We start from the raw sequence: 57,671 nt of genomic DNA, 5'->3' as shown, positions 1-57,671 counted from the left end.
TGTATGCGTATAAATTCCTTCAGTTTCAATTTCTTTTTTTATTTCATGCAGACGTGCTGCTTTCTCTTCATTTGACTTGTTTAATTCTTCATAGCATACAGAAATAAAAGCTTCTGCTTCAATCCACAACGCTTCTTGATTACTCAAACATACTCGCCTCACTTTAATACGAATATATCCATTGTAGCGGTTTCTATTGATAAATTCACTCGTTTCAAACCATTTTTTATCATATCATCCGACCATTGTCCTTAGACCATAGATGAATCAATACGTTTAAGGGTCTTTTGGAGCCAGCGGACATAGCCTTTTTCTCTTTCAATTGCCCTTGTCAGCACTAAGTAATGCCCAAATTGAGCTGAATGCAGCGATTCAGCAGAAGGGTCTTCCTCTGTCAAAGCGTGCAGCTTTTGTTCCAGCACATCTACTTTCTTGGTGCGCTCTAACAGTTGATAGGCAAACAGGTCAGCCGCTTCTTTTTTGTCCATGGAGGAGATGAAAAAGGTTTTGAGCATGAATTCATCCTTTGTTGTTTCCGGAATCGGATCTTTTGTTTTTAACCACTGACGCAATTCTTCTTTTCCTGCCGCTGTGATTTGATAGACCTTCTTCTCCAGCTTTTTTCCTTGTATGTGAATATCAAATTCAATAAATCCTTCCTCTGTAAGACGCTTCAGCTCAGGGTAAATCTGACTGTGCTTCGCACTCCAAAACTGTCCAAGGGAATCCTTAAAATGTTTTGTGATATCGTATCCCGTCAGCTCATGCTGATCCAGCAAGCCAAGAATGGCATATTTTAGTACTCTCATGATGTGCCTCCAACGCTTATTCTTTGACAATAGTATACCATAGACTTTAAAATAAATATGTAAATCACAACATGTTTGAAAAAACATCATTCTAATGAAAGAAGGAATAAACATGGATCAATTCGTTGGACTTCATATGATTTATACGTATGAAAATGGCTGGGAATATGAGATTTACATTAAAAACGATCACACCATTGATTACCGCATTCATAGCGGAATGGTTGGAGGACGCTGGGTCCGTGATCAAGAAGTAAATATTGTGAAGCTGACAAAAGGCGTATACAAAGTCTCTTGGACAGAACCAACTGGTACAGACGTCTCTCTGAACTTTATGCCTGAAGAAAAACGCATGCATGGCGTCATCTTCTTCCCAAAATGGGTGCATGAACGTCCAGACATCACCGTCTGCTATCAAAATGACTACATCGATCTCATGAAAGAATCTCGTGAAAAATACGAAACCTATCCGAAATATGTTGTCCCAGAATTTGCGGACATTACGTATATCCATCATGCAGGTGTGAATGACGAAACCATTATCGCAGAAGCACCATATGAAGGCATGACAGATGAAATAAGAGCTGGACGAAAATAAAAAAAGCGGCACGCCTAGTGCCGCTTTTACATTTGATAAAGGGCTATCATTTTAGTCCTTTTTATTGAATGCCTAACGTCTTTTTTGGAAGCATGAAACGATAGACTGGCAGTTCATCACCTGCTTTTGAAGCAATAAACCCTGATGACATATAGCTGTCCTTTGATTCTGGTTCAAGGGCAAGTGAGAGCAAATTGGTTTGCGGCTGTGCCGTGACATATACCTTTGTTCCTTTTGGCAGCTGGCGTTTCTTGTCAACGAGTTTTGTTTCAAGCTGAATATCTGTTTTGCTCTTTTCCTCTCGCTTTGTCACTTGATAGGCTTGTACCGGCACTTTCATGCCAGCCGGCAATGTGACACTTTTTAATCCTAATGTTCTGAGTTTCTTTTCTACTCCTTCATGCCCCGGAAGAATGAGATAAGCTGTCGGCCGTTCTCTTGTTAAGACGGGAACAGCATCGCTCGCACTGTGAAAGCGTACAGGAACTTGAGTCGTTTGTCCCATCTCAATATCAACCATTTCCAGCGAGTCATTGACAGATGCTTTGAAATCGTCTTGAATGACTACCTGATCATCATCATTTGGCAGCAGTCCTTTTTTGACCAGCTTCAGCCGCTCTGTCACCATTTGCTGCTTCACCTGTTTGGCATGTTTCACTGTAGTTTCAATGATTTTTTCATGGGTGGCTACTTGGACAGCGACGCGGCGGGCAAAATCCTCTCTTCCAATCCCAATCCCTCTGCTTTCTACAAGAAATGACAGGGCTGGCGAAAGTGCAAGGGCATTTCGGCCAATTCGCGCATCCGTTCCACCTTCATAGATGTCGATCTTTCCATCCTTTCCTCTTGTGTTTGTATAATACAAATCGTTAGAAAACCCTTTATTTGTCAGCGTTTCACGAACTCCGTTTACATACAACTCATTTGATGTCAGCCGGATGCTTTCTGGAATATTTAGATTCTTCCCTGAAAGAATAAGCAAATCATGATATTTGAGAGCGCCTGATGAACCGATATTTTCAAACTGCTTTTGACCCACATCGTATTCATGGGCATCAATGACCACTTCTGGCGCATACCGATTAAATTCTTGATGCAGGGCTGTCAGTTCTGGAGATTCTAATGTCATATGATCACGGTTTCCGTCTAATCCGTTTGCCAGTCTGCGGTCAAACGCATAAGAACCATCAGGATTGATTCTTGGGACAATGATGATATTGACATGATTGAGTATACGCTCTCCTTCTTCACCTGCTAATCGTTTTGCAATGACGAGAGCAGATTCACCGGAGGCTGGTTCATTTCCGTGTATTTGTGCTTGGAGCCAGATGGTTGGCTTTTTTGAAAGTGGCGTGATGGAGCGATCCTTTGTAAAGTACAGAGCCGGAATGGATCTGCCTTCAATGGATGTTCCAATCTGTCTCTGCGTGGCGTAAGGACTTTTGCGGACAATGTCTCGTAAGAAAGTTTGTAGCTCTTCTTGGGTCGTAAATGCTTCTCCTTTTTTCTGAAAGGCAGGGGTATCAAACGTCTCGTCAGGCTCAGGGTATAGCTTTTTCACTGAAGCCGGCTGTTCATAACTCTTTCCATAATAAGGGGTTTCTGCATGAGCTGAAGCTGGGCTCACCATCGACAAACTGCCTGCTAAGAGGCATGCAGCAGCAAAAAGAATTGTGCCTTTTCGTTTGGACATGCTATCCTCTCCCTTCGTTGATTTGCATTATAAAGAAAAAAACAGCAAAAGTGTCAGTATTTTTCAAAAATAAATCTTTTGGAGGAACAGGCTTGTCTTTGTCTAGGGCAAATGAATGGAGCCTGGTCGGCAATATGACCTAAAAAAAGTGCCTGCCCGCAGCAGACACTTTTTTATTTACCAGATGGAAATGGCCCCAATGAGAACCGCCATGACGGTCATAGCGACGACTGCCAGCACAGCCCATTTCATCCCAAATTTCTGATGCTGATCCAGTGATACCCCAACAAGTCCAACAAGTAAATGAGTCGATGGAACAAGTGGACTTAACATATGAATCGGCTGACCAATAATAGAAGCTCTGGCAATCTCAATTTTATCGACACCATATGCTGCCGCTGTTTCTGATAGGATCGGCAGTACGCCGTAAAAGTATGCATCATTCGGCATAAAGAAAGTAAAGATCCCGCTTGTTAATGCGACAATGACTGGAATAAAGCCGCCCAGCTGCTCTGGAATTGCAGATACAATCGAAATCGCCATTTCATCGACCATTTTCGTTCCAGTTAGAATACCTGTAAAAACACCTGCCGCAAAAATCATCGAAGCAATGGCTAAAACGTTTGTTGAGTGAGCCGCAATTCGCTCACGCTGCTGGTCCAAGTTCGGATAGTTCACGATAATCGCCACACAGAAAGCAAGAACAAATAGAACAGTTAAGCTGACTTTACCTGATACAAGCAGCAGCACCAATAACAAAGTCAGCGCCAGGTTAAACCACCAAAGCTTCGGCCGTTTGATGTCATCTTGCAGTGCCGCTGCCATTTCATTTGCATGAATCGGCTGGTCAAGTTCAATCACACCAAGGCGTTTTCTTTCGGCTTTTCCAAGAAAATAAGCAACAATAATCATACTGAGAACCCCTGCACCAATGACTGGAATCATTGGTCCAAATAAAAGTGAAGGATCAACGCCAAGTGCACTCGCCGCTCTAGGAGTAGCTCCTCCCCATGGAATTGTATTCATAATTCCCATGCCGACCCCGGCAATACCCGCTAAAATAATTGGACGGATGCCAAGCAGCGTAAATAGTGGAAGCATCGCTGTTGTTGTAATCATATACGTTGTCGTTCCATCACCATCAAGTGCAACAAGCATCGTCAAGACAGCTGTTCCGACAACGATTTTTAATGGATCGCCTTTAACGATTTTTAAAATTTTCGCCACCATTGGGTCAAATAAACCCGCATCAATCATAATGCCAAAGTACAAAATCGCAAACATGATCATGACTGCTGTTGGTGCGACTTGCTGCACACCTTTGACAATCATGTCTGAAATTTCAGTAAAATGAAAACCTGCAATAAGAGCAAATGCAATTGGTGTTAACACCAATGCCGTTAAAACAGACATACGTTTCGTCATAATCAAAACCATAAATACAATCATCATAAGAAATCCTAAGATTGCTAACATATTGTTCACCCCTTGTGTTGTATACGCTTTCATTAATGTGTTGGTATCCCATTTCCAACCCTTTTTGTCATCATATCTGAGGTGAGAATTGAAGTAAATATTATGAATTTTAATTCTTTTTCGGTCGATAAATGCTTTTTGTTCATTTTGTTCAAACATTGGGCTTTTTAATTCCATGAAAAAAACAAAGGGTTTATTTAAGCCCTTTGTCTTCTTTTCAGTGTGATAGAAAACCTTTGCAGTCTAGGAAGGATGAGTACTGGAGCGGAGCGAATATGAGATTCGTGAGCACCAGCACACAGAACACCGAATGCAAGGGTTTGTCTACACGCTGGAAGCGGTCTCACTCGACCGCTTGTTCTCCTTGTATCAATTGCTCATATTGCCTTAATTGATCTTCCATAAAGACCTTTGCCTCTTTGCTGTTCATATAACGACTTGTCCAGCCCTTTTGCTTTAATCGCTTTTTCCAGGACTTCGTTTTCGTCATTTTTTGAAGAAGCTGATCCCATTCACGAACCTCATGCTGACTCATTTGTTTTGGGCCCATCACACCGCGCCAATGGGAAAAGATGAGCGGAATGCCCTGCTCTTTCCATGTCGGCACATCTTCAAATCCATCTAAGCGCTGGCTGGTTGTCGTCGCTACGAGCTTCAGCCTCTTTTTTTCATAATCATGACGAACCTCTGTAATGGTAGTCGTTGCTGCATCCACCTCATGGTCGATGAGCGCCTGAAATAAATCATCTGCACTGTCAAATTTCAAAAATTGAATGCGATATGGATCAATTCCTGCCATTTCTGCTGCCCGGGCGAATGAGATTTGATCATCATTTCCAAAATCAGGGGCAAACCCAATTTTTAAGGAATCTGGTTTTTTCTTAAGTGCGTGTAACAGCTCCTTCCCATTTGAAAAAGGAGAATCCACTGGGACTGCGACGACCTGCCACTCTTCTGCAAGGATTGCCAGCGGTGTCACATCATTCATCGTCACGTTACTGCTGCCAAGCAAATTACGGCTTAACAATAAGCTTGAATTTAAACTGATATAGTTGGCTTCTCGCTCCATCATGTATGTCCATCCTTTATCCACCGTTCCGCCTCTTTGATAAAGAATGTTCACAGGCCGGTTCACCAGCTTCTCTTGTTCAAGCACTGATTTCATCACCTGAGCCGTTTGGTCAAATCCCCCCTCTGGTACACCCGACACCACAATATATAAGGAGCTTTGCTGCAGGAAAGAATCACCGGCCTTTTTTTCATTAAAGGTGAGCGTCATACAAAGGCAGAGCACGATCACAAAAAGTATTCCTTTTTTCATCTTTTATGACTCCGCTTGTTTGGCAGGGTAATATTTACGTTCAGGTCTGCCAATGATTCCGTATGCAAGCTCTGCCCGGCATTCCCCTGTTGTCACGAGATACTCTACGTACCGTCTCGCCGTTGTACGTGATGCGCCCATCTTTTCCCCGAGTTCTTCTGCTGTAATTCCGCTAATCTCGGATGCCATCAATGTTTTCACTTTGTCCAAGGTCAGTGAATTGATGCCTGTAGGAAGATCTCTGTCATCCCTTTGTTTTGGCTCTTCCTGCATCTGCCCAAAAAACAGATCGATCATCGTTTGATTGACTTCATCTTTTGAATTGATGATGTCTTTCTTCTCTTTATATTCGGTTAAAACTTGTGCAAACTTTTGTGCGGTCACCGGTTTGATTAAATAATGAACCACTCCGTAATGAAGCGCATCTCTTAAAAGCGTCGTTTCCGTTGCAGCCGTGATAATGATCACATCTACTTCAGGATAGCGTTCTCTTAAAAGCGGCAGCAGGTTTGTGCCGAGCTCATCAGGCATATAGACATCAAGCAAGATGAGATCCACTTGTTCCCTCTGGAGCGCCTCCCACATATCCTTTGCACTCTTTGCCTTTCCAGCGACCTTAAATCCTTCTATCTTTTGTATATAAGATTCATGAATGGCAGCGATTCGAAAATCATCCTCCGCAATGAGTACCTTAATCACCATCTATTCCCCCTTTGTGCCTTTCGGTATGTATACAGTGAAGATGGCACCGCCTTCTTTTTGGTTCGCAACTTCAATCCAGCCCCCAAGCTCGTCCAACACTTCTTTCACATTTGCAAGCCCATAGCCTCGTCCTTCTCCCTTTGACGAATGGCCTCTTGTGAAAATCTGTGAGAGCTCCTCTTCATTCACTCCATCACCTGAATCTGACACTTCTATGATAATATCAAACCCAATATCTGTGATGAACAGGTCTACCTTGCGCTTCTCCTTATTTAATACAGCTTCAAAAGCATTATCTACGAGATTGCCAATGATGGTGATAAAGTGAGATAGGCTTAAATGAGCTGGGAGCGGCTCTAGTGAGCTATTTTCATCAATGTGGAAATGGACTTTTTTCTCAGATGCTTTCCCTAACTTGCCAAGTAAGATGGCTTGTATTTTAGGAGAACGAATCTGCTTCATGAGTAAATCGTGCTGACGGTTTTGCAGATGATATTCTTCTTTAATTAAGTCGATGGCTTCATCGACTTGCTTCAGCTCAAGCAGGCCTAAGATGGCGTACAGCTTATTTGAGAATTCGTGCGTTTGTGCCCTCAGGTCTTCTGAATATTGACTGACCTCTGTTAATGTATCCAGCAGCTTCGTCAGCTCTGTTTTCTCCCTGAAGCTCACAATCCCTCCGAATACTCGATTCTCCTGCATTACTTTTTTCACATTTAAGACATAGGTTTTATCATTGACGACGGTTTCGATGTTAGGTTCAATCTTCTCTGATTTTAAATAGAGAAGAAGTTTGGCATTTGGCAAGACTTGATCAATATGAAGGGGCAACTCTGATGAGACGCGCAGCATGTGCTCAGCTGATGTATTCATCATCGTAATCGCGCCTTTCTGGTCAAACGCAATGATCCCTTCTTTTATAGCGAGCAGCATCGCTTCTCTTTCTCGATACAACGAAGCTATTTCATGCGGCTCAAGCCCTAATGTATCTTTGCGAATACTCTTCGTTAAAAAAATCGCACCGAATATGCCCGGCAAGAGCACAAGAAGGGCAATATAGCTAAGCTTCAATAGCTGATGAGCTGTCGCTTGATCGATTTCCTTTTTTAAAAATTCGACGGTGACTGTGCCGATAATTTCTTCATGCCCTTCTGTTTCTTTCATAATGGGTGCACTGCCTCTGACAACGGTTTCACCATTAGAATCATCAGTTGATATGGAGGTTCCTCCAAATAAGAGAGTACTTCTTCCTTCCGATACACTGATGGTCTTTCCTACGTCCTCATGATTCGTATGAACAAGGACCTTTCCTTTTCGATTGGTAATGAAGATGGCATGTGCTCTTACTTGCTCCTTCATTTGCTCAAGCACTGCCTGTTCTTCATTTTGGGACGCTGATAGAGCCACCGATGCTTTAATGGGCGGCATATATGATATTGTTCTAGCGGTCTGCACCGCCAGCTGTTCAGCTTGTCCCTGCCTTTCTGATGTCTGCAGAAAACCAAAACAAATGGTTAATAATGCAATGACAACAAGCAAAAGCCCGATAATTAACCCCAAAATTTTCGTTTGTAAAGTGACTTTCCTTTTGCCCATCCTCACCGCTACAACCCCTAATTCAGTAGATTCACCCGAATAGACTCTAAGAAAATGATATCATTTTTTCTGACTAAGTTAAGAGAAAATTATTTCAAACAAAAAGACGACTCAGGCATCGAGTCGTCCCTGTATACCTATTACGTGATCGATAAACCAGCACTCGCATAGCCTGCTACGGTATTCACTAAGGATAGACCAGTAGCTGATGCGGAGAATACAACAAGCAATCGAGTTTCCGGTGTAACTGGTACATTTAGACCAGTCGCAATACCGTTTGCAATCGCACCCAGCGTTAAAACCCCGGATAAGGCTGGAGCTAAAGTGACACTCGCTACTTGAGTGAAACTGTTATTTGGTGTCGGTGAAGCAAATAGACTAGCCGTTACGGTAATACTCGTGCCGACTAAAGAAAGAGCTGCTGTTGTGCTGAAATAGCCAGCAAATGACGTGATCGTTCCAGCTCTCGGAACTGAAAACGCCATGTTGAGTAAAGTGCCTGCAGCGCCGGTTAAATCAATTACTCCGCCTAAAATACTGACACCTGTCGCTGAGTTACCAAATCCGATCAAGCTGGATGTTCCAACAAGACCGCCCGCAATTGTTGTCAGGACAGCAGGTGTACCTGATGCAAACGGAATGATCGCACTCGATCCTGTCACTCCTGTTGGACCGGTGGCTCCTGTGGCTCCTGTACCTGTGACTCCGGTGGCTCCTGTTGCACCGGTTACACCCGTTGCTCCAGTTAAACCTGTAATACCCGTTACACCGGTCACTCCTGTTGCTCCGGTTGCGCCGGTTAGACCTGTGGCTCCTGTGACTCCGGTGGCTCCGGTAACTCCTGTTGCTCCCGTAGCTCCCGTAGCTCCGGTAACCCCTGTTTCTCCCGTGGCTCCGGTTAATCCAGTTGCTCCGGTAACCCCGGTAACCCCTGTTTCTCCCGTGGCTCCGGTTAATCCAGTTGCACCGGTCGCTCCAGTCACTCCTGTAACTCCCGTGGCTCCGGTTATTCCAGTTGCACCGGTTGCTCCGGTAACCCCTGTTTCTCCCGTGGCTCCGGTTATTCCAGTTGCACCGGTTGCTCCGGTAACCCCTGTTTCTCCCGTCGCTCCTGTGATCCCTGTTGCACCCGTTGCTCCGGTAACCCCTGTTTCTCCCGTCGCTCCTGTGATCCCTGTTGCACCCGTTGCTCCTGTGATCCCTGTTGCACCCGTTGCGCCCGTATCACCAGTTACCCCAGTTGCACCTGTGACGCCGGAGGCTCCGGTTGGACCAATTTCCCCCGTTGCTCCTGTAACGCCAGTAACTCCGGTTGGACCAATTTCCCCCGTTGCTCCCGTGACGCCAGTGACTCCGGTTGGGCCAATTTCTCCTGTTGCTCCCGTCGCTCCTGTACCGGTTGCACCTGTCACGCCAGTCGCGCCTGCGGCAGCTAATAACGTATAATCTGGTGACGTATCTGGTGTTCCTGTTGGCGGTGCTGTGTTCACGATATAGGTTCCACCTTCATACGTGACCACTTGACCTACTGGATACGTTGGGGCTGCCGCTGGATCAAACGCCGTGACGCCGGCTAAGCCGATTCCCGTCGCTCCTGTGATCCCTGTTGCACCTGTTGCGCCCGTATCACCAGTTACCCCAGTTGCACCTGTGACACCGGTGGCTCCAGTTGGGCCAATTTCTCCCGTTGCTCCCGTGACGCCAGTGGCTCCGGTTGGACCAATTTCTCCTGTTGCTCCCGTGACGCCGGTGGCTCCGGTTGGGCCAATTTCTCCTGTTGCTCCCGTGACGCCGGTGGCTCCGGTTGGACCAATTTCCCCCGTTGCTCCTGTGATGCCAGTAACTCCGGTTGGACCAATTTCCCCCGTTGCTCCAGTTGCACCCGTACCGGTAGCGCCTGTAACGCCAGTCGCGCCTGCGGCTGCTAATAACGTATAATCTGGTGATGTATCTGGTGTACCTGTTGGTGATGCTGTGTTCACAAGATATGTTCCACCTTCATATGTCACCACTTGCCCCAATGGGTATCCTGGCGCTGCTGCAGCATCATACGGTACGACTCCCGTTAAACCCACGCCGGTGGCGCCTGTGGCTCCAGTTGGACCTGGATCTCCTGTGACACCTGTTGGCCCTGTACCTGTTTCCCCCGCTGCAGCTAATAATGTATAATCCGCCGACGTATCCGGCGTACCTAATGGCGGTGCTGAATTGACCACGTACGTACTGCCATCGTATGTCACCACTTGACCTACTGGGAAGGTTGGTGCTACTGCTGGATCAAATGCCAAGATGCCTGTTAAACCTACGCCCGTTGGACCGATTGGACCTGCTGGACCTGCTGGACCCGCTGGACCCACTGCACCCGCCGGACCGGCTGGGCCTCTTCTTCCTCTCCCGCCTGGCGGACCTTGAATCACACAAACACAAGGATCTTTTCCGCAGCAAGGATTTTTCACTGGTTTCCTTGGCTTTTCTGATATCCCTTTCTTACAACTATCACATTCCCAGCCATCGTCCTTGTACGCATCATACCAGCTTCCTTTTTGGTAGTGGTCTGTCGAATGAGTTGGATATGTCTTACCACATTGCCTACATTTTTTCATGGAATCACCCCCATCCATCGTATTCATCATGACTGGGAATGGTGTATGTACACTTTTATTTTTTAAAATAAACAAAAGACCTTGCACTTTCTTGCACAAGGTCTTTCTTTCATTAAAGTCTCATCGTCATTTTTAAATCTTTTCCTACCATACTATAATCCATATCTACCGGCCGGATGGCTTCTTTTAATGTTTTCGTACCTTCTCCTTCAAAGAAAGTAGGTGCATCTTTCCCTCCAATTAATAATGGTGCCATATAAATAATGACTTCGTTCACAAGGGACGCTTCTAAAAAGGATGCGCTCACACTGCCTCCCGCCTCTACAAGCACCGACATCACAGAGCGCCTTTTCAGCATACGTAACACCGCATGAAGATCTGTCCGATTTTCTCCGCTTGTGACAAATACTTGATGTCCTTTTTGCACCAGTTGATGGTATTTTTTTTGATCGTACTTGTTTGAGGTACAAATGATGGTTTCTGCCATATGATCATTTAAACATTTCGCATGAAGCGGAATCCTTAAGGTGGAATCTAAAATGACACGAATAGGCTGTGTCACGATTGAATCTTTCACAATAAGACCTGCATCATCTTGAATAATGGTTTCGACGCCTGTTATCACAGCATCTGCTTCTTGACGTAATTGCTGCACTTCATTCCTCGCTTCTGTCCCTGTAATCCATTTGCTTTCTTGATGAGCTGTTGCAATTTTCCCATCTAATGAAATGGCTGTTTTTAATATGACATACGGAAGGTCTGATTGTATCGAATGAAAAAAAGGAAGATTTAAGCTGTCCGCTTCCCGCTTACATACCCCTTCTTCTACTTCTATCCCTGCTTGTTTCAACATCGTGACCCCTTTACCTGCTACAAGTGGATTTGGGTCCCCAGTGGCAATGACCACACGTTTCACCCCGCTCTTTATAATGGCTTCTGAGCAAGGACCTGTTTTTCCATGATGCGAACAAGGTTCGAGCGTCACATATAGATGAGCTCCCTTCGCCTTTTCTCCTGCCATTTGCAGCGCAAGAATTTCAGCATGCGGTTCGCCCGCCTTCATGTGAGCACCAATTCCAACGATCTCACCTTTATTGACTACCACTGCTCCGACAAGCGGATTTGGCGAGGTTTGTCCTTTCATGGCCTTTGCGTTGGCAATCGCTAGCTTCATATAAAAAACATCGTCTTTCATGTAAATCTCCTTTCCTCTCTTTCAAGGGAAAGAACTCCTTCAGGGAATGAAGGAGTTCTATTCTCATGTGCTATATTTTTTCCATCCGTTTCTTTTCAGATCGATCATAGTAAGGCAAGGAATAAAAAAGTTTATAAGATGCTCGTTGTTTACAAAAACAGCATTTGCGACATTCATATTTATTAATGAGGAGCACATGCGGACAATTGAGTACAGACAGACCTTTTTTCATATGTTCCTTGCAAACACTTATCATGAGAATCCCCCGCTTACATTCTTTTTCTTAATGAGAGATTACTTCTTTCGGAAATTGTTCAAATAAGCGTAGTACTTCGGTATGCGTTCCATCTTCTCGAACGTGATAAATCCCGCCGTCATATGAGCTTGCATATACATCATTGCCTAATTGTCTGATGGCACTAATCCCATTTTGGGCAATTCTAATTGGGCCGGTGTTGACATCCAGCTCTGGATTCCACACAACGATATAGCCCCAATAATCACCGCTTACAATATAGCCTGAGTCTGTGACTGTGACCGATTTAATCGAATACTGGTGTTCGTTATGCTGGCCTAAAATTCTTCCTGTATGCAAATCAAACAATCTCACATTCTTGTCGCGGCTGACAATGGCGATACGGTCTCGTTTACTATCAATAAAGACATCATTTAACAGCTCTGTCGCACCAATGTACTCCGCTTTTAAGGACAAACTCTTTTTATCTAAAAGACAAATGGTTCCTTCAACTGCTGCTGTGATGATAAGATCTCCTTCTACCTTTAATGCTTTAACTGCACAATCGTGTGCTTTGGAACGGCCGATTTCCTTTAAGTGTTCTGTCGAAATGACATGTACATAACCGCCGTAAGTTCCAATATAAAATTGACGATCCTCCTCGTGGAAATACACGCTGTTGACCGGACCTGTGTTAAGATCAAACGAAACCATTTGCTGTAATGACTCATGAACAATATGCACCTGACTTGCATGGTCTCCCCACGCATAATAGCTTCCATCCCGTGCAACAGCTACTCCATTTGTTAAAACGCCCGTCGATTTGGCAATTTCAATCCCATTTTTTCTGAATTTTCCATCATCGGATGCGGTAATAATATCACCTGCATCAGTCAGCGCAATATCATTGATAGATGGTGTCGCCATTTCGATCTCATCTGATACGACTTTGCCCTTTTCGATCGACCATTCACAATATGTTTTTCCAAAGCTGGCTCCTAGTATTGACTTCTCATCCTCTGTCCAGACAAGTGAGCGCTCCCACTGATATTTATGAGGCAGCAGTGTATCGACTAAATCACCTGTTTCATAATTCCACAGCTTAATTAAATGGTCGTAGCCTGCTGTCAGCAAGTAATTGCCGCTTGGAGAAAAATTCACGCGCTTGACGCCCTGTAAATGGGCTTTGATGATTTTCTTCTCCTGTAAAGTAGCTGCATCGTAAATAATAACGGTGCCATCATCTCTGCCAAGTGCGAATACTTCTTTTTGATTGCTGCCGCTGATCGTATCGAGCTCATAATCAAACGGGCCGATTTCCCCTACGATTTCTCCGGTTTCATACAGCCATACAAGGACATATCCATCATCACCTGTTGTATAAGCTTTATCACCATGTATCCATACAGCTAATACATCTTTGCTATGGCCATGGAATTCTCTTAAAATAGCGCCCGTTTCGATATCCCAGACTAAGCATCTTCTATCTCTGGACACGGATACAAGCAAAGTATCCTGCTTCGCAAAAGCGACGGCTTCTACATCATCTGCATGACCAAACAACGTGCGGATTCGGGTATTTGTGCCTGTATCATACAATTGAATCGTATAGTCTGACGATGCACTCGCTAAATACTTTCCGTTTTCAGAAAGAGATATAGAATTAATGATATGCTCGTGACTGCCAATAAACGTTCCTTCTCCCGTCGCCCGGTTCCACTGATAAATACAGCGGTCATAGCCGCCAGTGTAAACAATTTGGTCGTGCTGAGTTGATAAAACAGATGTAATTGGTCCTCTATGCATGGTTTTACACTCCCACCTTTATATGTTGTTTTTGACGAGTCACTAAACGAAAACCAGTAAATCGAAAAACGGGATCTGGGTGCTTCCCGTGTCTTCTTGCGACTCTGCATAAATCTCCGCCTCTTGCGAAGGAGCCGCCCTTTAAAATGTAGTAATCATTTCCGAGTGTTTCCGTTAAATCATCGACGACCTCGATGCCGCCTTCATATACATGATATTTGGTGTTGACCCATTCCTCGACGTTGCCTCCCATATCATAAAGACCAAATAAGGATCGGCCCTTTTCGTAATGACGGACAGGGGTCGTTTTTTCAATATTTGATTCGTGCGTATTGCAGTAAGAAGGATCAAACTCATCTCCCCACGGGTATTGATTTCTCGTGTTTCCCCGGGCAGCATACTCCCATTCTTCTTCAGTAGGAATTGAAACATCAATCCCAAGTTTCCCGCTCAGCCACTGACAGAACGAGAAGGCTTCCTCAATGTCCATGCCCCAAGCTGGATGATCTTTTCCCCCGCCAAGCTCTTCGTTCGTTAAACTCTCCGGGTATGTCTGGCCTGTTTCATCACAATAGCTTTGATACAATTCATTGCTGACGACCGTATCTGAGATAAAAAATTCGTTGATATACGGCTGATAGGATGGAAATTCTTTGTACAGCCATTTTTGAAATTTTTTCTCACGGCCGTAGGTTGGATTGAGCAGCTTGTCCTTCCAGAATTCTGCTGCCTTTTTCATATCTTCTTCATTACTTCCAATCGTTGCATAGCCGCTTGGGATTTGAATCCAATTGATATCAGGTTTCACGTTTTTCTCCCGCCTTCTTTCAATAAACTCGTCTATTGATTAATTAATTTCTTCTCATCGACCATATGCCCTGAGGCTGCTTTTGCCTTTAAATAGGCTTCATTGTAGAGAGAGGCTTCGACCGTATGATCAAACCGCAAAACAGGAAGACCGTAAGCTGCAATAGAATCGACTTTATCTGGATTGTTTGTTAGTAAATGCAATGGTTTCCCTTTGTTTAAATAGTGCAAAACAGCTGCTGCTTCCTCGTAATGCCGATCATCATCCCCGCAGCCGATCAGGCGGTTGGCTTCAAAAGTATCCAGCTGCATCTCCTGTAATTTATACGTCAACGCTTTTGCCATCAGCCCAATAGACCGACCTTCTTGATTGGCCATATACACAAGCATGCCTTTTCCGTAATCGGTGATTTTCTTCAGCGATAATGCAAGCTGTGGACCACAATCACATTTCAGTGACCCAAACACATCCCCTGTTTGGCAGACACTATGGATTCGCACAAGCGGCGGCCGTTCATTTTCAAAGTCGCCAAATAAGAGACAAGAGGAAAAGGTTTGCTGCGCGGTACTCATTTGGACAATAGATTCGATCGTTGGTTTTGTATCCCGTTCAACAGGCGCGAAGGCATACCACTTAAATGGCACTTCTTCATGTTGAATGGAAATTGGCAGATTCACAGGCCCCACGAGCAAATAGTGTTTTTCTTGAAAGGTAAAATGATGAATCATTGATTGTAATTCATCTACAAACTTGTTCATTTGTCTCCCCCCTATTCATCACTGCACCCAAATCGACTCCCATAGCGCAGTGATGGAGTGATGAATATGTGTACGCACTCCCTCAGCTTGTGTGCTCCCGCAGAAAGAAATGGATGTGCAGTGTCTCTCATCGCTTTAGACCTTGTCCTTTTCCAGTACAAAGGAGCAGAAATCTTGGTTCATATGCTTTATTTTCTGTCAGAGCAGCAAACGCCCTTGATTGATAGACGCTCTTTCTTCCCATGAACACCTCTGCTAGCTTTGAATCACTCACCTTTGTACTAGATTTTGACGGCAATGACATGATGCTGGCTTATTCCGGCCTTCGCTTGTAACGGTGATATGGATACAAGCTCAAGACCTGATGTACAAATTTTTTCGCCAAGCTGAGAATCTGAAAATGAAAAATGGAAACGGCCATCTTCTCCGATTAATCCTGTTTTCCACTGTTCTCCCCAGACAACAAGTGAAAAGACACCGCCTTCATGAAGTAAAGAAGAGACCTGTTTTAAATAACGTTCATGATCATCAGGATGTTGATGATGAAAGCAGCCATGATCTAAAATTAAATCAAACTGCATCCCGCGTCCCTGATCCATGGACCATGACATAAAATCTTGATGAACAAAATGGACAGGAACTGTTTCTCTTTTCTGTAACCCTTCCCACTCCTCATGCTCATACAGGTCGATACCGACATATCCGGAAAGCCCGCTTAAATGTTCTAGTGCACGGCCGTTGCCGCACCCGATATCCAGCACAGAAGCAAGTGCATTCTTTTCCCTTGAACGCCATGCCTTTAATGACATCACTGCTGCGTCTGTTAAGGATGGATCAGTAGACCACATATCTGTTCTTTGCTCATAATGCTCTTGGAATGCCATGCGCATCTTTTCTAAATACAATCCGCTGTCTTCATGGTACAAAGCCTTTTTCATCATGAAACCTCCTTCAATTCACAATCTTCTTTTCGGGCAAAGGTGGTTTTCAAGCCAAAAACCTTATGTTAAAATGAAAGATGGATTTTTTAGGAAAATCTGTTTTTCTGAAAAAGGAGAGAAGCACCCCACATGTTCACTCTTCTTTTTCAGCATTCATCCTCATATGCAGCCGTTCGAGGGCCGCATCGCCTCAGCTTGTTCTCTCTTTTTTTCATATGAGTTCACCTCCTTTACCGTTCGATCAACTCACATTTCTTAGTGAAACCGCTTTCTCTTTTTTATAAGGACTTAACGTCTTTTTCAATCTCTTACACTATGCTTTTAGTAGAAAGATGAATCTACTGTTTAGAATGGCGATCATTTTTTCTTCAAGTAAACGACGATTTGTTCTGTTCTAGTAGACATTTTTGTATCTAAGAGGCGCTTACGCCTTTGTTCTTGCCACCTCCTTTCACTAGATTATGCTTGGAATAAACCCGCCAGAAATTTAACAACTAATTCCATAATGACTGGATTAAGCCAAATATATTGTTTTTAGTTTATTTTGTCAACAAATTATTTCCTAAACATTAAAATGAATTTTCTAATTGAAAATACAGGTATTTTTCGTGGTTTTTTGACCTTAAAACACTTATTTCTACACAAAAATACAACTTAAACCAATAGAACTAAGAAATTTATCTACTAAATTACACAAGTTTTTTATTTAATTTTAAATCAAACTAGAAAGATACAATGATTATTTCCCGAATGGTTTTTTGTGATATTTCGACTATTTTTTTTGATTTTCCATGATTTTCATTGGTATAACGGCATTTTCAATTAGAGAGTTTACTATTTATTCCATACTTCTGTATTTACTTATTATCGTAAAAAAGATATATGTCTCTCTTTCAGACATGGAAGCATGAAAAAAAGCCCCTTACTTTTGTAAGAGGCTTTTTCGGTTGGCTTTTTCGGTTGGCGTTTACGCCCAGTTTTTCACTTTTTCATGATCTGTGACAAAGAGAAGGACTTTCCCTTCGTCTAAATGTTCTTCAAATGTCTCAGCTTCTTCTTTTGAGAAACCAATTTCATGAATTTTATTGCGGAGCTCATCACCCTTTTTACTAAAGATGTTTCCAACCGCATGTTTGAGTCCAACTTCTCTTGAGCCAATCGTATTGGCATCTGCATTATTTGCAATACGCTCTGTTCGATCATCGTCATGGGACAGAACATAAATGTCCTCTCTTGCAACACCGAGTGCCTTTAATTGCTCTACATCTTTTTGAAGTGTTTCATCATTTGAATACTCTCTTACAACAGGTTTCATTTTATATTCCTCCTTTAACGTCTTACGAATCTTTTACCCGTCACTTTTGACATTAAACCTTCCACGAGCACATCCAATTTTCTTGAAAGACGTACTATGTCTATCGACTTATTTTTGACAAAAATCCTGTAAAAATGACTAAATTTTCTGAATTATTATGTTCAATCCTGTTGATTTGTTGTACAATTCTTATACTGGAGGCTAGAAATGAGGGAGAGCTGATGTATTACTTTTCAGCGGAGCAGCAGTTTAATGCTTGGGTTGTCAGTGATTTGGTGAAACAGCTTTTTCAAAAGTGGAATCCTGAAGAAGCAAATACAAAGCCGCTTACATTGTTTGCCGAACAGCACTTTCACATCTCAATTGATTATCTCTTTTCCATCATTATTAACATTGGAGATATCGAGTCAATTGAACAAGATCCACAAGACATGTTGTCCTCATACTTGAATATCCTTTTTCCTTTTGTGACGCGCGATATGATGAAAGCCTCCATGCAAAATGCAAACGAATATTTGTTAAAAGAACGTGATGCGGATGTGTATCAGCTGTTTGGCTGTCTCCCGCCGCTCCTCTCTGTATCTTTTCAGAAAAAGTAGTCCCCTTCGATAAGATGGCGGCTGCTTTTTTGTATGTGTTTTGAAAAGACCGTATGTTTTGAACGAAAAGAAGCATCATGTTAATGTAAATCTAGGCTGTAAGTGAAAGGGAGGATTTGACATGAGTCAACAAAAGCAAATTCAATTAGCTAAACGTCCTAAAGGATTACCTACAAAAGATGTTTTTCATTTTGAAACAGTCGATATACCTGTGCCGCAAGATGGGGAGGTCTTGATTCAAACGAAATATGTTTCTGTAGATCCTTATATGAGAGGGCGAATGCAGGATACAAAATCCTATACACCTCCGTTCAAGCTAAATGAAGTGATTCAGGGCGGTGTTGTCGGAGAAGTCGTTGAGTCGAAATCGCCTCAATTTGAAAAGGGTGATTTTGTCCTTGGATTCCTTGGATGGCAAGAATACTCCACTGCCAAAGCTGAATCTCTGACTAAAATTGATCCGTCCATTGCGCCATTGTCCTATTATTTAGGGATTTTGGGCATGCCAGGGCAAACCGCTTACTTCGGCCTGCTTGCGATTGGCCAGCCAAAAGAAGGCGAGACGGTTGTCATTTCTGGAGCAGCAGGTGCCGTTGGTTCTGTTGTGGGACAAATCGCTAAGATCAAAGGCGCACACGTCGTGGGAATTGCCGGATCTGACGATAAACTCGCTTATTTAAAAGAATTGGGCTTTGATGAAACGATTAATTATAAAACAACAAATGATTTAGATGATGCCATTGCAAAAGCCTGCCCTAACGGCGTTGATGTGTATTTTGACAATGTAGGCGGCGAGATTTCAGATGCGGTGATGAATCATTTAAACCGTTTTGCACGCATTCCAGTGTGCGGCGCCATTTCTTCTTATAATATTAGCGCAAGCGAGGACATCGGACCGCGTGTGCAAACAAAACTCATCAAAACAAGCGCATTGATGCAAGGCTTCATCGTTGCCAACTATTCAGACCGTTTTGAAGAGGCAGCGAAGGATCTCGCACAATGGGTAAAAGAAGACAAACTCACATATAAAGAAACAATCATAGAAGGCTTTGACAACATTCCTGACGCATTCCTTGGACTATTCAAAGGAGAAAATGTCGGAAAACAGCTTGTCAAAATTTCATAACAAAAAAGGACCCTCCATGTGGAGGGTCCTTTTCTTATGCCTGCTTGGGCGCAAGGTGCAGCTGGCCTTGCTTATACACAATTTCTTCAAGCGAAAGATTCAGCTTTTTCGCCATTTTTTTCAGCATTGATTGCTCTTGAGGTGTGACAAGACTGATGACTGCGCCTTCTTTGCCTGCTCGTCCGGTTCTGCCTGAACGGTGGATGTAGCCCTCTTCATTTGGCATATCTGCATGAATCACATATGGCAGATCATCAATATCGATTCCTCTTGCTGCAATATCTGTTGCAAGGAGGAGCGGGAATTCACGCTGTTCAAATGATTTCAAGATCACAGCACGTTCAGCTTTTTTTGCTTCACTATGAAGGACACCAAGGTCGACATGATGGTACGCTAATTTCTCTGCATAAATGCTTAAGTTCGTAATGTCACGCACAAAAACGAGCGCCTGCATGTCCTCAAGCCGTGATAGCTTTTGCAGCAGTTTCACTTTGTCACGCTGATCACATAACAGATAATAGTGACCCACTTTCTGCGCTTCTTCCTCGCTTCTAGCAATTTTCAATACTTCTGGTTCAGATGTCATTTCTTTGATCAGCTGAACGGTTTCTTCTTTCAACGTTGCAGAAAAACAAAGGATTTGTCTTTCTTTTAATGTAGACTTAATGATCCCTTGGATCGTTTTCATATGCTCTGGCACAAGAAGCTGATCTGCTTCGTCTAATACAATCGTTTTGACTTCATGCATTTTCAGTTTCTTGATTTTGATTAATTCTTGTACTCGGCCAGGTGTCGCCACAACGATGTTCGGATGTTTCTTTAGTTTTTCTTGCTGCTTCTTGATGTTCGCTCCACCAATCAAGGAAACCGCTTTGATGTCTGATCCTTGTTTGAACTCTTGCACGACATCAAAGATTTGCATCACAAGCTCTCTTGAAGGTGCCAAGATTAAGACTTGCGGATGCTTAATATTGACATCAATTTTATTTAAAAGCGGCAGAACATACGCAAGTGTCTTCCCCGTTCCAGTTGGCGATTCTGCGATCACATCACGCTTCTCCGTAATCCACTCTGCTGTTTTTTCTTGTATAGCTGTTGGTTTTTCGAAGCCAGCCGCTTGAAAGTTTTCCTGAATAAATGGCTTTGCTTCTTTCAAAAATGCCCAATTTTCCGTCATGTCGATCTCCTTTATCCTCATTCAATCTATCCTTTAGTATCTCAAAATCAGCTTTGAAACGCAATTTTTCTTTTGATGCTTTTATCGAGCCGGACAGTTCGATATAATCATGAGAGGCACTAGCCGTTTTGAATCTATTTGAGGTGTAAAAAATGATATTATCTGTTAAAGATTTAAGTCATGGCTTTGGCGACAGAGCCATTTTCCACGAAGTGTCCTTCCGTTTATTAAAAGGCGAGCATGTCGGCTTAATCGGCGCCAACGGTGAAGGAAAGTCAACGTTTATGAATATTATTACTGGCAAGCTGGAGCCAGATGCAGGAAAAGTCGAATGGGCGAAAAATGTCCGTGTCGGCTACCTTGATCAGCATACCGTGCTAGAAAAGGGAAGAACGATCCGTGAAGTCCTTCAGGATGCATTCCATTATTTATTCTCCATGGAAGCCGCAATGAATGACATTTATGGCAAAATGGGTGAAGCCGATCCTGATGAGCTGGAAAAGCTGTTAGAGGAAGTTGGCGTCATTCAGGACGCACTGACAAACAATGATTTCTATATCATTGATTCTAAGGTCGAGGAGATTGCAAGAGGTCTTGGCTTAACGGATCTTGGACTGGACCGTGATGTGACGGAGCTCAGCGGCGGTCAGCGTACGAAGGTCCTGCTAGCAAAATTGCTGTTAGAGAAGCCAGAAATTCTCCTTCTCGATGAGCCGACCAACTATTTGGATGAGCAGCATATTGAGTGGCTGAAGCGTTATTTACAGGAATATGAAAATGCGTTTATCCTCATTTCACATGATATTCCGTTTTTAAACAGTGTTATTAACTTGATTTATCATGTTGAAAATCAAGAGCTCACGCGCTATGTTGGTGATTATGATCAATTTAAACAAGTGTACGAAGTCAAAAAGCAGCAGCTTGAAGCAGCCTATAAAAGACAGCAGCAGGAAGTGGCTGAACTAAAGGATTTTGTCGCAAGAAACAAAGCACGTGTCAGCACAAGAAATATGGCGATGTCCCGTCAAAAGAAACTGGATAAGATGGATATGATTGAACTGGCAGCAGAAAAGCCAAAACCAGAATTTCACTTTAAACCGGCACGTACGTCTGGGAAACTGATTTTTGAAACGAAAGATTTGGTCATCGGTTATGATGAACCGCTCTCCCGCCCATTGAATTTGAAAATGGAACGCGGGCAAAAAATTGCGCTGTACGGTGCTAATGGTATCGGAAAAACGACGCTGCTCCGAAGTCTTCTTGGGGAAATCACACCTATTTCTGGTGAGGTGGAACGTGGAGAATTCTTGCATATTGGCTACTTTGAGCAAGAAGTAAAAGAGCAAAACAGCAATACTTGTATTGAAGAAGTATGGAGCACCTTCCCTTCTTACACGCAATATGAAGTCAGAGCCGCTCTTGCAAAATGCGGATTAACGACAAAACATATTGAAAGCCGTGTGTCTGTATTAAGCGGAGGAGAAAAAGCAAAGGTCCGTCTTTGCAAGCTGATCAACGAAGAAACCAACTTACTTGTTCTCGATGAGCCGACAAACCATTTAGATGTCGATGCAAAAGAAGAACTAAAACGCGCCTTAAAAGAATATAAAGGCAGCGTCTTATTGATTTCTCACGAGCCTGAATTTTATCAAGATGTGGCAACTGAAACATGGAATTGCGAATCTTGGACGACAAAAGTATTATAACGACAAAAAAGCCTTATATCTTTTGCAGATATAAGGCTTTTTTCTAATTAATGACCTGCTTGGATATTCACCAAATGCTTACGTCCAAGGAGCAGAATAATCATGCCTAGAAGAACAACACCAGCCCCGACATAGTAAGGTGTACTTGCTGTATAGGATTCAGCGAGAACTCCGGCAATCCAAGGAGCGATCGCGCCCCCAATAAACCGTACAGCACTGTAAGAGGATGAAGCAATTGAACGTTCAACCGGTGCTGACCCCATCACAGCTGTCGTGAGCACCGTATTGATCATACCGAGAATTCCCCCAGCAATGACAATTCCGCAGATCACGACCACAACATGAGACGTCCATATTCCAATGCCGAATAAAATCACAGCAAACGAAGCAAACAAAACCACCAGCGAGGTCAATGTCCCAAGTTTGCGATGAATGACCGGCGCGGAGAAGACGGAGGTCACAGCCAAAAATAGCCCCCAACCAAAAAAGACATAACCAAGTCCATGCTCATCAAGATGGAGCACAAATGGTGAATACGCTAAAAGCACAAAGAAACCAAAATTATATAAGAAAGCGGCAGATGCCATCGTTAAAAGTCCTTTATATTTTAACGCCCCGACAGCCTCAAATAATTTCACTTTTTTCTCAGGCTTTTGCATAGGTGGAAGCATAAAGGTAATCGCTAAAAGAGCGATAAGCATTAACACGGCAACGCCAAAGAAAGGCCCGCGCCAAGAAATTGTTCCAAGCTCACCGCCAAGCAGCGGTCCAACCGATATCCCAAGACCTAGTGCTGCCTCGTATAAAATAATGGCCTTCGCACTTCCTCCAACAGACACACCGACAATGACAGAGAGTGCAGTTGAAATAAATAAAGCATTCCCGATGCCCCATCCGCCTCTAAAGCCAATTAATTCATTAATCGTTGACGAAGTACCTCCTAAAGCAGAAAAAACAATAATAAAAATGAGTCCTACTAATAACGTCCATTTCGCACCAATCCGGCTAGAAATAAAACCGGTAAAAAACATCACAAAGCCGGTCACAAGTAAGTAGCTTGTAAATAAAAGAGACACCTGGCTTGGAGATGCGTGTAATTGCGATGCAATGGCTGGCAGGATCGGGTCGACGAGTCCTATTCCCATAAACGAAATCACACATGCAAAGGCAACAGCCCAAACGGCTTTTGGCTGCCTAAGCAGACTTGTACGCTGTTTCAACACTTCTTCTTCCTTCATTCCATCAGAACCTTTCCTTCAAATGTTGACAAAATAAAATAAACACGCAGAGGTGTTTAATCAGATTGTTGACAAAGGGCTAAAATGATGTTTATTTTAGCCCTTTGTCTTCTTTTCAGCGTGATAGAAAACCTTTTGCAGTCTAGGAAGAACGAGCACTGGCGCGGAGCGAATTTGACATTCGTGAGCACCAGCGCGCAGGACTGACAAAGAATGCGAGGGTTTGTCTACACGCTGAAATAAACACGCAGAGGTGTTTATTTTTGTAATTGCTCAATTGCATGAGCCGCTCTTTCTTTCATCGCTTCAAGATCCTTTTTAAAGGATTGAATGGTTTCAAGCTTTTTTGAAATCAATTGATGCTGCACAGTCAGCTGCGCCTCAATATCTAACAGCTTCTCTAATCGTTCCTTCGGATCAAGCGACAGCAAGTAGCCTTCTTTATTCAGCTCTAGCTGCTTTCCGATTTCCATAAACGATTGAAGCTCCTGTAAAGAAAAGCCGAGTACCTCTTTTGCCTGCATCACTTTCTCTAGCTCTTCCATGTCGTCCTCTGAGTAAAGTCTGACTCCGCCCTCTGTCCGCTTTGGTGCTGATAATAAACCAATCTCTTCATAGAAACGAATCGTCCGTTTTGTCAGTCCGCTTCTTTTCGCCACTTGATCAATTTTCATCCATTCCATCACCAGTGCCTCCTGCTCATCAATTCATGTTTTATTATACACCTTTATAACCTTAACGTAAACGTCAAAGTTTTAACCCTTGATTTCCTTCGTGTTTTATCGCAAAATAAATAGGAATAATTACGATTTAAAGGAGGTACTATATGCGCTCATTTCCATCTAAAGAAGAACGGCATCAGCTATTCGGATCTGTACCGCCAAGTCTTGGCACAAAGCCTTGGCAAAAAGAGGACATGACGGACATTCAAAAAACAGAGCAAAACTTTTATTTTCATCTTGAACAAGTCGGGATCTGCCGCATGTCCTATCCGGTGCATATCGTATCTAAAACAGCACCACATCGCCAGACAACTACAGCTGAATTTACACTGAGTACTTCCCTGCCAGCTCATCAAAAAGGCATTCATATGAGCCGGCTCACTGAACAGCTGCACTCGTTTTATGAGAGCAGCAAGCCGCTTAATGTGAATGCCCTAAAAGAATGGACGGCAGCGCTCGCCCGGAAAATGGATCAGCCCTCTGCTTCCGTTCAAGTTGCCTTTCCATGGTACATGGAAAAACAGAGCCCAGTCACCGGTCAGTCAGGCTTGATGCATGCGACTGTCCAATATGACGTCCATTTTCATGAAAAGGACGGATGGACCTGTCACGTTGGCTGCGATGCACAGGTCACGACATTATGTCCTTGTTCCAAAGAAATCAGTGAATATGGTGCACATAATCAGCGCGGATCTGTTTCCATTCAAGTAGGGTTATTTGAACAAGCATCGCATCCTGACGATATCAAGGCCGCTCTTTTACATATCATCGAGTCCAATGCGAGCGCACCGCTTTATCCCGTGCTCAAAAGACCTGATGAAAAGAAAGTGACGGAAGAGGCTTATGAAAATCCGCGCTTTGTAGAAGATATCACAAGATTAATTGCCATCGAATTATATGAGCAGCCATGGATTAAAAGCTTTCAAATCGAGTGCCGTAATGAGGAATCCATTCACCAGCATGATGCGTATGCCAAATGCTCCTATCAAAAAAACCTGTAGAGCGATTCTACAGGTTTTTTATTTCCACATCTTTATTCATTCAATTCCTCAATCATAAGCGACAATTCTGTCCAGCGGTCCATTGCTTGTTCTAGTTCTTCCGCAACGGCTTTTTGTTCGTCCATCAGCTCTTGAATTTTTCCAAAATCACTTCCTGCTTCTACAATGCTGGTTTCGAGCTGCTGATGTTTTTCCTCTAATGCCTGTATCCGGTCTTCAATCCCGTCCCATTCAAGCTGATCTTTATAAGAAAGTTTTTTTCTCTTTTTAGGTGCGGCTTCTACTTGTTTCTCAGCAGGCTTTGTCTCTGTCCGCTTCTGCTCTTTTTCCTGTTCCATATAATCGCTGTAAGCACCTTGGAAGTGTGAAACGCGCCCATTTCCTTCAAATACAAGCAGACGGTGAACCACTCGGTCTAAGAAATAACGATCATGGGACACGGTGATGACGACGCCAGGGAACTGCTCTAAATAATCCTCTAAAATACTGAGGGTCTCTGTATCAAGGTCGTTCGTCGGCTCATCTAAAAAGAGAACATTCGGCTCTTCCATTAAGACCTTCAATAAATACAATCTGCGGCGTTCTCCCCCTGACAGCTTACGAATATACGTCCGCTGCATCGATCTTGGAAAAAGGAACCTCTCCAGCATCTGCTCTGCTGTGACAATAACGCCATCAGACGTCTTGACGATTTCAGCTGTTTCCTTGATATACTCAATGATGGTCAGCTCATCATTCATTTCCTTGTGATCCTGCGTGTAATAGCCAATACGAACGGTTTGTCCAATGGTCAATTGTCCTGAGGTCGGTTCAATCTTACCCGCTAGACAGTTCAGCAGAGTGGTTTTGCCGACTCCATTCGGTCCGATGAATCCGATACGATCACCCGGCACGACTAAATCTGTAAACCGCTCCACAAGGGTCTGGCCAGCAAATGAAATTGATAAGTCTTCTGCCTCTATCACTTGTTTCCCCAAGCGGTGCGAGCCGATGGCAAAATCAAGCTCTCCCTTCGCATCAGGTCCTTTTTGATCTTTCAGCTCTTCGACTCTGCCGATACGTGCTTTCTGCTTTGTCGTTCTTGCTTTTGCTCCTCGTCTCAGCCATGCAAGCTCTCGTCTAAGCAAGTTTTGACGCTTCGTTTCTTTCACCTGAGCCTCTGCTTCCCGCTCCGCTCTTTTTTCTAAAAAGACTTCATAATTTCCTTTATACGTATAAAGCTGCCCTTGATTTAACTCATAAATCCGATTGGCCACCCGGTTTAAGAAATAACGATCGTGCGTCACGAGGATGACAGCACCGCTGTATTGACTCAAATATCCTTCAAGCCATTCAATGGTGGCATTATCAAGGTGGTTGGTTGGCTCATCTAAAATCAGCAAACCTGCAGGCTGAATTAAATTTTTAGCAATGGCGACACGTTTTTTCTGTCCGCCAGATAATGCATGTACAGAGCGGCTCACATCTTTCACGCCAAGCTTTGTCAAAATCGTTTTAGCTGAAAGGTTCGCATCCCAAGCATCTTCCTGATCCATTCGATTTTGCATGCGCATCAGCGCCTCTTGTTTTGCCTCATTTTGCGGGTCATGCTCTAAATCGGCGAGTGCCTGTTCATACGCCTTCATCGTTTGAATCATTGGTGCCGTTCCAGAAAAAATGTAGTCAAGAATCGTTTCATTTCCAGTCATTTCAGGATCTTGCTCAAGAAATTCGATATCAAGTGTCCCTGCTTTCGTGATGTCACCTTCCTCAAACGATTCAAGTCCCGCGATGACCTTTAGAAGTGTTGACTTCCCTGTACCATTTGGTCCAATCAATCCGATGCGTTCCTTCGGTTCTATATGAAACGAAATATGATCAAACAGCGTTTTCTCGCCATAGGTTTTATATAATCCTTCAACATTCAATAAACTCATTTTATCAGCCCTTACATAGATTCTTCCTTTATTTTAAATCAGCCAGTAGCAGAAAACTAGTTTTAAAAAACCCGCTGCTGAAAAGAATGTTTCCTTTTGATGCTCGATACACTATGAAGAGGTGATCTAAAGATGATAACCATTAGCTTATGTATGATTGTGAAAAATGAAGAGGAAGTGCTGGCGGAATGCCTTTCTTCTGTTCAAGACATTGTCGATGAGATAATCATCGTTGATACGGGATCAACAGATCAAACAAAAGAGATCGCTCATTCCTTTTCAGCAAAGGTGCTGGATTTTGAATGGGTGCAGCATTTTGCAAAAGCACGTAACTTTGCTTTCTCACATGCAGCGAAAGAGTATATTTTATGGCTCGATGCTGACGATGTTCTGCTTGAAGAAGACCGCCAAAAACTGCTTCAACTCAAGCAGACACTTGATCCCTCAGTGGATGCCGTTTCGATGTTTTATCATGTGGGCTTCGATGAAAGCGGTCAAGTCAATTTCAAATATAGAAGAAATCGCCTTGTGAAGCGTTCCTTAAACTTTCAGTGGTACGGGGCCGTTCATGAGTTTCTTCAAGTGTATGGAAACATCCTTCCAGCAGATATCGCCGTCACACATCAAAAACGCAAGAAAACAACTGCTGGTGAGCCTGGGCGCAACTTGCGAATTTATGAAGACATGCTGGCAAAAGGAGAGGACATGACGCCCCGTGATCTCTTTTATTTTGCCAATGAATTAAGAGACAATGGGCAGCATGTCAGAGCGATTCGTTTTTATCATGAATTTTTAAACACAAAACAGTGCTGGATTGAGGATGAAATTCGCACATGCCAATATTTAGCGGACTGCTATTATGCGGCAGGCTTTGAGGAAGCGGCCTTATCCTCCTTATTACGATCCTTCTTATATGATCAGCCCCGGCCAGAATTTTGCTGCCGGATCGGGGATCATTTAAAAATACAAAATAAACATCAGGCAGCCATCTTTTGGTATGAGCAGGCGCTGAAGGCTCCTGAAAACGAAACAGCCTTCACACTTACACAATATAAAACATGGTATCCTCACCTTCAGCTTTGCTACTGTTATTATCAGCTCGGTGAACTGGAGCAAGCCAAAATACATCACCATGCCTCCTCCGCCCATCATCCGACTCATCCAAGTGTGCTGTACAATGAAAAAATATTTGCTGATCAGACATAGATCGTCTGACACCACATCCGCCTTCGATCTCACGGCGGATGTCTCTTTTTATACACTTATTCGGTTGTGACGTTTAACACTTTAGTGATTTAAAGCGTTTTTCAACCAATTGACTAAATTGTCATTTGCGCATATACTAACATTCGTCTTACGAAAAGATTTATCCATTAGGAGGTCAACATGATTTCTTTATTTAGAAAAAAATCTCTCGACCAGCTCATGCTTGAAAGTCAAACAAAGCGGCTCAGCCGTTCGTTAAATACGTTTGATTTAATCTTGCTTGGCATTGGCTGTGTGGTCGGGACTGGAATCTTTGTCATTACGGGGGTTGCTGCGGCAAATGATGCGGGACCTGCGATTATTATATCTTTTATTTTGGCTGCGATTGCATGCGCCCTTGCTGCTTTTTGCTACGCTGAATTCTCCTCTTCCATTCCTGTGTCAGGAAGCGTTTATACGTATTCCTACGCAACACTTGGAGAATTTCTCGCCTTTTTAATGGGCTGGGATCTCATGCTTGAATATGTCATTGCGCTCTCTGCTGTAGCAAGTGGATGGTCATCATATTTTCAATCACTGCTCAGCGGATTTGGCCTGCACATACCGAAGGCTTTATCAGCTGCACCTGGAGCCGCTGACGGGGCCGTCTTTAACCTTCCAGGCGCACTCATTATTTTGCTCATCACCTTTATCGTCTCAAGAGGCGTCAAAGAAAGCACAAAGCTGAATAACATTATTGTGCTGATCAAAATTGCCATCGTCCTTCTCTTTATCATTTCAGGCTTTGCTTACGTCAAACCTGAAAACTGGACACCGTTTATGCCAATGGGCTTCCATGGCGTGATTGCTGGAGCGGCAACTGTCTTTTTTGCTTACCTTGGATTTGATGCAATCGCTAATGCATCTGAAGAAGTTAAAAACCCGCAAAAGGCGATGCCAATTGGAATCATCGGTGCGCTCGGTGTTTGTACGATTTTATATATCGGGGTTTCATTCGTCTTAACTGGCATGGTTCACTATACGAAGCTGAATGTCAGTGATCCTGTCGCATTTGCTCTTCAAGTGGTTGGCCTGAATAGTGTCGCTGGCATTATATCCGCAGGTGCTATTATCGGGATTACGACAGTGTTAATTGCACTTGTCTACGCTCAGGTTCGTTTAACCTTTGCCATGAGCCGAGATGGGCTCATGCCGAAAATCTTTTCAAACGTTCATCCGAAATCTAAGACACCGGTTGCCAACACTTGGCTGACAGGCGCTGTTGCGGCCTGTATCGTTGGATTCGTCAACTTATCAACACTTGCTAATTTAGTCAGCATCGGTACACTTGCGGCCTTTACGGTGATCTCTATCGCTGTGATCGTACTCCGGAAAAAACATCCGAATATGAATACAGCGTTTAAAGTACCCTTTGTCCCTGTCCTTCCTATCATTAGTGCGGTCATTTGTATGATCTTGGCTTTCACACTGAAATGGGAAACATGGAGAGCCTTCCTCATCTGGATCGTCATCGGTGTTGTTGTCTATTTCACCTATGCAAGACGAAAAAGCCATCTTAATGAAACACATTAGAAAAGAGACACGGGGATTCCCGGTCTCTTTTTTTGCTTAAATCACGCTGTTTTTGACTGAATTTGAGTCCACCATATCTGGATCTAGCACGCTTGAAATCGGAATGACAAGCGGTGAACAATCTCCATTGTCCTCACCAAAACCTTGGTTCATTTTCATTGAGAGAAAATAATCAATCTGCTGATAAGGTCCTAGCGTCAGTGATGCACCCCGATCCATTGCATTGATTTTAAAAGCACCGACATTGACGACTGAGGGTGAGAATAACATCACACGTCACTTCCTTTGAATGGGTTTAGCTGCTGGTGAAAAAGAGGCAGGTGAGTCCACTTGATCTCGATCATCTACATGGCTTTTTGTACCGACAAAACCGCTGGCATCTCCAAAATTCTGCCCGTAACCCTGATTTTTTTTATCTGAGTTTTGCCACTCTGCTAACAAATTTTGTCCGACATTCACCGCCGACGCATTTTCAAAGGAATTAATTTTTAACATGAAAATATTAATATTGATATACGGAGTTGGTTGAACCACAGATAAACCTCCTTTTTATAGGTATATGCAAGCACCCATCAAGTATGTTAACGGGAGGTCTTCACATGGACTTCGAAAAAATGAAGCAGTGGATGGATATTGCCCAGCAAATGCATGGAGATGATTTTTGGAAAATGATCTTCGATGATGAGCAAAGATCCCCCTTTATGGCAAACGGTCCATCTCCATTTACATTCACACAGCAGGATCAGCGGGGATCAGATGCGTCGTTTCCTCCAATCGACATGGTGGAAACCCATGCAGAAATTCAATACTTAATTTACTTGCCTGGCTACCGAAAGGAAGATGTTCAGGTGTTATCATATGGTGAATATTTGGTTGTGAAAGGACAGCGTTTTTCCTTTTTTAACGAACAGGACTTTCGCCAAAAGCAAGGGAAGTATGGTCCGTTTGAAAAGAAAATCCGCCTTCCAGAAATGATTCTTGGTCAAATGAATGCTGCCTTTAAAGACGGTGTACTTTACATCCGCCTGCAAAAGGATGAAGGAAAAGCGACGGCTATCATCATAGATGACGAATATTGATACTCACTGCGTCTATTTGATCACGATCATCAATTGTTTCAATTGGCAGGATCGTGATCACGCCATCAGCATTCTGTTCCCCAAAGCCATTGTTTCGTTTGATCGTACTGCAATGATTGCGAACAAACGTCGAGCCAAACGTCATAGATGATCCTGTGCCAATCGAATTCGTTTTCATATGGGCAATGTGAATCTGAGTAGGCAGCATATGCGTCTCCCCTTTCTTGTCATCTCTATAAGTATATACGGGGCAGCTTTTCCATAGACTAGAGTAAGGCGGAAGAAAAGGTTGTGGTCTACTTGAAACATTTCATTCAATCACTCTTTAAAAAAATTGAATCCAATCCATCCCCATCTGTCATTGAGCTAGAAAAAAGACTCGCCGCTCTTGAGCAAAAAATGTCTGCACCAGCTGCTCCTGTCTCAGAGGATACACACATCCATATCGAATCCCTGCGCGTGGACAAAATTGATTACCATTTAGAATTTGGGGAGCTTTCTATTGACCAGCTTCAAGGCAGGCTCAATATTGGGGCAACCTATTACACGCCAAAGGACACATGCATCAAAAAATCAACACAAACACCGAAGCCAAAAGAAACAAAAACACCGGTTGTCTCGATTCGATCAAAGCCTTCATCTTCTTAATGTGCTCGGCTTTTTAGTACAATCGGGGCAGTATCACAAACGATAAGACAAGTCCAAAATAAAAAGCTCCACTTCTCTACAAATCAAAGTAGTGAAATTGAGCTTTTTCCGTTACCTCATTTATTTATTGAATTCATCAATCGGAAGAAATATTCAGATTGATGTGTCTTATTCAGGTTATACCAAGAATGTAAGGCATCTGGTGCAAATACTTCTATTTTTTTCAGCACTTCCATTGCAAATTCTAAAGGAGCTATTCCTGATGCAGTAACTAAATTCGCATCAGATACCGCAGGTGCCAACTCATAGAACTTCTCTCCTTTATAGTTAGGACAAACCATTTTAGTATATTCTAAGTTATTACTTGTATGCCTTCTAGTATTTAAGTATCCCATATTCGCGAGCCCGTCAGTTGCACCACAAATTGCAGCAACAATTGTGCCAAGCTCTAAAGCTTGACCAATTCTTCCCAAGATAGGTTGGTGAATTTTTTCACCCCAAGTCGTCCCTCCTGGTAAAATCAAAAGATCTTTGCTCTCAAGATTACATTCTTCAAGGGAAATATCTGGTTTTATGCTCAAACCTCCCATAGTAGTCTTTATTTCTTTATTAACTCCTACTGTAATTACTCTTAAAGGTGCTAAATCTTTTTTGAAATATCTACCTGAGTTTAGTTCAGCGATTAAATATCCATATTCCCAGTCAGACATCGTATCAAATACATATAGATAAACTTTTTTTGTTTGCATCCAATCACCTTCCATTCACAATTGATATAGCTATTATAAAATAACTTCCCTGACAGTTAACGTCAGGGAAGTTATCATACTTGGTAAAATTTTATTAAATCCGACAAAACTTCAATAACTCTTTTCTTAAGACTAATTGGCTCAACAACTTTAATAGATTTATTATAAGGTAAAAGTAAATAAGGTACATATGTATGTATCATATCTTTTGGAAGAAGAAAAACTGCTTGATCTGAAGTCCGTTCTTGTAAATAATGTCCTAAAAACCAATGTTGGCAAATATCAGCCAATACATTTTTATCCCCATGAATCACCAAAGAAATAATCTCTTCCTTATCTTCTAAAGTTGGTAGGAGACTGTTTATAAAAAAGTCACGTGCTGAAAAATTTTCTTTCTGGTCAAAATGATTTACTGTCAGCATTAGACTTTCAATTCGATCTACTCTAAAACTACGCATATCATTCCTAAGATGACAAAATCCAATCACATACCACTTATTATTCCAATAGATTATTCTGTATGGATCCACACACCTATGATGTAATTGCTTTTCTCCACTTTTATTGTAAAGAATTTTCACCGTGTATGCGTCTGCTATGGCCTTTTCCAACTTCTTTAAAGAAGGTTCCAAAGAGATTGAAGGGGTTCGACTTATTACTTCAAGACTAGTTATATGTTGGTTTACCTTTGTTTCTTGCTCTTGATTTGAGTGTTTACTAAGTTTTGAAATGGCCCTTTTTAGCGCTTCATCTCCATAATATCCGGCTTCTTCTGCAAAAACAGCAGCGTGAAATAGTGAAGTCATCTCCTCAAAATCAAAAAATAGAGGGGCCTCTATAAAATTGTTCAATAAACTATATCCACCGTTATGTCCTGGTTCTGAAATAATAGGTACACCACTCGTTGAAAGTGTATCAATATAACGATACACAGTTCTTATATTCATCTCTAACTTTTCTGAAATTTGTTTTGCAGTTATTTTTTTATCCGAACGAAGCATCCATAAAATGGATAACAAATTGTCTACTTTAGGCATATAATTCCACCTTTATATGAGTTTTATTTCCGATGATATACTTGTGATTTTTGGTATAACTCATCAATTTCTTTCCGATATCTTTCTAATTGAAGCTTTACACAGATTTGTCATTTCACACATTTGATTTACAATTTTATTTTCCTCTTTATAAAGCTTTACTGCATCATGGTATTTCAAGCAGACCTTAAGCATTGGATAATATCACGTTCTAATTGGCTTACACCCGCCATAAATGTAAATTAAGAATTGGCTGTAAGGATTATCTTCTGATATCTAGCTACGTATCTTTTAAGAATTTTAAATTTGTCTTTTTACTGTGAGTAATACAGGGCTAGGTCTGTACCATAAATGATTTCACCTTTTTCTTCAATAGAGGACTTAGATATTATTAATAAAATTGGGTATCCTAAACGATAAATCACAGGTCGTTTTTCTTATCTATTTAGCTAGGTTTCTATGAGAAACTATACAAATCACGACCAATCACTGTAAAATATAGAGGATCTAATCAAAAATTGAGGTGTTTTCATTGTATACGGGTCAAAAAAAATCATTTTGGAAACAGAAAAAAGTCATCATCCCTCTTCTTAGCATCATCGTAGTTGCTGCTGCTTTCTTTTTCTTAAAAGATACTCTTTTCTCAAAAGAAAAAGAGGCTTTAAAAGCCGCTCAAAGCTTTACGAAACATATGGAGAAGAAAGACTTTACGAAGCTGGCAGATGAGGTGACAAGTGCATCTTTGAAAGCCAATGACTTTTCAAAAAAACAACTAGCCGAAAAATACGACAATATTTTCAACGGCATTGGAGCTTATGATCTGAACATATCAAAGCTCAACGTTGAAAAACAGGACAAAGGAAATGGGTATCAATTCTCCTATGATGTAACGATGAAAACGTCTCTTGGCAAGCTGCATAAGCTGTCTTACAAGGGCATTCTCTCCGAAGAAGATGACAAGTGGAAAGTGGACTGGAAACCAAATCTCATCTTCCCGCAAATGGAAAAAGGAGATACCATCAAGGTCAAATCAGACCCTGCTGTCCGCGGAAACATTGTCGACCGCAAAGGACGTACGCTGGCAGAAACAACTGGTGGAAACGCACTTGGCATCATCCCGGGCAAGCTCGGAACAGGAGAAGAAAAAGAACGCAATATCAAAAAAATCAGCCAAGCTTTTGATATAGAGGAAGAACTAATCAACAATCAGCTGAAACAAGCATGGGTCACAGACGACACGTTTGTCCCGCTCAAATCGATGTTAAAACAAAAGCCAATTCCAAAGGACGTCAATGGCGTTACCTATCAATCAAAGGAAATGCGCTACTACCCATATAACAAAGCCGCCGCTCATCTCACCGGATATGTAGGAAAAGCAAATGCGGATGATATCAAAAGAAATCCAGCATTAAAGGCGGATCAAATCATCGGCAAAACCGGCCTTGAATTCACATTTGACAAAAACTTACGCGGACAAGATGGCGGAAGCATTCTCATCGTCCATGATGAAACAGGCATTGAAGAAACATTGCAAAAATCAGCTCGAAAAGATGGAAAAACAGTGAAGCTGACGATTGATGCTTCTTTACAGAAAAAAGCCTATGATCAGCTGAAAGGTGAAAAAGGGGCCGTCACGATCATGAATCCATCATCAGGTGATCTATTAGCACTTGTCAGCACCCCTTCCTACGATGTCAATCTCATGACAAACGGGATTACACCTAAGCAATATCAGGCATACAGTGAAAATCCAGACCTTCCATTCCAAGCTCGATATGCGAGCCGGTATGCACCAGGGTCCACATTCAAAACCATTACAGCCGCCATTGGGCTGGAAACAGGTGTCACAAAGCCTGACAAAGTGCGCACCATTCACGGACTGAAATGGCAAAAGGATCAATCTTGGGGAAATTATCGCATCACCCGGGTTCACGATAAAGAAAAAGTAAATATGGTCGATGCCCTTGTGTACTCAGACAATATTTATTTTGGACAGGAAGCACTCGAAATAGGCAAAGACACCTACGAGAAAAAAGTGAAAACATTTGGATTTGGCGAAGATTTACACATGCCATTTACAATGAAACCTGCACAAGTATCGAACGATGGCATTCAATCGGATATCTTACTGGCTGACTCGGCGTATGGGCAAGGCGAATTACTCATGTCACCGATTGAACAAGTACATGCCTATTCTCCATTTGCTACAGGAGGCAAGCTTGTCTATCCTCGAGTGATTCAAGATGAAAAAACAGCTTCACCAAAACAAATCATCAAAGAAGGCTCGGCAAACACAGTGAAAGATGCATTGACTAAGGTCGTGACCAGTCCAAACGGAACAGCCCACTCCTTACAAATCGAAGGAGCGGATATTGCCGCTAAAACGGGAACGGCAGAGTTAAAAAGCAAACAAGGTGCAACAGACGGCACCGAAAATGGATTTTTACTTGCGTTTAATCCTAAAAAAGAAGATTATGTCCTCGTCGGCATGATCGAAGGAGTGAAAAACCGCGGCGGCAGTGGACTCGTCGTTCAAAAAATGAAGCCTGTGATTGCTTCTTTTTACAAATAACTCTTTAGAGACACAAGCTCAATCAAATGCTTGTGTCTCTTTTTTTCTAAATCATGACAATTTGCTATTGTTTTATAGTTCACCTTATGAATAAAATGAGAAGAATGCAAAAAACAGAAAACAGATAAATGAAGGGAGGAAGTCTCATTGGCCATTGCTGCTCGTACAAAGGATAAACCCCAACATTCTGTTACCGGCTCAACGGTTTATCCCATCTTATTGATTATTGGTATTTGTCATATGCTGAACGACACATTACAAGCTGTTATTCCTGCGATGTTCCCTATTTTGGAACGCTCAATGGGGCTGACCTTTACACAATTAGGGCTGATTGCCTTTACATTAAATATGGTCTCCTCCGTGATGCAGCCAGCTATTGGTTGGTACACAGATAAACGGCCGATGCCTTATGCACTTCCGATTGCTTTATTTTCAAGTGCTGTTGGTATATTCGGACTCGCGTTTGCCCCGTCGTTTGCCACCATTCTGCTTTGCGTTGTCTTTATCGGACTCGGCTCTGCGATCTTCCATCCAGAGGGCTCCCGTGTTGCCAACATGGCAGCTGGTCCAAGACGAGGTCTTGCCCAGTCCATCTATCAAGTAGGCGGGAATACAGGTCAAGCCTTTGCTCCGCTTATCGCTGCATTAATGCTCGTCCCGCTCGGTCAGACAGGCGTGGCTTGGTTTACGATTGTTGGAATGTTGGCGGTTGGTTTCCTTCTTTATATTTCAAGATGGTACGCAGGAAGGCTTCAAACCATTCGGGCCGAAGCGAAAAAAGCTCCTGCAAAAGCTGTCAGATCTGATATTCATCGTAAATCAGCACTCATTGCACTTGGCATTATCGTCTTTCTCATCTTTGCCCGCTCTTGGTATGGAAATGCCATTTCGAATTTCTATGCATTTTATGCGATTGAACAATACGGTTTGACGATTAAAGAATCACAGACTTATATCTTCTTATTTCTTATTCTAGGTGCAATTGGGACATTTTTAGGCGGGCCGCTTGCAGACCGCTTTGGCAAGAAAAACGTGATTTTAGTTTCCTTATTGGCATCCTTCCCGCTTGCCCTGCTGCTGCCATTTGCCGGACCGGTTTTTGCTTATGTTTTACTCGGGCTGATTGGGCTCATTTTGACATCAAGCTTCTCTGTTACCGTGGTTTATGCCCAAGAACTATTTCCCGGGAAAATTGGCACAATGTCTGGTTTAACTGTTGGGCTTGCGTTTGGTATGGGTGCAATCGGATCGGTTGCCCTCGGCTCATTCATTGATGCCTTCGGCTTAACGCCTACCATGATCGGTGTTGCCTTTTTACCGATATTAGGCATCCTAGCCTTCCTACTTCCTAGCGACCAAACCATTTCTAAATGGAATGAATCATAAAAAGAAAACCGCTCAATCAATGAGCGGTTTTTCATCTCTCATAAAAATGCGTGTCAGGCACATGCTTCTTCGCAATAAATCCTTGCTTAAATTCTGGAAATACCTTTTGCACCTGCTTAATCTTTTGATGAACCAAGTCGGCATACGGAATATACAAATGATCCACAAGCTTCTGTTCTTTCATATAGTAATACCAATTAAGGTTAAAGGTATTCTCGTCAATGATCGTAAAGGCAGAAAAATGATAGAACAAGAGTGGACATTCGTCGAGATACATATCTCCTTTTACAACTGAAAGCTTGTAGTTTTCAATGTTCCAAATCGCCGCATTGGCTCCTTTAGATGCAACGATATGAACCCCTTCAAAATCATCAACCCATCTTTCCACATACCGCTGATCTCCGTACGTCTTTTTTTCTGTATCCATTTCTACTGTACAATGGGCAAGACAATTTTCTTTCCATTGCGTGACTGCCTGTATGGCAACATCTGTGTTACGACAGCCTACAAACCCTGTATTAAAGCGGCCAGACAACTCATAAAAATGATAGAACCGCTTGGAATTCATATGATCCGTCAAAAATAAATGAGCGCTTGGATTCTCTGCAAAAATCGCCTCCGGATCATGATAAAAATACAAATCCGTATCCAGATGGGCAAGATAATCCGCATCTGAGGACTCAAGAATGTTGAGCAGAAAAGCAGGCTTTAACGTCCAGCAATACTCATGAAACGTTCGATCTTCTTTTGCCTTTCGCAGCGTATCATCTTCAATGTCCTCAAGCTGTTCATATTGAACATGCGGGTGAGGGAACTCCTTTAATACCTTATAAGCCAAAGGGTCTGCACATAAAACGGACAGCTTAAAGGCATGAGCGTTTTGTTCAAGCGAATGAATCAGCGCCAAAAGCTTAAAAACATGGGTATTCGACACAATGGTTGTAAAGTGATAAGACGCCATTTACAACACATCCACTTGGAACAAATCAACGCGCAACAGCTCTTTCGTCAGCCCTTGAATGGCTTCTACAAGCACCATGCAGCCATACTCCTCACGTGCAAGCTGCGCCGCTTCTGCCAGCTTTTTCAAAGGAACATGCTTGGCTGTCAGCATATCTTTTTTATCCCGCTTGATGCCTACATTCCGCTCTGTGATCAAATGAAGCAGCTCTAAAAAATAGGATAACAGGTCATCAAATGCTGGATTCTCGCGCAGCTGCCGAACTTCTTTCACAATATCATTTGTCACAGTGTGAGAAAACGGACCAGAGAAAGCCAAATGGACATCAATGGAATCAATATTGTTATACTTCTCACACATATACAAAATGTTGTATTTGATGTCATCAAATGACGTTAAATTACTTGGATGCTCTTGATGCACACTCATAATATCCTCTCGCAATTCAAAGGAGAGACCAAGCTGATTCAGTCGAATTCCTAAATCATAATCCTCAAATCCATACCGAACGATATCTTCATCAAACATCCCTAGTGCCATGACATGCTTACGTTTAACAGAGGAGTTATTTGTAATAAAAAAGCGCCATGGCAGCTCATAAGAACCTAAATCATAGTGGTACGTTTCCAAAATGTCTTTCAGGATATCAATAAACTCAGACTGCAAATCGAAGCTTTTCTCTAGAAATGCACCATTTTCGACTTCTTCCAATGATAAAAGAGGCGTTTTGTCCTCCATTTTCCGTTTATACAGTCCTTGCTTTTTCAACCGCTTCATATGATCCTTATCAAAAGCTGTGTAAAAATAGCGATAAATCCGCTTCCAGCACACACCGCAAATGACAAGATTCTCCCTGTCAGCATGAGCCTCTGCATGCTTTTGAATAAATCTCGGTTCTGCCAGCATATCACTGTCATGAAAAATGAGCAGATCCCCCTCCGCCTCGCGAATGGCATGATTACGTCCCTTTGCAATCCCTTGATTGACAGGAATGCGCACTTTTTTAAACGGGAAGTTCACCTCAATATTCTCAAGCATTTCCATCGTGCCATCCGTTGAGCCATTATCGGCAACAATGACCTCAAATGGAATATCTGTTTCCTGAAGCGTTAAGGAAAAAAGGCTTCCTTCTAAACGCTCTTTGGCATTATAGCTTGGAATAATGACGCTTACCTTTGGCTTTTCGTTCATGCGTCATCCTCCTCCCGTTTGGCATAGCCGTTAAACAGCGGATCGACCTGCTCCACAGATTCAATCACATGGCGAAGCACTTCCCGATAGGCTTCTTGGAAAAACGGCAGGTCATTTCGTCCTTTTTCATGAATTTGCTGCATCTCATCCTTACTCACAATCCGAAAGCCGCTGAAATGATAGCAAATGAGCGGGTGCCCATCCTCCAGAAGAATACGTCCATTCTCCTCCCGATAAGAATGCTGCCCATAGTTCCAATGACCAATATTCACGCCTTTTGTCTCAATATCTTCTACTTTGTCAAACAGCCTCGGCATATGATCTAGATATCCTTGATCGCCAAACTTGCCTTCTCCCGGTGCATTTCTACATTCTTTTAAGCATTCTTCTTTCCACCAGCTGAGGCATTTTCGTCCGGCTTCATCTCCTTTAAAATGCAGAAAGCCTGAGTTATAGCGTCCTAAAAGCTTCTGAAGCATCTTCACTTCCTCTGCATCAAAGCTTGGAATGACAATATCCCCTCTCGAAATTAAAACAGAAGCATTCGGCTGATGTTGAAAAATCACCTGAGGGCTCTCATAAAAGAACAAATCCGCATCAAGATAGGTCACGCTCTCTGCCTGCTCCTGTTCAAATAACCACTCAATCCAAATCGGCTTTAAGGTCCAGCAATATTCGGATGCATCCCGTTCCTCTTTTTTCTCCAGCAGCTCTGGTGTTTCGAGCTCCCGTACATGAACAAGATCCACATGCGGAAAATTCATTTGATGAAGCAAATCAAATGCAGCATCATCCATACATAACGTCTTGATGACAGCATCATCTTCTACTTGCTTCAACGATAAGAAAAACGCAATGGCTTGATAAAGTCTTCCACTTGAAAGAACCGTACAATATATGCTGTTCATCTATTTACACCTCTATTTTTGAAAGAATTCGCGGTACCATTCAATCGTCTTCTCTAAGCCTTCATCAATGGAGTAATCAGGCTTCCAATCAAGCAGCTTTCTCGCTTTCTCTGCTGACAAATATTGATGCTTAATTTCATGTGTTCCTTGATTCAAAATACGAGGCTTCAGTTCACTTCCCATTGCCTTTAAAATCTTATCCACAAGCTCTAGCACTGTCAGTTGAATCTCGTTACTAAAGTTAAAGGCTTCTCCCGCCAGCCCTTTTTCCTCCATCTTCTCAGCTAGCAGCAAATAAGCCTTCACTGCATCTTCAATGTAGAAGTAATCACGAATAAATGTCCCGTCACTTCTAATTTCCGGCGCCTTTCCTTCTAACACAAGCTGAATGGTTTGCGGAATGATTCTGTTGAAATTCAAATCCCCGCCTCCATATAAATTACCGCAGCGTGTAATACAAACCGGAAGACCATATGTGTTGTAGTACGTATGAGAAATGAGATCTGCACAGCTCTTTGAGACATCATACGGATGTTTCCCGTTTAACGGCATGTCTTCATCATATGGAAGCTGCTCTTGATCACCGTAGGCTTTGTCACTTGATGCCACGATCACTCGTTTGATGAGCGGCTGTCTTCTGCAAGCCTCCAGCACATTCCATGTCCCTAAGATATTCGCTTCAAATGTAGAAACAGGATGTCTATTCGCGACCCCAACAATGGCTTGGGCAGCCAAATGGAAGACGGTGTCAATTTCATATTCTCCTAACGCACGTTCAATCGTCTGCATATCCTCTAATGCGCCTTGCACCACATTCATTTTTTCAAATTGACTGCCTTGATATAAATTCGACCTAGGCACCTGATCACGCACAAGTCCAGTCACGTTTGCCCCTTGATCAATCAATTCCTTAACGAGATAGCTCCCTAACAGCCCTGTACATCCAGTTACAAATACGTTCTTTCCATTCCAAAATCCGCTCATGCTGTCACCAAACCTTCCATGGTTGTTTTCCATCTGTCCACATGTCGTTGATTTCCTTCAGGTTTTTATACGTATCAATTGCTGTCCAAAATCCGTGATGCTCATAAACGGCAAGCTCTCCATCATCCGCCAGGTTTTGAAGAGGCTCTGCTTCAAACACGCATTGATCATCGTCTGTCAAATAATCAAATACCTTTGAAGACAACACAAAAAATCCTCCATTGATCATCCCGATACTGTCTGTCTTCTCAGAGAAGGATTGTGCCATCCCGTTATACACCTTCAGTGTCCCGTACTGGGACTTCTTTTCAATGCCTGTGACAGTCGCAGCTGCTCCAAGATCCTGATGACGTTTCAGCAAATGAAACATATTGATATTAGCCAGTCCATCACCATACGTCATCATAAAGGTCTCATCACCAATGTAATCCTGTGCCTGCTTTAAACGTCCGCCTGTCATCGTATTTTCACCTGTATCTAAAAAGGTGATTTTCCAGTTTTCCGATTTACCTAAAAGCTTCATTTCTCCTGTCGCCATATCGAGCTGCATGCTGTGATGCTGCCAGTCGTAGTTCAGAAAGTACTCTTTGATCTTCTCTCCTTTATATCCAAGCAATAGGATAAATTCGTCTACACCGTAATACTGATAGATTTTCATAATATGCCATAGTATAGGCCGGTCTCCGATCATAGCAAGTGGTTTAGGAAGCGCTTGTGTGACCTCACTCATTCTCGTTCCCTTTCCTCCGCAGAGAATGACTGCTTTCATCTTCTCCCCTCATCTCTCTATGAAGATTTTTGATTAAAACCCTATCTTTATGCGGAAAATCAGTACATGTACCCTCATACTTTGTCCGACATCAGGTTTTGAATCTACTCTATTCATATGTCGAAATGAGAGAGTGTGCCACCTAGCATTTAACTATTTTTACAAATAAAAAAAGAGCGAGATTCATATTCTCGCTCTTCCAAAGTTTAAATTGTATATTTTCAGGGTAGATGGTATGATAAACATGTGCATAATCAGCACAAACAGCCTCTTTCTACAAAGAGACTACTAGATTGAATGAATTCAAGTGGCAACTTGCTTCATTCTCAATATGAATCACGGAGGTGAATTCCCATGGCACAAAACGTTCTTTGTGAAGTGAACTCTTGCCGTTTTTGGGCTGAAAACAGCTGTACCGCTTCTACCATTAAAATTGGTAAAAACACGATGACTGAAGTGACTCGTAATACTGAAACTGATTGCGAAACATTTGAAACAAAATAATCTATTTTTCTCTGAGATGAAGGAACTGGCAGGTTCCTTCTTTTCTTTTATCATTCTATCAAGAATGATAATTATTATCAAGTGTTTTTCAATAAACATTTCTCGGGAAATAATGACACGATATTTCTCCATTCGTTGACGATTTTCACTCCTTTTTCTATACTCAACATATCCGAAGAAGAAAAAGTGGTGACCAATCAATGGATTTTACGATACGTTTTCTCTCATTCTTTGTCGTGGAAATCGAAGGCAAAGATGAACAAGCAAATAAACGGTTTAAACATTATCAAACACTAGATCAAGAAGAATTTGAACAAAGTGAGCTGAAGGACTTTTTAGACGGTGAGCTGAAAAAAATCGTCAAACGAAAAGTGGACAGACACCCTAAATCTGAACAAGTACCGACCAAAATTGGCCGATTTATTGTAGAACCCGGTCATGAGCTCGATTCAAATCCCAACTACAACCTATTTCATCAAACGAGATTTGCAGATACAAAAGAATTGTTTAATGAATGCAGTGAACAGTTTGTTCGCACATATTTAGATACAAGTGCTGTCAGAGGCGGCGTTTTTTTAGTTGCTTCTGCTGTTCCAAAAAAGTATTTCGATGATTCCTTTGTCTTTATTATGAAATGCGATTTCGAACAGAAAGTGGCTTCTATCGCTGATACATCTACCTTGATTAGAAAAGTCGAAATGGCCATTACGACAAAAAACATGAAATCAATTCAATACCCGTTTATGCCAGAAGAGGGCATGACTGAGGAAGCTGAAGTGAAAATTCATCAATCTTCACACGCTCGTTATTTTGAGGACTTTTTGAAATTCGTCGAATACGGTGAATCCATGCCTGAAATCATGAAATCACAGGTCATGAATATGGTACAGGAACAGGTTTTTGAAACATTACAGGATGAAAGTGAAGAATTAAAGCAGTTTGAAGATGATCTTGAAATATGGGAAGCGAGTGAAAAGCGAGAAATTAGAGAAACACTCGATACAGAACAGGTCACACAAGCGGCCTCCCATATTGTTGAACAAACCCCTGATATCACAATGAAAATGCGTCTAGGCGAAACGGAAATCAAAGGTCTTCTAGCAGACTTCGGCCAATCAATCCATATTGCAAAGCTCAACAATCGATATGTCGTGCTCGTTGAAGCAGATCAAATCGTCTTCGAAAAGGGAAGCACACCTGTTGAGTTTCATAAACCAAATGGGTTAAAAGAGGTGGTCAGCCAGCTGACGCAAAAAGCCTATGATTCAGATCTAGAATAAAAAAACATGACTGCCTCTTGCATTCAGCGCATGAGGCATTTTTTTGTATAACGCTTGATTTATTACGCTGGATCAGAAGAAACATGCAGCTCCCTGCCTCTTGCCCACATGCTGACAAGCAATAAGCTTATGATGAGCATCAGCCAAAAGACGCTGCTTGATCCAAAAAACTGAATCATCGTATACCCGCACAAGGGTCCTAAAGCCGCTCCCATATCTTGAACAAAGGAATAGCTTGCGAGGAAGCGGTTTTTATCTGTTTGAGCAGACGCTTTTTGAAAAGCAAGCGTATCCGTTAATGTCGTTAAGATTGTTGAGAGCAGCTGGATCAAAAGCAGCATCACAAGAAACCAGCCGCTTACCTTCAGCATGACCGCCAGAAAACTGAGACCTCCAAATGAAAGAAACATCCAGCAAAGCGTTCGTTCCTTCATCACAAGCCCATCAAACCATCTGCCCGCTTTCGGTGCTACAAATGGTTCCCACCCCCATCTGAGCGCTTGAATGATTCCACTTAAAGCCGAAGCTCCGATAACAAAGCCGAACAGAGCAAATTCACCATGACCGATCCTTGCTTCAATGACATGGCTCAGCGTTGATGCGAATAACCCTTGTATCACAAGTGCGATTAGCATACCTGTCATTAATACTTTCACAACATCTCGTGCAAGCCACCTCTGTTTAATGACTTGATACACCTGCCTGTCTTCGCCCTTTTCAATCTCATCCAAAGAGACATAAAAAATGAGCGCCAGCAATGAGAGTAAACCAAAGACAAGCGTCATGGATTGAAAGCCGATCAGGCTGGCGAATATTCCGCCAAATAACATGCCGAATAAACTGCCAAGCCGGTAAAGCCCATTATAAATGCCCGTATAATGCCCCTGTGAGCCTTCCTCCATTTCAGCAATCAATCTCATCCCACTCATACGCAATAACGTCCAGGCCAGCCCCCAAGCGCAGCGGCAGATCAGCAGCAGCCAAAAACCACTCACACCATAAAGCACTGTGGTCACGGACGCAATCAAAATAGCGATCAATACACCGGTCTTCATTGGGACAAACCGATAGAGCCACCAAACGACAGGCGTTAGCGGGATGCGGATGAATCGGTTAATGGACAGCAGCAGCCCAACCTCCCAAATAGACGATAAACCAATCTCTTTCCAATAAATCGGAAGAACAATATAAAGCATTGAATCCCCAATCAGTGCAAATGCTGTGATAAGCGATATTGACACCACTTGCTTTCGACGATGATCCATTTCCCTTCCCCCTTCGCTATCTTTACAATAAGGGATGCCTTATAATAAATCTAATGAATGTTTTTGATTAAACCATCAAAATAATTGATAGGTGGTGCAAAGTTGAATTTACATGCCCTTCGGATTTTTGCAAAGGTCGCAGAGACAAAAAGCGTTACACAAACAGCAGACGTACTGTCATTGACACAGCCTGCTGTGACGGCTCAGCTTAGAAGCATTGAAAGTGAGATCGGTTTCCGTCTTTTTAAACGAAATGGCAGAGGCATTACACTTACGGAAATGGGGAAAATTCTATATCCTTATGCCCGGCAAGTGTTCGAGGCTGAAAAGGAAGTAGAATATCAGATCACACTTTTACAAAACGGAAAAAAGGGGCGGCTCCGCATCGCTTCTACCTATGTACCACTTAACTTTTTACTGCCAGATTGGCTTGCTGCCTTTAAAACATCTTCACCACAGACAGAAATTGAATTAAAAAGCGGAAACTCCGCTCAAGTTTTAGAGAGCCTGCTTCAATATGAATCAGATGTGGCCATCGCTGTGATCGAGGATCTGCACCATGAGGAGATTCTCACCTCTCATTTAACGAATTTAAGCTATGATTTTATTGTGCCGGCAGACCATCCGTTGAACGGAAAAACTGTCCCGCTAGAGCGTCTGAGTCAGGAGCCTTTTTTGATGCGTGAAGAAGGCAGTTCCACAAGAGATAAGCTCTTTTCATTATTTACCTCGAAAGGGATCAAAAAACCAACCGTTGATTTACAATTCAGCGGTGTTCATGAAGCGATTCAAATGATCAAAGCTGGATATGGCATCACACTTGTTCCCCGTGATGCGGTTCATGGCAGTCTCAAGCGGCAAGAAATTGGGCGCGTGTACATTGAAGGCATTGAGATCGTCAGACCGGTTGTTGTGTGCAAACGGGCGAATGATCTTGAAGAAAATAGAACCGTGGATGCCTTCCTGCAAATGAAAGGTATCGGTCCATTTACTACGCCTGCTGCCAATTAAAAAAGTGCCTGCTTCTGAAACAGGCACTTTTTTTCTATTCGGCTGGCTGCACGATGTCAAACGGTACAGCTTTTGAGGCTTTCACTAATTGTTCTGGGGTGATGAGGATTTCATTTCCCCATTCGCCTGCTCCAACACCTAATATCTCCTCTTCTAATAACGAAGCCTCAATAATGGTGCGGAATCCTTCTGGCTGCCAGCAAAACGGCGGAATCGAGCCAATTCGATAGCCCGTCACTTCAAGAACCTTCTCCGGTGAAGCCATTTTAATATTACGGGAGCCGGCGGCTTTCTTTAGTTTCCCTGACTTAATATGCTGATCAGCGCCAACCATCACAAGCAGCTGCTCTCCTTCTCCTGTTTCAAAAATCAATGTTTTAATCATTTGTCTTTCACGAAAACCAAGAGCTGCCGCTACATTTGCTGCTCCCTTCTCTGTTTCGGCAGAAAATGTTTTGATCTCATATGGGATCTCGTGTTTGTCCAAAAAGTCATGAGCCGGTAATTTTTTCAATCGATTGAACCCCTTTCCTTACAATGTCCTTCATTTAGCTTATCACAATCTTCTCATCCTTAAGATGTATTTTTCAATGGAAAGCCTATAGACCCTTCATCACCATGCTATACTAAACTTGTTTTTGAAAAGGAGCCGGTTTGATATGGGAAACAAGTTTTGGTGTTATACAAGCAGTAAAAGCCTTCTCATGCTGAGTGATATTTTATTTGTGATGACGATCACGTTTGTCATTTATCAAGATACACAATCTGTTGCCTATGCGGCTGTATTTCCGCTGATCAGAACAATATGCCAGCTATTGGCTGGGCTCTTCTCTCCTGTTTTAACCGATTACTTTCAAGCTGGCCGCCTATTGAAATGGGTCCCGCTTTTACGTCTTGGGATGCTCATCGTGTTTACAGCCCAATTTCATTTGTTTCAGCAGCATATGGTCTGGTTGTTTAGTGCGCTTATTTTGATTTCCCTCACAGGCGGGTTCATCAGTCCTTTAATGCAGGCCATCATGCCGATGCTTGTGCCAGCAAATCAGCTTGTGAAAGCGAACAGTACAGCGTCGATATTTCATCAAACGATTCAAATCGCCGGCTATTCGTTCACTGGAATGCTCGTCCTGTTGATCGGGCCATTTTATTTAATGTGGATCACTTGTGTCATGATTGTGTTGTCTTATCTATTATTCATCCCTGTCTTTCCTCTTCTCAAGCAAGAAGAGACGGTTCGAAAGGCAAATAAGATGAACAGCTTCAAAGATGGCTGGACGATCATTTGGAGAAATAAAACGGTGCGCACCCTGACATTTATGGATGTTTGTGAAAATATTGCGGGTGCTGTGTGGATCGGAGCAATTACGCTTGCCTTTGTCACCCATGATTTAAAGCAAGGTGAGGAATGGTGGGGATTTATCAATGCCGCTTATTATACAGGTGCCATCATAGGCGGGCTCTTAGCTGCATGGATGAGTCAGTTTATCCAAAAACAGCTTCTCCTCTTTATGGCAGCTGGTTCATTCATTTATGCAGTGCTGACCATTGTCTATTCACTGAACAGCCTCCCGTGGCTTGCTTTGCTGCTTTGTATTTTGATGGGGCCTGCTTATCAAATCCGAGATGTTTCGCAGCAAACCATTCTTCAAACGGAAACGCCAGTACGTGATTTATCAAAGGTGTATTCGGCTCACTACGTCCTTTCTTCAGTATCGGTCGGTTTGTCTATTTTCTTTGTTGGATTGATTGCAGATGTATACGGGGCGAGGTCTGTGTATTTGCTAGGCGGTCTGTTTGTGCTCGTCTGTTCCGGCATTGCCATCCTTGCTTTTATGAAGCAGAAAAAAGAGAGCAGCTGATGTATGCAGCGGCTCTTTTACTTTTCTTTTAACATCGCAAACATGTCACGGGCCATGGCTTCTAAAATATACACAACTGGCGTCTGTGTGGTGATATTGGCTCTGTGGACCCGTTCATCTGTGACGTAGTAGGCAATATTTAAATCTGAAATGCGCGAAATCGTGCAGTGCTGGTTATTCGTAATACTAATGATTGTGCTGCCTTCTCTTTTTAACTTCGAAATATGATCAATCGTAATACTATTCTCCCCTGATACAGACAGCACAATGGTGACACTATTGTCTAAATACTGCATATTCATCGGGAAAAACGGATCGTTGATGTAAAATGAAAATTTCTCAAGACTTGAAAAGTACCTCGCCCCATACTGCGCCAAAATGCCAGAACTGCCAGTCCCAATAAACAGCACATTTTTTGCCTCAGCAATGAGCTTCGCTGCCTCCTTAATTTTCCCCTCAAAGTCTCCCTTCAATGTTCGTTCAATAAATTCATATAGAAAGTGCTGTGTGCTTTTTAAAGAAGGTGTCTGCTCTGATTCTAAATACATTTTGAGCTTCACTTTAAACTCTGAAAAGCCATCACAATTTACTTTTCGGCAAAAGCGAAGGACAGACGAGGTGGATATATGTGCAGCATCTGCAAGGTCTCGAATTCTCATGTACACGACCTTTTCACTGTTTTCCATGATATATCGGTATAAAGCGCTTTCTAGTTCATTAAAGCTGGAAATGACCTCACTTGAAAACATCTGACTTCCCCTTTCTCCAACAACATGTCACAATGTGTTTCTTTTATGTAACAAATCTCTAAATAGGGCACCCTTGCCTAAAGACGCTGAAGTCATTTACGCACGCGATGCTCTCACGATAAGCTATAGATGTACAAAATAAAAAAGACTTTTCTCTATTATAACATTGCGCGTTACATTATTCGGAGGTGCAGAGCATGGCAAAAGGATTAAAGGTTGTCACAATTGGCGGAGGATCAAGCTATACACCAGAGCTTGTAGAAGGATTTATTAAACGATACGATGAATTTCCGATTAGTGAGCTTTGGCTCGTTGATATTGAAGCGGGAAAAGAAAAGCTTGAGATTGTCGGAAATCTTGCAAAACGCATGGTCAAAAAAGCAGGGCTCCCAATCGAGGTTCATTTAACATTAGATCGCAGGAAAGCACTTGTAGATGCTGATTTTGTCACAACACAATTCCGTGTCGGACTTCTTGAAGCACGTATGAAGGATGAACGCATTCCTTTAAAATATGATGTCATTGGTCAAGAAACAAATGGTCCAGGAGGTCTATTCAAAGGACTTCGCACCATTCCTGTCATTCTTGATATTGTCAAAGATATTGAAGAGCTTTGCCCGAATGCATGGCTTGTGAATTTCACAAATCCAGCTGGTATGGTTACTGAAGCCGTTCTTCGTTATTCAAACCATCGCAAAGTCGTTGGTTTATGTAACGTGCCGATCGGCATTCGCATGGGAATCGCCAAAGGGCTTGGTGTCGACGCAAGCAGAGTCGAAGTCAGCTTTGCTGGATTAAACCATATGGTCTTTGGACTCAATGTATTCTTAGACGGCAAAAGCATCATGGATCAAGTTATCGAAGACATGGCTGATCCAAACTCCAGCATGTCGATGAACAACATTCAAGCGATTCCGTGGGATGCTGATTTCTTAAAAGGGCTTGGCGTCATTCCTTGTCCGTATCACCGCTACTACTACAAAACAAGTGATATGCTGGCTGAGGAAAAGAAAGCAGCAGCAAATGAAGGCACTCGTGCTGAAGTCGTTCGCGCATTAGAAAATGATCTGTTCGAGCTTTACAAAGACCCTGATCTCGACATCAAGCCGCCACAGCTTGAAAAACGAGGCGGTGCCTACTACAGTGATGCGGCTTGTAACTTAATTGCATCCATTTATAACGACAAGCATGACATTCAGCCTGTGAACACGATTAACAATGGCGCCATCAGTGACATTCCAAATGATTCTGCCGTTGAACTCAACTGCGTTATCACAAAAGACGGTCCTAAACCAATTGCTGTTGGTGAAATGCCGGTCGCTGTCAAAGGACTCATTTCTCAAATTAAATCCTTTGAACGCGTAGCTGCTGAAGCAGCCGTGACAGGCGATTACAACACAGCTCTTGTCGCAATGACCATCAACCCGCTTGTCCCATCAGATGCCATTGCAAAAAGCATCCTAGATGAAATGCTAGAAGCACACAAAGAATATTTGCCGCAGTTCTTCAATAAAGTAGAAGCATAAAAAGAAGCCGCACTTGTCGAAAGTGCGGTTTTTCTTATTTCGCTGCAAACACGCGGTCCATCTGAGGGCGATCATAGTCTAATAGCCAGTGCTGTAAGCCTTCATAGACTGGTCTTAAACGCTCTGGATCTGCCGCAATGAGATCACAGCCTCGATCATCATATAAGTGAAAAATCATTTTTTTCGAGAGATTCATTAGGTAAATTTCATAACCATGCTTCCCCTTCAAGATTTGATTCGGTGCATAGAAGTCTTCCTGGCAGATCGCATGGAGAAGCGGACGCAATCGAATGTCTTGCAGCTGGCATTTGAGTGTAAATCTCTCTATTGTCAGTGAATCTTCTATTTCTGGACGTACATAGGTCAAAAGCTCATGACGCAATCGGTAACGCATTTTCCGATTGACATATTTTTGATAAACCAAGAGCTGACGCTTCGTTAATTCATGTTCATGTTCTGTATACACATCCGTTACAAGCAGCATCTCGTCTTCTGGATCAAAAGCATATTTCACAATCTCTAAAGCACGATCCCCGCTTTTTCTAATACAATCGATTCTTTTCCTAATGACCAATCTGCCAATTCAAACCGAAGCCCAATAGGCCATTCATAAAAAAGCGGCGGCGTGAGGATAAGATGAGGAAAATGACTTTTTAGAAACATATTTGTTTGATCACTCATTTGCTTTCCTTTCACTCGTTTTATTTTTCATTTTACCGTTGAAACATATAGGAAAACAATTGGAAATGAACTGTCATTTCTTATATGATAGAAAGAGATGGAGGTGTGGCCAATTGAAAACATCAAAATGGTTTTTACAAGTGTTCCTTACAGCACTGATCACCATGTGGATACAGGCTGGACTTGATCAAGCGAACATCATTCAGATCACCAATGTATGGGTCGATGTCAGCAGCTGGATCCTGATCTTCTTTGTCATCTATGCACTTTTTGAATGGACAGCTCACGTCTTAGCAAAACGAAAAACCGCTCTCCGCTGAACATCTCTTTTCATAGAGATGTTTTTTCTTGAAACTCTTCTTGCACAAGTTCATGAATGACGCCCATTCCTGCCTGGCTTCCAGCTGCTGCTGCAAGAACTAACTGAGCAGGGCCGCCTAAATTATCCCCACACGCAAAGACTCCACTAACGGTTGTACGTCCAAGAATATCTGTTTCAATACCCGCATTCTTCGTCATTTGACAGCCAAGCTTTTCGGCAAATGGGGCTGACTGCTTGAATTCACTTGCGACAAAACCGCCTTCCCTATTCACTATCTCCCCATTCGCAAGCTGGAGAGTGCGCAGCTGCCCATTGTCATGATCAATCGACACAATTGGCACATCAATGACTTGAATAGAATGTGCCGTCAGAAGCGTCTTGTCTTCTTCAGCTAACATGTGCCCATTCGTAAACACGATCAAATCCTTTGTCCAATTGGAAAGAAGTTTAGCCATGTGCAAGGCTCGCTGATTCTCTGCAATGAGGGCAAGTGCTTTCTCCTTTAATTCCCATCCATCACAGAAAGGACAACTAAACAATGTTTTTCCGTACACATCATGAATTCCTTCGATCTCTGGCAGTATATCCTGCAATCCAGTTGCCAAAATGATTTTTTTCGCTTCGAATGCATCCCCCTCGTGTGTTAGTAACGTAAAGCTTTCCTCTTTCTTTTGTATATCAACAATTTGACTTCGTTTGATTTGGATATGAGGATATTTTTGAAGATCTGCCTCTCCGGCTTGTCTAATCTCAAATGGTGTCATTCCATCGTTTGTAATAAATCCATGTGATTCCTGCGTCACTCGATTTCTTGGCAGCTCATTATCAAATACAATGACCTGCTTTCTGCCTCTTCCTACAACAAGTGCTGCACTTAATCCGGCTGGCCCGCCTCCGATAATGGCACAATCTAATAACATATCAATCTCTCCTTTTTATTAAAGACTTTAAAGACTCTTAATATCTATAATCAGTTCAAAAAAATCACACGTTGAAAAATGGATTTTTTTCTGTTTGCTCAAGTTGGTTCGCAATATCAATTAACCGTTTTTGACTTAATGTCTCCTGCATTTTCGTTTCAACATCCTGCATAACTTTTTCAATCAAACAGCCATCATGAGGCATGAAGGAGTCATGCTCTAAAGAGCAGCGAAATAAATTCGTTTGTCCTTCTACAGCCTGAATGACATCTAAAAAAGAAATGTCTTCCTTTCGTTTAATAAGGGTGTATCCTCCCTTTGCACCAGGTGTTGATTCAATCAGTCCCGCCTTCACAAGCTTTGTTAAAATTTTTGATAGATAGGTTGGTGAAAGGTCTTGCATCTTAGCAAGAGGCTCAACGCCAATCGCTTTACCCTTTGGCGCAAGAGTTAAAAACACCATCGTATGCAGCGCATAGTTGGTTGCTTTAGAATATTTCATGAGGAAACTCCTTTCCATCTATTATAGACCTTTTATATCTGTAATTGATCATAGATGATTCAAGAGAAAAAAGCAAGAGTTGTGAATCTGCTCCACTTTTCATTCCACATTTCACATTTCCTTCCGATAATAGAAGTAAGCACGAAATAAAGTTTTGATTGAGAACGAGAAGGAGTGAAGAAAAATGTCAGATCAGCAGCACAATGCAGCACACGAAGAAGAAGAGGAATTTAACGTATACGACATGCTTCCGCCGGCAGGTACAATCATCGGAGAAGCAACAGAAGAAGAAATGGAAGCCGCAGCAGCACTTGAAGTGAGACACGTCGCGTTCATGCGCCTTCAAGATATGTTCATTCAATTTGATGGCTCGTCTTACAAAGACTTATTAAAAGACTTCCAAGAATTCGAATTGGATTCCACAAAATTCTGGAGAGCCATTGCTAGACGACTTCAAATCCCATACGAATGGCCAATCCGAATCGACCACGCAAACGGCCCTATTTATATTGGTGAAACAGAGGATAGCCGTGAGGTTGAGGAGAGCGCAGAGTAAGGAATGGCGGCCCCCTTTTGGTAAGGGAGCTTTTTGTCTCCATTACAATACATCGGTTGAAAAAACAAATAAGCAATATGAGCGCTGTCACGCCCATATTGCTTATTCTCGTGTTATGTTAACTCTGGCCAAAATGCTTGATTTGCCACAATTAAGTCGTCTAAAATATCTTTTGCTACTTTAGCACTTGGCACCGTTTTCGATAATGTGATGGCCTGCCATAGTTTTTGATAGGATCCTTCTTCAAATGCTTCTACTACTAATTTTTCTACGCCAACTTGCTGCTCCATGAGACTTTTTTGAAATCTAGGAATCTCTCCAACTACTAATTTTTCTGGACCGCTGCTGCCAACGATACAAGGAATTTCAACCATGGCTGTTGGATCAAAGTTCCTAATAGCGCCATTGTTCTCTACGATCATCAGCATCCGTTCTTTTTTATTAAAAGCAATAGCTCTTGCTAAATCAACAATATAAGAAGCGTGCTCATCAATGGTCAGCTTTGTTTCCTTTGCAGTTCCTTTATCAATGATGGCCTGACATTCACTAAAAACAAAAGCTTCCCGCCCCTCCATCACTTCATTGGCACGCGTGAACTCAATATTTGAATGTGCCACTTCTTCATCTGGAAATAGATAGTATTTCAAATACGTATTCGGTACCGTTTTTGGATCAAGTGCTTGAATATCTTTGGCCTTTTTTAATGTGCTGTTCCAGCTCTTCTGCTGTTCTAGCTCAGATGTTCCATCTGTTGCATAACCATGCTGGCTTACATGCTTAATTACATAAGGCATTAAGCTATTTCCAGCTTTATCTCGAATATCTGTCCACCAGCCAAAATGATTTAAACCATAGTAATCGACTTCTAGTTCTTTCCGCGAAGATAAGCCTAAATTTTTTGCAATTAATTCTTCGATACCAATTGGCATATCACATATGTTTAAAATCTTGGCATTCGGCCTTAGCTTACGTGTTGCCTCTGCTACTATCGCTGCAGGGTTCGAATAGTTTAACATCCAAGCTTCAGGTGAGTATTTTTCCATATAATCGACAAGTTCTAATACACCTGGAATGGACCGCATCCCGTAAGCTATTCCGCCTGGACCGCATGTTTCCTGTCCGACGACTCCATGCTTCAATGGAATTTTCTCATCTAATTCACGCATTGCATATTTACCGACACGAATATGTGCCATCACAAAATCGACTTGAGTAAAGGCTTCTTCTGGGTCCGTGCTTGCCAGTAATCGTACTTCTGGTGCTCGTTCTTTTAACATAATCTCACATGCATCTGCAATCGTCTTTTGTCTAGCTTCATCATTATCATAGAGTTTAATTGTATGAATTGGGAACTCCTCTAGATAGTCTAACAGCATCAAAATGATTCCCGGTGTAAATGTACTTCCGCCTCCAGCGATGGTAATATTAAATTTTTTCATCATATCCAGCTCCTTTTTCAATCTAATGAAAGTTTTGTCTCAAAGGACTCTCTTACTTGCGGTACACTTAAGCCAACAATGATTTGAATGCTTTGACCACTTTTCGCCATGCCGTGTGCCCGTTTATTTTTTGTAAAGTAGTCCCTATCTTTCACCAAGCTAGGGTCAATCACTGTAATACGCAGACGCGTGGCACAGTTTGTCACATCTTTAATGTTTTCTTTACCGCCAAGGCCTTCTAAGAAATAAACGGCTTTCTCTTCATACTCAGACGCATAAACGGGGCCTTCTTTTTGGTCATGACCTTTTTTATGAGCATTCTCATAATCTTGTTTTGTATATAGCCTCGTCTCCTCCTCATGTTTTCGTCCTGGTAATGGAATATCAAATTTCACAATCATCCATCTAAATATGACAAAATACACTGCTGTAAAGAGAAGTCCAATCATCGTTTGGATCAGATAAGTCCCTCCATGATTTGAAGAGAGCGGAATCCAGTTCAATGCAGCTATTTCAATAAGCCCGGAACCCATCATTCCAACAACACCAAACATATTCATGATTGTCACCATGGTCGCTCCAAGAAGTGCATGTATCACAAATAAATAAGGCGCGAGAAATAGGAATGTAAATTCAAGCGGTTCTGTAATTCCGGCAAATATGGCTGTTAATGTGGCCGGTAATACCAATGCCAAAACCTTTTTTCTGTTTTCTTTCGGTGTAGAAAAATACATGGCTAAAGCTATCCCTAAACAGCCGAACATCTTAATATTCCCATGCAATAAAAATCCGTATGGATAAAGATCCTTCAAATCGGAAGTGGAGGACGCAAATTCATTTAAGTGAGCAATCCAATATGGTTTTAACCCCCCATTTACAGCCGCTGGACCAAACTCAAAAGGTGTATAAATAAAATGGTGAAGTCCTGTTGGAATTAACACCCTTTCCAAGAAATGAAACAGCCAGACACCAATATAACCAGACTGTGCCATAAACCCTTGAAGAGATTGAATCCCCTGCTGAACATAGGGCCATACAAAAGCAACGATAAAAGCAATAGGAATCATCACAAAGAATCCGATGATGACAACAAATACAAGCCCCTGGAAAATCCCAAGCATTTCAGGCAGCTTTTGATCATAAAAACGATTATGGATCCAAATGACGATTCCAGATATCATCACCGCACCAATGATACTTGTATCCAGCGTAGGTATACCCGCAATTTCTTTTACACCCGCTACGTTCTCGGCACCTTGCGATAAATCAATGCCAAAAGTAGACGGCCAAAGTGTCAAAATAGCATGAATATAATTGTTAAATACAAGATAAATCATCAAAGCTGCGAGCGTCGCACGTGCTTGCGCTTTTTTTGCAAGTGAGATGGGCAATCCAATCACAAAGGCTAATTCCATATGATTGAAAATCGTCCATCCTCCGCTTTCAATCAGTGACCAAACCTTATACCACATCGTACCTTCTCCAGCCATTTCCCCCATAATCGCTGGATTCTTACATAAAGTCGCGAGACCGACAACAATACCAAAAAACGCGAATAAAAGTACAGGAACTACCATAGCACTGCCAAACCGCTTGATTGCATTCATAAGCATAACCCCTTTGCTTGATCCATAACACCACTGTAAAGGTAGCGCTTACAAAAACCAATAGGTTTGACGTATTTAGAAATCAAGTTGTAACATTAGATTATATTTTCACAGGAAGAAAATATTTTCATGTTGGAGGGCACATCGCATGATACTGGACAAGCTGGTAAATGAATACTTCGAAGATTTAAATAAGAATGACCTGCACATTATTAAAACGATCCATGACCATCTTGAAGAAATGAAGACAATGAAAATTCAGGACCTTGCTCGTTATGCTCATACTTCCATCTCATCCATCCATCGGCTTGCCAAGAAAATAGGGTTCGACGGCTACAGCGACTTAAAGTCTTATGTGAAATTAAATGCTTTCACTGAAGAGACAACACAAGATTTAATGAAGCTGCTCGATCAAGATATCCAGCAGACTAGAAAATATATGGAGCAGCTGGACTTTCATCAATTAAATCAACTGATTGATCGTGCACCGTATATTTATATTTATGGGACAGGAACAGCACAGCTCGATTTGGCCAATGATGTACAGCGGCAGCTATGGTCACTGCATAAGAAATCTCAAGTATTACGAAGCAAGCGGGACTTAACAGATGGAATTATTGAATTTGGTGAGGATGACCTTTTATTTATCATTTCCTTATCAGGTGAATCGAAGAATTTAGATGAAATCATTCAATTGGTGAAAACAAGACATATCAAATTTATCAGCATGACCACTTTAAGGAATAATCTCCTTGCACAAAATGCCATGTTTAACATCTATGTAAGCAGCACCCCGTTTCCCTTATATAACAAAGTGGACAACTCCAGCTTTCTGCCATTTTACATTGTGGCAGATATTATCGTCAGGAAATTTAGTGAGTGGAAATCGAACCAATTGAATAATAAGACTTAAACATAACAGATACAGTTTTGGAGAGAGATTCAATGTTGCTTCGCAAAAAAAGAGAGACTCTTTTGTCTCTCTCAAAAAATACTGTATAACAACGGTTTTAATGAAATATATCTACTTGCGGCTGCCTTTTCCTA

General features: G+C 42.3%; 56 protein-coding genes and 1 pseudogene (1 of these 57 cut by a window edge). 19 read left to right on the top strand and 38 right to left on the bottom strand.

What is annotated here, in order from left to right; genetic code table 11:
* Together NSQ25_RS03670 and NSQ25_RS03665 are read right to left on the bottom strand one after the other, a co-directional pair.
* A protein-coding gene (locus tag NSQ25_RS03670) for a nitric oxide synthase oxygenase (RefSeq protein ID WP_326136711.1) crosses the window boundary here: on the bottom strand, positions 1-147 show its beginning. It extends 960 nt beyond the left edge of the window; only the first 147 of its 1,107 coding nucleotides appear in the window; its start codon is at positions 145-147; its stop codon lies off the left edge, out of view.
* 104 nt (positions 148-251) lie between these two features.
* A complete protein-coding gene (locus NSQ25_RS03665) occupies positions 252-809 on the bottom strand; it encodes a PadR family transcriptional regulator (RefSeq protein WP_034283668.1) in 558 nt (185 codons plus the stop codon).
* A gap of 112 nt (positions 810-921) precedes the next feature.
* Here NSQ25_RS03665 and NSQ25_RS03660 point away from each other — a divergent pair, with 112 nt between their 5' ends.
* Complete coding sequence (locus NSQ25_RS03660) at positions 922-1,407, top strand: phenolic acid decarboxylase (protein ID WP_008341777.1); 486 nt, start codon at positions 922-924, stop codon at positions 1,405-1,407.
* Positions 1,408-1,468: 61 nt separating this feature from the next.
* On the opposite strand, the gene NSQ25_RS03655 is transcribed toward NSQ25_RS03660, so the two are convergent.
* The 12 genes from NSQ25_RS03655 to NSQ25_RS03600 all read right to left on the bottom strand — a co-directional run bounded on the left by NSQ25_RS03655 (position 1,469) and on the right by NSQ25_RS03600 (position 17,856).
* The gene (locus NSQ25_RS03655) at positions 1,469-3,100 is read right to left on the bottom strand and encodes a M14 family metallocarboxypeptidase (protein ID WP_214755640.1); all 1,632 of its coding nucleotides are present in this window, start codon (positions 3,098-3,100) and stop codon (positions 1,469-1,471) included.
* 177 nt (positions 3,101-3,277) lie between these two features.
* Positions 3,278-4,576 carry a citrate:proton symporter gene (locus tag NSQ25_RS03650; protein ID WP_034283666.1) on the bottom strand — a complete coding sequence of 433 codons (1,299 nt, stop codon included), beginning with the start codon at positions 4,574-4,576 and terminating at the stop codon, positions 3,278-3,280.
* Between the two features lie 343 nt (positions 4,577-4,919).
* Entirely contained in the window at positions 4,920-5,897 is a 978-nt protein-coding gene (locus tag NSQ25_RS03645; protein ID WP_046314227.1) for a tripartite tricarboxylate transporter substrate-binding protein, read from the bottom strand.
* Between the two features lie 3 nt (positions 5,898-5,900).
* Positions 5,901-6,596, bottom strand: a complete 696-nt coding sequence (locus NSQ25_RS03640) for a response regulator (RefSeq protein ID WP_046314340.1) — start codon at positions 6,594-6,596, stop codon at positions 5,901-5,903.
* A gap of 3 nt (positions 6,597-6,599) precedes the next feature.
* Positions 6,600-8,195 (bottom strand): sensor histidine kinase, encoded by a 1,596-nt coding sequence (locus NSQ25_RS03635; RefSeq protein WP_214755639.1) that lies wholly within the window; start codon positions 8,193-8,195, stop codon positions 6,600-6,602.
* 140 nt (positions 8,196-8,335) lie between these two features.
* Entirely contained in the window at positions 8,336-10,798 is a 2,463-nt protein-coding gene (locus NSQ25_RS03630) for an exosporium glycoprotein BclB-related protein (protein WP_342497914.1), read from the bottom strand.
* 112 nt (positions 10,799-10,910) lie between these two features.
* A complete protein-coding gene (gene ribD / locus NSQ25_RS03625; protein ID WP_034282725.1) occupies positions 10,911-11,993 on the bottom strand; it encodes a bifunctional diaminohydroxyphosphoribosylaminopyrimidine deaminase/5-amino-6-(5-phosphoribosylamino)uracil reductase RibD in 1,083 nt (360 codons plus the stop codon).
* Positions 11,994-12,276: 283 nt separating this feature from the next.
* Positions 12,277-14,034, bottom strand: coding sequence for a WD40 repeat domain-containing protein (locus NSQ25_RS03620; protein WP_061110493.1), 1,758 nt, complete (start codon positions 14,032-14,034; stop codon positions 12,277-12,279).
* A gap of 4 nt (positions 14,035-14,038) precedes the next feature.
* Positions 14,039-14,842, bottom strand: coding sequence for an SUMF1/EgtB/PvdO family nonheme iron enzyme (locus tag NSQ25_RS03615; RefSeq protein WP_034282727.1), 804 nt, complete (start codon positions 14,840-14,842; stop codon positions 14,039-14,041).
* A gap of 32 nt (positions 14,843-14,874) precedes the next feature.
* The gene (locus NSQ25_RS03610; RefSeq protein WP_034282729.1) at positions 14,875-15,600 is read right to left on the bottom strand and encodes a GTP cyclohydrolase II; all 726 of its coding nucleotides are present in this window, start codon (positions 15,598-15,600) and stop codon (positions 14,875-14,877) included.
* 281 nt (positions 15,601-15,881) lie between these two features.
* Entirely contained in the window at positions 15,882-16,538 is a 657-nt protein-coding gene (locus NSQ25_RS03605; RefSeq protein WP_034282731.1) for a methyltransferase domain-containing protein, read from the bottom strand.
* 970 nt (positions 16,539-17,508) lie between these two features.
* A complete protein-coding gene (locus NSQ25_RS03600) occupies positions 17,509-17,856 on the bottom strand; it encodes a general stress protein (protein ID WP_034282732.1) in 348 nt (115 codons plus the stop codon).
* 221 nt (positions 17,857-18,077) lie between these two features.
* Between NSQ25_RS03600 and NSQ25_RS03595 the strand changes: the two genes are divergently transcribed.
* Complete coding sequence (locus tag NSQ25_RS03595; RefSeq protein WP_024426642.1) at positions 18,078-18,455, top strand: YfmB family protein; 378 nt, start codon at positions 18,078-18,080, stop codon at positions 18,453-18,455.
* A gap of 121 nt (positions 18,456-18,576) precedes the next feature.
* Positions 18,577-19,581: an NADP-dependent oxidoreductase gene (locus tag NSQ25_RS03590; RefSeq protein ID WP_034282733.1), complete on the top strand. Its 1,005-nt coding sequence runs from the start codon at positions 18,577-18,579 to the stop codon at positions 19,579-19,581.
* 34 nt (positions 19,582-19,615) lie between these two features.
* Here NSQ25_RS03590 and NSQ25_RS03585 read toward each other — a convergent pair whose 3' ends face one another.
* Complete coding sequence (locus tag NSQ25_RS03585) at positions 19,616-20,758, bottom strand: DEAD/DEAH box helicase (RefSeq protein WP_024426644.1); 1,143 nt, start codon at positions 20,756-20,758, stop codon at positions 19,616-19,618.
* A 152-nt stretch (positions 20,759-20,910) separates the two neighbouring features.
* Here NSQ25_RS03585 and NSQ25_RS03580 point away from each other — a divergent pair, with 152 nt between their 5' ends.
* Positions 20,911-22,464: an ABC-F family ATP-binding cassette domain-containing protein gene (locus tag NSQ25_RS03580; RefSeq protein ID WP_024426645.1), complete on the top strand. Its 1,554-nt coding sequence runs from the start codon at positions 20,911-20,913 to the stop codon at positions 22,462-22,464.
* Positions 22,465-22,511: 47 nt separating this feature from the next.
* On the opposite strand, the gene NSQ25_RS03575 is transcribed toward NSQ25_RS03580, so the two are convergent.
* Together NSQ25_RS03575 and NSQ25_RS03570 are read right to left on the bottom strand one after the other, a co-directional pair.
* On the bottom strand, positions 22,512-23,702 hold the full coding sequence (locus NSQ25_RS03575) for an MFS transporter (RefSeq protein ID WP_034282738.1): 1,191 nt from the start codon (positions 23,700-23,702) through the stop codon (positions 22,512-22,514).
* Between the two features lie 257 nt (positions 23,703-23,959).
* Positions 23,960-24,385 carry a MerR family transcriptional regulator gene (locus NSQ25_RS03570; protein ID WP_024424586.1) on the bottom strand — a complete coding sequence of 142 codons (426 nt, stop codon included), beginning with the start codon at positions 24,383-24,385 and terminating at the stop codon, positions 23,960-23,962.
* A 143-nt stretch (positions 24,386-24,528) separates the two neighbouring features.
* On the opposite strand from NSQ25_RS03570, the gene folE2 reads away from it, so the two are divergent.
* Entirely contained in the window at positions 24,529-25,425 is an 897-nt protein-coding gene (gene folE2, locus NSQ25_RS03565; RefSeq protein WP_326136715.1) for a GTP cyclohydrolase FolE2, read from the top strand.
* Between the two features lie 32 nt (positions 25,426-25,457).
* Here folE2 and NSQ25_RS03560 read toward each other — a convergent pair whose 3' ends face one another.
* Positions 25,458-27,341 (bottom strand): ABC-F family ATP-binding cassette domain-containing protein, encoded by a 1,884-nt coding sequence (locus NSQ25_RS03560; RefSeq protein ID WP_024426648.1) that lies wholly within the window; start codon positions 27,339-27,341, stop codon positions 25,458-25,460.
* Between the two features lie 132 nt (positions 27,342-27,473).
* On the opposite strand from NSQ25_RS03560, the gene NSQ25_RS03555 reads away from it, so the two are divergent.
* Both NSQ25_RS03555 and NSQ25_RS03550 read left to right on the top strand, forming a co-directional pair.
* Positions 27,474-28,547, top strand: a complete 1,074-nt coding sequence (locus NSQ25_RS03555) for a glycosyltransferase family 2 protein (RefSeq protein WP_326136716.1) — start codon at positions 27,474-27,476, stop codon at positions 28,545-28,547.
* Between the two features lie 180 nt (positions 28,548-28,727).
* A complete protein-coding gene (locus NSQ25_RS03550) occupies positions 28,728-30,119 on the top strand; it encodes an amino acid permease (RefSeq protein WP_326136717.1) in 1,392 nt (463 codons plus the stop codon).
* A 36-nt stretch (positions 30,120-30,155) separates the two neighbouring features.
* On the opposite strand, the gene NSQ25_RS03545 is transcribed toward NSQ25_RS03550, so the two are convergent.
* Together NSQ25_RS03545 and NSQ25_RS03540 are read right to left on the bottom strand one after the other, a co-directional pair.
* On the bottom strand, positions 30,156-30,389 hold the full coding sequence (locus NSQ25_RS03545) for a hypothetical protein (protein ID WP_034282744.1): 234 nt from the start codon (positions 30,387-30,389) through the stop codon (positions 30,156-30,158).
* Positions 30,390-30,395: 6 nt separating this feature from the next.
* Positions 30,396-30,653, bottom strand: a complete 258-nt coding sequence (locus NSQ25_RS03540) for a hypothetical protein (protein WP_003213975.1) — start codon at positions 30,651-30,653, stop codon at positions 30,396-30,398.
* Positions 30,654-30,718: 65 nt separating this feature from the next.
* Here NSQ25_RS03540 and NSQ25_RS03535 point away from each other — a divergent pair, with 65 nt between their 5' ends.
* Entirely contained in the window at positions 30,719-31,198 is a 480-nt protein-coding gene (locus tag NSQ25_RS03535) for an Hsp20/alpha crystallin family protein (protein ID WP_024424582.1), read from the top strand.
* Here NSQ25_RS03535 and NSQ25_RS03530 read toward each other — a convergent pair.
* Positions 31,179-31,406 carry a hypothetical protein gene (locus NSQ25_RS03530; RefSeq protein ID WP_039177063.1) on the bottom strand — a complete coding sequence of 76 codons (228 nt, stop codon included), beginning with the start codon at positions 31,404-31,406 and terminating at the stop codon, positions 31,179-31,181. The two genes, NSQ25_RS03535 and NSQ25_RS03530, sit on opposite strands and share 20 nt — an antisense overlap.
* A 92-nt stretch (positions 31,407-31,498) precedes the next feature.
* On the opposite strand from NSQ25_RS03530, the gene NSQ25_RS03525 reads away from it, so the two are divergent.
* Complete coding sequence (locus NSQ25_RS03525) at positions 31,499-31,846, top strand: hypothetical protein (RefSeq protein WP_046314051.1); 348 nt, start codon at positions 31,499-31,501, stop codon at positions 31,844-31,846.
* Between the two features lie 116 nt (positions 31,847-31,962).
* Here NSQ25_RS03525 and NSQ25_RS03520 read toward each other — a convergent pair whose 3' ends face one another.
* From NSQ25_RS03520 to NSQ25_RS03510, 3 genes and pseudogenes are all read right to left on the bottom strand, one after another.
* Positions 31,963-32,595 carry a type 1 glutamine amidotransferase family protein gene (locus NSQ25_RS03520; protein WP_034282747.1) on the bottom strand — a complete coding sequence of 211 codons (633 nt, stop codon included), beginning with the start codon at positions 32,593-32,595 and terminating at the stop codon, positions 31,963-31,965.
* A gap of 74 nt (positions 32,596-32,669) precedes the next feature.
* The gene (locus tag NSQ25_RS03515; RefSeq protein WP_046314053.1) at positions 32,670-33,632 is read right to left on the bottom strand and encodes a YafY family protein; all 963 of its coding nucleotides are present in this window, start codon (positions 33,630-33,632) and stop codon (positions 32,670-32,672) included.
* 63 nt (positions 33,633-33,695) lie between these two features.
* Positions 33,696-33,948 (bottom strand): annotated as a pseudogene (locus NSQ25_RS03510) (recombinase family protein); the annotation flags it as partial.
* A 216-nt stretch (positions 33,949-34,164) separates the two neighbouring features.
* Between NSQ25_RS03510 and NSQ25_RS03505 the strand changes: the two are divergent.
* Together NSQ25_RS03505 and NSQ25_RS03500 are read left to right on the top strand one after the other, a co-directional pair.
* Positions 34,165-36,204 (top strand): penicillin-binding transpeptidase domain-containing protein, encoded by a 2,040-nt coding sequence (locus NSQ25_RS03505; RefSeq protein ID WP_081124075.1) that lies wholly within the window; start codon positions 34,165-34,167, stop codon positions 36,202-36,204.
* A gap of 147 nt (positions 36,205-36,351) precedes the next feature.
* A complete protein-coding gene (locus NSQ25_RS03500) occupies positions 36,352-37,590 on the top strand; it encodes an MFS transporter (RefSeq protein WP_024426656.1) in 1,239 nt (412 codons plus the stop codon).
* Between the two features lie 31 nt (positions 37,591-37,621).
* Here the strand turns inward: NSQ25_RS03500 and NSQ25_RS03495 are convergent, their stop codons facing one another.
* Genes NSQ25_RS03495 through rfbF form a run of 5 tightly spaced genes read right to left on the bottom strand, consistent with a single transcriptional unit; the run spans position 37,622 to position 42,403 of the window.
* The gene (locus NSQ25_RS03495; RefSeq protein ID WP_046314059.1) at positions 37,622-38,551 is read right to left on the bottom strand and encodes a putative nucleotide-diphospho-sugar transferase; all 930 of its coding nucleotides are present in this window, start codon (positions 38,549-38,551) and stop codon (positions 37,622-37,624) included.
* Positions 38,552-39,742 carry a glycosyltransferase family 2 protein gene (locus NSQ25_RS03490; protein ID WP_046314061.1) on the bottom strand — a complete coding sequence of 397 codons (1,191 nt, stop codon included), beginning with the start codon at positions 39,740-39,742 and terminating at the stop codon, positions 38,552-38,554.
* Positions 39,739-40,650 (bottom strand): putative nucleotide-diphospho-sugar transferase, encoded by a 912-nt coding sequence (locus NSQ25_RS03485; RefSeq protein WP_046314065.1) that lies wholly within the window; start codon positions 40,648-40,650, stop codon positions 39,739-39,741. The genes NSQ25_RS03490 and NSQ25_RS03485 overlap by 4 nt, the downstream gene beginning before the upstream one ends.
* A gap of 12 nt (positions 40,651-40,662) precedes the next feature.
* Positions 40,663-41,634, bottom strand: a complete 972-nt coding sequence (locus tag NSQ25_RS03480; RefSeq protein WP_025092661.1) for a GDP-mannose 4,6-dehydratase — start codon at positions 41,632-41,634, stop codon at positions 40,663-40,665.
* Between the two features lie 4 nt (positions 41,635-41,638).
* Positions 41,639-42,403, bottom strand: a complete 765-nt coding sequence (gene rfbF, locus NSQ25_RS03475; RefSeq protein ID WP_034282763.1) for a glucose-1-phosphate cytidylyltransferase — start codon at positions 42,401-42,403, stop codon at positions 41,639-41,641.
* A 354-nt stretch (positions 42,404-42,757) separates the two neighbouring features.
* Between rfbF and NSQ25_RS03470 the strand changes: the two genes are divergently transcribed.
* Positions 42,758-42,907: a DUF1540 domain-containing protein gene (locus tag NSQ25_RS03470; protein WP_072367870.1), complete on the top strand. Its 150-nt coding sequence runs from the start codon at positions 42,758-42,760 to the stop codon at positions 42,905-42,907.
* 200 nt (positions 42,908-43,107) lie between these two features.
* Positions 43,108-44,187 (top strand): DUF3900 domain-containing protein, encoded by a 1,080-nt coding sequence (locus NSQ25_RS03465; RefSeq protein WP_326136718.1) that lies wholly within the window; start codon positions 43,108-43,110, stop codon positions 44,185-44,187.
* Between the two features lie 62 nt (positions 44,188-44,249).
* Here the strand turns inward: NSQ25_RS03465 and NSQ25_RS03460 are convergent, their stop codons facing one another.
* Positions 44,250-45,452, bottom strand: coding sequence for an MFS transporter (locus tag NSQ25_RS03460; RefSeq protein WP_326136719.1), 1,203 nt, complete (start codon positions 45,450-45,452; stop codon positions 44,250-44,252).
* Between the two features lie 102 nt (positions 45,453-45,554).
* Here NSQ25_RS03460 and NSQ25_RS03455 point away from each other — a divergent pair, with 102 nt between their 5' ends.
* Positions 45,555-46,463 carry a LysR family transcriptional regulator gene (locus NSQ25_RS03455; RefSeq protein WP_024424569.1) on the top strand — a complete coding sequence of 303 codons (909 nt, stop codon included), beginning with the start codon at positions 45,555-45,557 and terminating at the stop codon, positions 46,461-46,463.
* A gap of 34 nt (positions 46,464-46,497) precedes the next feature.
* On the opposite strand, the gene NSQ25_RS03450 is transcribed toward NSQ25_RS03455, so the two are convergent.
* Positions 46,498-46,977: a YbaK/EbsC family protein gene (locus NSQ25_RS03450; RefSeq protein WP_034282772.1), complete on the bottom strand. Its 480-nt coding sequence runs from the start codon at positions 46,975-46,977 to the stop codon at positions 46,498-46,500.
* A 145-nt stretch (positions 46,978-47,122) separates the two neighbouring features.
* On the opposite strand from NSQ25_RS03450, the gene NSQ25_RS03445 reads away from it, so the two are divergent.
* Positions 47,123-48,322, top strand: coding sequence for an MFS transporter (locus NSQ25_RS03445; protein WP_098676675.1), 1,200 nt, complete (start codon positions 47,123-47,125; stop codon positions 48,320-48,322).
* A 17-nt stretch (positions 48,323-48,339) separates the two neighbouring features.
* Here NSQ25_RS03445 and NSQ25_RS03440 read toward each other — a convergent pair whose 3' ends face one another.
* Complete coding sequence (locus NSQ25_RS03440) at positions 48,340-49,071, bottom strand: MurR/RpiR family transcriptional regulator (protein WP_034282778.1); 732 nt, start codon at positions 49,069-49,071, stop codon at positions 48,340-48,342.
* A 197-nt stretch (positions 49,072-49,268) separates the two neighbouring features.
* Here NSQ25_RS03440 and NSQ25_RS03435 point away from each other — a divergent pair, with 197 nt between their 5' ends.
* Entirely contained in the window at positions 49,269-50,597 is a 1,329-nt protein-coding gene (locus tag NSQ25_RS03435; RefSeq protein ID WP_024424565.1) for a 6-phospho-beta-glucosidase, read from the top strand.
* Between the two features lie 34 nt (positions 50,598-50,631).
* On the opposite strand, the gene NSQ25_RS03430 is transcribed toward NSQ25_RS03435, so the two are convergent.
* Both NSQ25_RS03430 and NSQ25_RS03425 read right to left on the bottom strand, forming a co-directional pair.
* Positions 50,632-51,111, bottom strand: coding sequence for a DUF3885 domain-containing protein (locus NSQ25_RS03430; RefSeq protein WP_326136721.1), 480 nt, complete (start codon positions 51,109-51,111; stop codon positions 50,632-50,634).
* 5 nt (positions 51,112-51,116) lie between these two features.
* Positions 51,117-51,278, bottom strand: a complete 162-nt coding sequence (locus tag NSQ25_RS03425; RefSeq protein WP_326136722.1) for a hypothetical protein — start codon at positions 51,276-51,278, stop codon at positions 51,117-51,119.
* A 113-nt stretch (positions 51,279-51,391) separates the two neighbouring features.
* Between NSQ25_RS03425 and NSQ25_RS03420 the strand changes: the two genes are divergently transcribed.
* Positions 51,392-51,598: a hypothetical protein gene (locus NSQ25_RS03420; protein WP_070326795.1), complete on the top strand. Its 207-nt coding sequence runs from the start codon at positions 51,392-51,394 to the stop codon at positions 51,596-51,598.
* A gap of 10 nt (positions 51,599-51,608) precedes the next feature.
* Here NSQ25_RS03420 and NSQ25_RS03415 read toward each other — a convergent pair whose 3' ends face one another.
* Both NSQ25_RS03415 and NSQ25_RS03410 read right to left on the bottom strand, forming a co-directional pair.
* Complete coding sequence (locus NSQ25_RS03415; protein ID WP_326136724.1) at positions 51,609-52,520, bottom strand: NAD(P)/FAD-dependent oxidoreductase; 912 nt, start codon at positions 52,518-52,520, stop codon at positions 51,609-51,611.
* Between the two features lie 64 nt (positions 52,521-52,584).
* The gene (locus tag NSQ25_RS03410) at positions 52,585-53,022 is read right to left on the bottom strand and encodes an Rrf2 family transcriptional regulator (protein ID WP_326136725.1); all 438 of its coding nucleotides are present in this window, start codon (positions 53,020-53,022) and stop codon (positions 52,585-52,587) included.
* A 184-nt stretch (positions 53,023-53,206) separates the two neighbouring features.
* Between NSQ25_RS03410 and NSQ25_RS03405 the strand changes: the two genes are divergently transcribed.
* Positions 53,207-53,578, top strand: a complete 372-nt coding sequence (locus tag NSQ25_RS03405) for a hypothetical protein (RefSeq protein WP_046314086.1) — start codon at positions 53,207-53,209, stop codon at positions 53,576-53,578.
* 113 nt (positions 53,579-53,691) lie between these two features.
* Here the strand turns inward: NSQ25_RS03405 and NSQ25_RS03400 are convergent, their stop codons facing one another.
* Both NSQ25_RS03400 and NSQ25_RS03395 read right to left on the bottom strand, forming a co-directional pair.
* On the bottom strand, positions 53,692-55,017 hold the full coding sequence (locus tag NSQ25_RS03400; RefSeq protein WP_326136726.1) for a 6-phospho-alpha-glucosidase: 1,326 nt from the start codon (positions 55,015-55,017) through the stop codon (positions 53,692-53,694).
* 17 nt (positions 55,018-55,034) lie between these two features.
* A complete protein-coding gene (locus NSQ25_RS03395) occupies positions 55,035-56,624 on the bottom strand; it encodes an alpha-glucoside-specific PTS transporter subunit IIBC (protein WP_326136728.1) in 1,590 nt (529 codons plus the stop codon).
* A 148-nt stretch (positions 56,625-56,772) separates the two neighbouring features.
* On the opposite strand from NSQ25_RS03395, the gene NSQ25_RS03390 reads away from it, so the two are divergent.
* On the top strand, positions 56,773-57,537 hold the full coding sequence (locus NSQ25_RS03390) for a MurR/RpiR family transcriptional regulator (protein WP_326136729.1): 765 nt from the start codon (positions 56,773-56,775) through the stop codon (positions 57,535-57,537).
* Positions 57,538-57,671 lie beyond the last annotated feature (134 nt).

This window comes from Bacillus sp. FSL R5-0512, assembly GCF_038593295.1.
In the GTDB taxonomy this organism is placed as follows: domain Bacteria; phylum Bacillota; class Bacilli; order Bacillales; family Bacillaceae; genus Bacillus; species Bacillus safensis.
The sequence above is the reverse complement of the archived record's forward strand: the minus strand, read 5'-3'. Positions and strand labels throughout refer to the sequence as shown.

Bases quoted from the DNA above. Each gene is read 5' to 3' on its own strand.
- NSQ25_RS03665 (WP_034283668.1), bottom strand. From the start codon at position 809: ATGAGAGTACTAAAATATGCCATTCTTGGCTTGCTGGATCAGCATGAG.
- NSQ25_RS03660 (WP_008341777.1), top strand. From the start codon at position 922: ATGGATCAATTCGTTGGACTTCATATGATTTATACGTATGAAAATGGC.
- NSQ25_RS03655 (WP_214755640.1), bottom strand. From the start codon at position 3,100: ATGTCCAAACGAAAAGGCACAATTCTTTTTGCTGCTGCATGCCTCTTA.
- NSQ25_RS03650 (WP_034283666.1), bottom strand. From the start codon at position 4,576: ATGTTAGCAATCTTAGGATTTCTTATGATGATTGTATTTATGGTTTTG.
- NSQ25_RS03645 (WP_046314227.1), bottom strand. From the start codon at position 5,897: ATGAAAAAAGGAATACTTTTTGTGATCGTGCTCTGCCTTTGTATGACG.
- NSQ25_RS03635 (WP_214755639.1), bottom strand. From the start codon at position 8,195: ATGGGCAAAAGGAAAGTCACTTTACAAACGAAAATTTTGGGGTTAATT.
- NSQ25_RS03630 (WP_342497914.1), bottom strand. From the start codon at position 10,798: ATGAAAAAATGTAGGCAATGTGGTAAGACATATCCAACTCATTCGACA.
- ribD (WP_034282725.1), bottom strand. From the start codon at position 11,993: ATGAAAGACGATGTTTTTTATATGAAGCTAGCGATTGCCAACGCAAAG.
- NSQ25_RS03620 (WP_061110493.1), bottom strand. From the start codon at position 14,034: ATGCATAGAGGACCAATTACATCTGTTTTATCAACTCAGCACGACCAA.
- NSQ25_RS03610 (WP_034282729.1), bottom strand. From the start codon at position 15,600: ATGAACAAGTTTGTAGATGAATTACAATCAATGATTCATCATTTTACC.
- NSQ25_RS03605 (WP_034282731.1), bottom strand. From the start codon at position 16,538: ATGAAAAAGGCTTTGTACCATGAAGACAGCGGATTGTATTTAGAAAAG.
- NSQ25_RS03600 (WP_034282732.1), bottom strand. From the start codon at position 17,856: ATGAAACCTGTTGTAAGAGAGTATTCAAATGATGAAACACTTCAAAAA.
- NSQ25_RS03595 (WP_024426642.1), top strand. From the start codon at position 18,078: ATGTATTACTTTTCAGCGGAGCAGCAGTTTAATGCTTGGGTTGTCAGT.
- NSQ25_RS03590 (WP_034282733.1), top strand. From the start codon at position 18,577: ATGAGTCAACAAAAGCAAATTCAATTAGCTAAACGTCCTAAAGGATTA.
- NSQ25_RS03585 (WP_024426644.1), bottom strand. From the start codon at position 20,758: ATGACGGAAAATTGGGCATTTTTGAAAGAAGCAAAGCCATTTATTCAG.
- NSQ25_RS03580 (WP_024426645.1), top strand. From the start codon at position 20,911: ATGATATTATCTGTTAAAGATTTAAGTCATGGCTTTGGCGACAGAGCC.
- NSQ25_RS03575 (WP_034282738.1), bottom strand. From the start codon at position 23,702: ATGAAGGAAGAAGAAGTGTTGAAACAGCGTACAAGTCTGCTTAGGCAG.
- NSQ25_RS03570 (WP_024424586.1), bottom strand. From the start codon at position 24,385: ATGGAATGGATGAAAATTGATCAAGTGGCGAAAAGAAGCGGACTGACA.
- folE2 (WP_326136715.1), top strand. From the start codon at position 24,529: ATGCGCTCATTTCCATCTAAAGAAGAACGGCATCAGCTATTCGGATCT.
- NSQ25_RS03560 (WP_024426648.1), bottom strand. From the start codon at position 27,341: ATGAGTTTATTGAATGTTGAAGGATTATATAAAACCTATGGCGAGAAA.
- NSQ25_RS03555 (WP_326136716.1), top strand. From the start codon at position 27,474: ATGATAACCATTAGCTTATGTATGATTGTGAAAAATGAAGAGGAAGTG.
- NSQ25_RS03550 (WP_326136717.1), top strand. From the start codon at position 28,728: ATGATTTCTTTATTTAGAAAAAAATCTCTCGACCAGCTCATGCTTGAA.
- NSQ25_RS03545 (WP_034282744.1), bottom strand. From the start codon at position 30,389: ATGTTATTCTCACCCTCAGTCGTCAATGTCGGTGCTTTTAAAATCAAT.
- NSQ25_RS03535 (WP_024424582.1), top strand. From the start codon at position 30,719: ATGGACTTCGAAAAAATGAAGCAGTGGATGGATATTGCCCAGCAAATG.
- NSQ25_RS03530 (WP_039177063.1), bottom strand. From the start codon at position 31,406: ATGCTGCCTACTCAGATTCACATTGCCCATATGAAAACGAATTCGATT.
- NSQ25_RS03520 (WP_034282747.1), bottom strand. From the start codon at position 32,595: ATGCAAACAAAAAAAGTTTATCTATATGTATTTGATACGATGTCTGAC.
- NSQ25_RS03515 (WP_046314053.1), bottom strand. From the start codon at position 33,632: ATGCCTAAAGTAGACAATTTGTTATCCATTTTATGGATGCTTCGTTCG.
- NSQ25_RS03495 (WP_046314059.1), bottom strand. From the start codon at position 38,551: ATGGCGTCTTATCACTTTACAACCATTGTGTCGAATACCCATGTTTTT.
- NSQ25_RS03490 (WP_046314061.1), bottom strand. From the start codon at position 39,742: ATGAACGAAAAGCCAAAGGTAAGCGTCATTATTCCAAGCTATAATGCC.
- NSQ25_RS03485 (WP_046314065.1), bottom strand. From the start codon at position 40,650: ATGAACAGCATATATTGTACGGTTCTTTCAAGTGGAAGACTTTATCAA.
- NSQ25_RS03480 (WP_025092661.1), bottom strand. From the start codon at position 41,634: ATGAGCGGATTTTGGAATGGAAAGAACGTATTTGTAACTGGATGTACA.
- rfbF (WP_034282763.1), bottom strand. From the start codon at position 42,403: ATGAAAGCAGTCATTCTCTGCGGAGGAAAGGGAACGAGAATGAGTGAG.
- NSQ25_RS03470 (WP_072367870.1), top strand. From the start codon at position 42,758: ATGGCACAAAACGTTCTTTGTGAAGTGAACTCTTGCCGTTTTTGGGCT.
- NSQ25_RS03465 (WP_326136718.1), top strand. From the start codon at position 43,108: ATGGATTTTACGATACGTTTTCTCTCATTCTTTGTCGTGGAAATCGAA.
- NSQ25_RS03460 (WP_326136719.1), bottom strand. From the start codon at position 45,452: ATGGATCATCGTCGAAAGCAAGTGGTGTCAATATCGCTTATCACAGCA.
- NSQ25_RS03445 (WP_098676675.1), top strand. From the start codon at position 47,123: ATGGGAAACAAGTTTTGGTGTTATACAAGCAGTAAAAGCCTTCTCATG.
- NSQ25_RS03440 (WP_034282778.1), bottom strand. From the start codon at position 49,071: ATGTTTTCAAGTGAGGTCATTTCCAGCTTTAATGAACTAGAAAGCGCT.
- NSQ25_RS03435 (WP_024424565.1), top strand. From the start codon at position 49,269: ATGGCAAAAGGATTAAAGGTTGTCACAATTGGCGGAGGATCAAGCTAT.
- NSQ25_RS03425 (WP_326136722.1), bottom strand. From the start codon at position 51,278: ATGAGTGATCAAACAAATATGTTTCTAAAAAGTCATTTTCCTCATCTT.
- NSQ25_RS03415 (WP_326136724.1), bottom strand. From the start codon at position 52,520: ATGTTATTAGATTGTGCCATTATCGGAGGCGGGCCAGCCGGATTAAGT.
- NSQ25_RS03410 (WP_326136725.1), bottom strand. From the start codon at position 53,022: ATGAAATATTCTAAAGCAACCAACTATGCGCTGCATACGATGGTGTTT.
- NSQ25_RS03405 (WP_046314086.1), top strand. From the start codon at position 53,207: ATGTCAGATCAGCAGCACAATGCAGCACACGAAGAAGAAGAGGAATTT.
- NSQ25_RS03400 (WP_326136726.1), bottom strand. From the start codon at position 55,017: ATGAAAAAATTTAATATTACCATCGCTGGAGGCGGAAGTACATTTACA.
- NSQ25_RS03395 (WP_326136728.1), bottom strand. From the start codon at position 56,624: ATGAATGCAATCAAGCGGTTTGGCAGTGCTATGGTAGTTCCTGTACTT.
- NSQ25_RS03390 (WP_326136729.1), top strand. From the start codon at position 56,773: ATGATACTGGACAAGCTGGTAAATGAATACTTCGAAGATTTAAATAAG.